This is a genomic window from Amycolatopsis regifaucium, from assembly GCF_001613935.1.
GTDB classification, from domain to species: domain Bacteria; phylum Actinomycetota; class Actinomycetes; order Mycobacteriales; family Pseudonocardiaceae; genus Amycolatopsis; species Amycolatopsis regifaucium.
The window spans coordinates 113,037-170,707 of sequence record NZ_LQCI01000001.1; the positions used below are offsets into that span (position 1 = coordinate 113,037).

The window sequence follows — 57,671 nt, forward strand, 5'->3', positions numbered from 1 at the left end:
GACCGGCTGCGGCTGCAGCTGGTGCTCATCGGGGTCGGGTGCACGGCGACGGTCACCGCCGTCGCCGGGCCGATCGCGTTCATCGCGCTGGCCGCCCCGCAGATCGGGCGGCGGCTGGCCCGCACGCCCGGTATTCCGCTGCTGCCCGCCGCGCTCACCGGCGCCGTTCTCCTGACCGGCGCCGACCTGGCCGCCCAGATGCTGCTCGCGCCGGAAGCGCTGCCGGTCGGTGTGGTCAGCACCGTGATCGGCGGCGGCTATCTGATCTGGCTGCTCACCAAGGAGGTGCGGCGCACATGAGTGCCCGCTTGACCGCCCGGGAACTGACCCTGCGCTACGGCGACCGGGTGGTGTCGACCCGGCTGAGCCTCGACGTGCCCGACCGCGCGTTCACCGCCGTGGTGGGACCGAACGCCTGCGGTAAGTCGACCTTGCTGCGCGCGTTCGTCCGGCTGCTGCGGCCCTCCGACGGCGAGGTCCTGCTCGACGGCAAGGACGTCGGTTCCTTCCACGGCAAGGGATTGGCGCGGGAACTCGGTTTTCTGCCGCAGGATCCGGTCGCGCCGGAGGACGTCCGCGTCCGGCAGCTGGTCGCGCGCGGCAGGTTCCCGCACCAGTCGCTGTTCGCGTCGTGGTCCGAGGAGGACGAACGCGCGGTGATCGAGGCGATGACCGCGGCCGGGGTGGCGGGGCTGGCCGACCGGCCGGTGCAGGAGCTTTCGGGCGGGCAGCGCCAGCGCGTGTGGGTGGCGCTGGTGCTGGCACAGAAGACGCCGTACCTGCTGCTCGACGAGCCGACGTCGTTCCTCGACATCGCGCACCAGTACCAGCTGCTGGGGTTGCTGGCGCGCCTGCGCGACGAAGGCCGCACGGTGATCGCCGTCCTGCACGACATCAATCAGGCCTGTCGCTACGCCGATCACCTCGTCGCGTTGCGGGACGGCCGGATCGTCGCGGAAGGCGCGCCGGCCGACATCGTCGACGCCGAGCTGATGAAGGAGGTCTTCGATCTCCCCAGCGTCGTCGTGCCCGACCCGGTGACCGGAACCCCGATGGTGGTGCCCTCGTGCTGAACCTCACCGGAGCCCAGCTGGGCATCTGGACCGCGCAGCGGCTCGAACCCGACTCGCCCTACTACGTCGTCGGCGACGTGATCGAGATCGTCGGTGACCGGCCGGTCGACGTCGAGGCGCTGACCGAAGCGATCCAGGCCACCGCGGAAGAGGCGGACAGCCTGCGGTTGCGGGTCTTCGAGACACCGGACGGGCCACGTCAAGTGGTGTCGGCGGAGCCGGTGCCGTCGCCGGGGGTGGTGGATCTGCGCGGGGAGGCCGACCCGGTCGCGGCGGCGCACGAGCGGGTGGAGGCCGAACGCCGCCGGGTCGCCGAAGCCTGCCGCGAAATGGTCGACCGGCCGCTGTTCGCCCACCTCGTGCTGCGGCTTTCCGACTCGCACGTGTGGTTCACCCAGCTCGGGCACCATCTCGTGTTCGACGGCTACACCGCGGCGATGCTCGCGCGCCGCGCCGCCGCCCGTTACACCGCTTCGGTCCTGGGCAAGGAAGTGCCGCCCTCGACGTTCGCGCGGTTCGCCGACCTCGTCGAGGCCGACCGCTCTTATCGCGAGAGCGAACGGTTCGCCCAAGACCGGGAGTACTGGCGCGAGCGGTTCACGCCGTTGCCGGACCTCGACGACGGCGGTAGCGCGTCGGGCCCGCCCGAGCGCACGGTGACCGCCCGATCGGTCTTGCCCGCCTCGGACCTGGCGCGGTTGCGCGACCTGGGGAAACGCGCCGGAACGACCTGGGGTGACGCGCTGATCGCCTGCTACGCGGCCTTCTTGCACCGGGTGCTCGGCTGGACCGACGTCGTGTTCGCGATGCCGTTGATGTGCCGGGAAGGAGCCGCGTTGCGGACCCCGGCGATGGCGGTCAACGTGCTGCCGCTGCGGGTCACGGTGCTCCCGGAGGACTCGGGCGCCGCACTGACGGCGCGGGTGGCGGGCGCGCTCAAGGAGATGCGCACGCATCAGCGTTATCGCGGGGAGGACCTGCCGCAGGAGCTGGCGGTGCCCGGGGCGGGGGCGCTGCTGCACGGCCGCGGCATCAACCTCAAGGCGTTCGATCTCAAGCTCGACTTCGCGGGCGCCCACGGCACCATGCGCAACGTCGCCGGCGGACCGCCCGAGGACATGGGCCTGTCCGTGCTCCCGACGTCCGACGGCGGGCTGCTGCTCGGCTTCGAGGTCGACGCGCGGACCCACGACCAGACCGCCGTCGACGCCAAACTGACCGCGCTGCGCTGCCTGATCACCGCGTTGACCGAACCGGACGGCCCGGCGGTCGCCGGTGCCGACCTGGTCCCGCCGGGGGAGCGGGACGCGTTGCTCCAGGCGTGGACGACGCCCGCGCCGGACGGCGAACTCCTTGAAGTGACTGAACTTCTCGACTGCCTTTCCCCGGATCAGACGGCGCTGGTGTCCGGTGACGAACGGCTGACCGGCGGCGAACTCGTCGGACGGGTACACCGGCTCGCGCGGGCCTTGCGGGCGCGGGGCGTCGGACCTGACGACGTCGTCGCGCTGGCCCTGCCGCGTTCGGCGGACCTCGTCGTCGCCCTGCTGGCGGTGCTCGACGCCGGGGCCGCGTTCCTGCCGCTGGACCTCGCCCATCCGGTCGAGCGGTCGCGGGAACTGGCCGCCGAAGCCGGTGCGGTGCTCACGGTGGCTCATGACCCGGAGATCGTGCCGGGACCACAGTTGCTGCTCGGCGGCACCGATCTGTCCACATTGGACTCTTCGCCGCTCGCGCTGGAGCGTCATCCGGAACATCTCGCGTATGTCATCTTCACCTCCGGTTCGACCGGCCGTCCCAAGGGCGTCCTCGGGCGGGTGGGCGGACTGGCGACACTGCTGCGCCACCACCGCGCGACCACGGTCGCCGAAACCGAACGAGCCACGGGCAGGCGGCTCCGGGTCGCGCACACGTACTCGTTCGCCTTCGACTCCGCGCTCGACCAGCTGATGTGGCTGCTGTTCGGGCACGAACTCCATGTCTACGGCACCGACGTCGCGCGAGACGCCGACGCGCTGCTGGCCGCGTTCGCCCGCGACCGGATCGACGTCGTCGACACCACGCCGTCGATGGCCGCGCCGCTGGTCGACGCCGGACTGCTCGACGGCCCGCACCCGCCCGCGCTACTCGTCCTGGGCGGAGAGGCGACTCCGCCCGCGTTGTGGCGCCGGGTCGCGGAGTCCGGTGTCCGCGCCCGCAACATGTACGGTCCGACCGAGGCCACTGTGGACGGTGCCGGCTCCTGGTTGGACGACGGGGAACCGACGATCGGGACCGCGGTACCGGGTACGGCGGTCCGGGTGCTGGACGCCGCGCTGCGTCCGGCGCCCGCCGGAACCCCGGGTGAGCTCTACCTCGCCGGACCCCATCTGGCGCGCGGCTATCTCGGACGCCCCGGCGCGACCGCCGAGCGGTTCGTCCCCGATCCGTTCGGCGCGCCCGGCGACCGGATGTACCGCACCGGCGACCTCGCGCGCTGGCTGCCCGGCCGCGGGCTGGAGTACCTGGGCCGCCACGACGGCCAGGTGAAGATCCGCGGCCACCGCGTCGAACTGGGCGAGGTCGAGGCCGCGCTGGCCGCCGTGCCCGGAGTGCGTGCGGCGGCAGCGGCGGTGCGGGGACCGAGGCTCGTCGGGTACGTCGTCGGCGAGGTCGTGCCGGACGACGTTCGCGCGGAGCTCGCCGGGCGGATGCCGGAGCATCTCGTCCCCGCCACCGTGGTCGTGCTTGACACGCTTCCGTTGACCTCCAACGGGAAGATCGACCGGGCCGCGCTGCCCGCCCCGCGTGCGGCGGCGGGCCGGGCCGCGGCCACCGACCGCGAGCGCCTGCTGTGCGCGACCATCGCGGAGGTGATCGGCGTCGAAGAGGTCGCCGTCGACGACGACTTCTTCGCACTGGGCGGGGACAGCATCACCGCGATCAGCGTCAGCAGCAGGTTACGCGCCCACGGCCTCGACCTGCGGCCGCGTGACCTGCTCGCCCGGCGCAGTTTCGAGGCGCTGGCCGCGACGAGCGCCGAGATCGGTGGCCTGGCGGACCCACCCGGCGAGCCCGACGCGGCCATCGGCGCGGTGCCCGCCCCGCCGATCGTCCGGGCCCTGCTCGACCCGCATCCGGACATCGCGACCATCGCCGGATACACCCAATGGACGGCGCTCCGGCTCGACGAGGATCTTCCTCCCGCCAGGCTGACCGAAGGCGTCCAAACACTGCTGGACCACCACGACGTCCTCCGGCTGCATTCAGAGGACGAAATGCGGGTCCGGGAACGCGGCGCGGTGAAGGCGTCCGACGTCGTCATCGAGAAGACAGGGGACCTGGCCGAGGTCGCGGCGGAACTGGCGGAGTCCCTTGATCTCCGGGCCGGAGTGCTCAAGGTCGCGCTGCTGCCGGATCACCTCGTCATCGTGCTCCACCACCTGGCGGTCGACGGCGTCTCGTGGCGCGTCCTCCTGCCGGATCTGCACGCGGCTTGCGCCGGTGAACCGCTCGAACCGGTGGGGACGTCGTGGCGGCGGCATGCGCTCCGCCTTGCCGAACAGGGAATTTCGGGCGCCCGTCGCGGCGAACTCGACCATTGGCGCCGTGCGCTCGACGGACCGCGTCTCGGTCACCGGCCGCTCGATCGGACCGTGGACACGGTCGCGACCGCGCGGCGCTCGGTCACCCTCGCCTCACCGGAGCAGACCGAGGCGGTACTCACCGGTCTCCCGGCGGCCTACCGTGCCGGGCCGGACGACGTCCTGCTCGCCGCGCTCGTGCTGGCCCTCCGGTCGTGGCGGGCCACCCCGGTCGAGGCCGAGACCGTGTCCCTCGAAGGACACGGCCGGGATCAGGACGGCCTGGATCTCTCGCGCACCGTCGGCTGGTTCACCGCCGAGCATCCGCTGCGTGTGCCCGCCACCGCGGTGGTGGCGACCACGGACTTCGACAGCGCGCTCGCGGGCGGCGACGCGGCCGGAAAGCTGCTGCGGGCGGCCAAAGAGGCCAAACGCGCCGTGCCGGACAACGGTGTCGGCTTCGGCGTTCTGCGGTATCTCGACCCGCTGACCCGGGACGAGTTCGCCGCCGTTCCGCCGCCGGACGTCGTCCTGAACTACCTCGGCCGGTTCGCGGCGCTGCCCGGCACCGGCTGGCGGCTGCCCGAAGAAGACCCGTTCGCGGTCACCGAACCGGCGGCCAAGTCGCTCGAACAGGTGCTGGCGCTGAACTGCTTCGTCCGCGAGGAAGGCTGTCCCCGGCTCGCCGTCGAATGGACCGCCGCGGGCGAAGTGCTGCCCGAGGAAAGCGTTGAGGCGCTTCAAGAAGCGTGGTCGCGGGCACTGGAAGCCCTGACCGTGCACGCCGCCCGGATCGGACCGGACGGCGGTGGGCTCACGCCGTCGGATCTACCGCTGGTCGGCCTCGGCCAGGCCGACATCGACGCGCTGGAACGCCGGGGCCGCGTCGAGGACGTGCTGCCCGCGACCCCGTTGCAGGCCGGGCTCGCGTTCCACACCTTGACGCGCGGCGACGACGACACCGACGTCTACGTGGTGCAGGCCGTGACCCTGCTCAGCGGCGCACTCGACGCCGACCGGATGCGGGAGGCCGCGGCGGAGGTGCTGCGGCGGCATCCCGCGCTGCGCGTCCACCTGCACACCACCGACGCGGGCGAAGTCGTCCAGGTGGTCCCCGCCGCGGTGTCGCTCGACTGGCGGCACGCGAGCGTGTCACCGGAGCAGGTCGACGGCGAATGCCGCGCCGAACTCGCGCGGCCCTTCGACCCGGCGACCCCGCCGCTGATCCGGTTCCTGCTGCTCACCCTCGGCCCGGACGAGCACCGCCTGGTGCTCACCAACCACCACGCGCTCCTCGACGGCTGGTCGATGCCGATCGTGGGCCGGACGCTCCTGGCCACCTATGCCGAACTCGGCGGCGGCCCGGCGGCCCCGGTCGCCCCGCCGCTCGCGGAGTACCACCGGGTGCTCGGCGAACGTGACCAGGACGCGGCGCTGGAGGCGTGGCGCGAGGCGCTGGCCGGACTCGACGAGGGCACCCGGCTGGCTCCGGCGAGCGTCGAGTCCACTGTGGAGCGTCCGGAACGCGTCACCGTGGCACTGGGCGGGGAGTTCAGTGAACGGCTGCGCGCCTTCGCCCGTGAACGCGGAATCACGCCGACGACGGTGTTCCAGACCGCGTGGGGAGTGCTGCTCGCCAGGCTGACCGGCCGCCACGACGTCGTCTTCGGCTGCCCGGTGTCCGGCCGCCCGGCCGAGGTCCCCGGCGTCGAGCGGATGATCGGGCAGCTCGGCGGCACGATCCCGGTGCGGGTGCGGTTCGACGCGGGCGAAACCGCGGCCGCGGTGCTGGAGCGCGTGCACACCGAAAGCGTCCGGCTCACCGACCACCATCACGCCGGGCTGCCCGGCATCCAGCGCGCGATCGGCGTCGGCGACCTGTTCGACACGATGCTGGTGATGGAGAACTTCCCGCTCTCCAGCCGTGCCCGCACCACCCTGGCCCCGGGACTGGATCTCGTCGGGGTCGACATCACCGACGCCACGCACTACCCGCTCACGGTGATCGTGCTGCCCGGCGACGAATTCACCGTCGGGCTCGGCTACCAGCCCCAGGCCTTCACCCGCGACGAAGCCGAGTCCTTCGGCCGGTGGCTGCGTGCCCTCCTGCACGAGATCGTCACCGATCCGGCCCGCCCCGCCGTCCGGCTTCGCGCACTCGACGCCGACGAAGAGCGGGCGATGTTGCGTCTCGGCGAAGGCCCGGCACCGAAACGAGAACGCGGCGGCATGCTGGAGGAGTTCGGCCGCTGGGTCCGCGAGACCCCGGACGCCGAAGCCGTCGTGTGCCGCGACCGCCGCTTGACCTACGCCGAACTGGACCGGCGGGCCAACCGGCTCGCGAACACCCTGATCGACGCCGGCGTGAAACCGCAGGACCCGGTCGCGGTCCTGCTGCGCCGCGACGTCGACCTCGTGGTCGCGCTGTTCGGCGTGATCAAGGCCGGCGCGGTGCACGTGCCGATGGATCCGGACTATCCGGCCGACCGGCTCGCCTACATGCTCGGTGACATCGAACCCGCCGCCGTCGTGTCCACTTCGGACGTCGACGGGTTTCCGGTGGTGAACCCGCACGATCTGTCCACAAACGATACCGACCCGGCCGTCCGGCTGAGCGAGGACGCGCTCGCGTACGTCATCTACACCTCCGGTACCACCGGCAAACCCAAGGGTGTGGCGGTGCCACATCGCGGCGTCCCGAGCCTGATCGCGTTGCAGGAGGACATCGTCGGGATCGGGACAGCCGAGCGGTACCTGCATTTCGCCTCGACGAGTTTCGACGTCGCGTTCTGGCAGTTCATGCTGCCGCTGCTGTCCGGCGGCACCTCGGTCATCGCACCGGAGGAGGTGCGGGTCTCCGGTGACGACCTGCTGGCCTACGCGGCCGAACACCGTGTCACCGGGCTCAACCTGCTCCCGTCGTTCCTTTCCGCGATGCCCGACGACGCGACCGTCGATCCGGACGTGTTCTTCGTCGTCGGCGCCGAACGGCTCGACCCGGAACTGGCGCGGCGCTGGGGGAACCGGCGGGCGTTGTTCAACGCCTACGGCCCGACCGAGGTCACCATCAACTCGGTCACCTGGCACTACGACCCGGCCGACCCCGGTCCGCTGCCGATCGGGCGCCCGGACCCGGAGGTCCGCGCGTACGTGCTCGACGGCGGGCTGCTCCCGGTCGGCACGAACGTCACCGGCGAGCTGTACCTGGCGGGGCCGAAGCTGGCCCAAGGCTATGTCGGCCGGGCGGCGCTGACCGCCGAACGGTTCGTCGCCGACCCGTTCGGGCCGCCGGGGGAGCGGATGTACCGCACCGGCGACCTGGTCCGCTGGCGGCCGGACGGGCAGATCGTCTTCCTCGGCCGCGCCGACCACCAGGTCAAGCTGCGCGGGTTCCGGATCGAACTCGGGGAGATCGAGACCGCGCTGACCGCGCACGACGACGTCCGTGCCGCCGCGGTGATCGTCCGCGAAGACCGGCTGGTCGCCTACTTCGTGCCGGTGGACGGCACCGCGCCCGATCCGGCCGCGCTGCGCGAGTACCTCGCCGCGGAGCTGCCCGCGTACCTGGTGCCGGCGGCGTTCGTGGCGCTGGACCGGTTGCCGCTCGGCCCCAGCGGAAAACTGGACCGGGCCGCGCTGCCCGCGCCGGAAACGCGGTCCGCGGGCGGGCGAGAACCGGCCACAGCCGCGGAAGCCGTGCTGCTGGGCGTGGTCCGCGATCTTCTCGGCCCCGGCGTCGGCCTGGACGACGGCTTCCTCGAAGCGGGCGGGGACAGCATCGCGTCGCTGCGCGTGGTATCCCGCGCGCGCCGTGAAGGGCTGCACCTGACCGCGCGTGACGTGCTCGAAGGGGGCACGGTCGCCGGCATCGCCGCGCGCTGCGGCGAACCGGAACGGGCCGAGGAGGCACCCGCGGTCGGGGACGCCCCGCTCACGCCGATCATGCGCGATCTGGTGCGGCGCGCGGGCAAGGCGGCGGACGGGTTCTGCCAGTGGGTCGAGATCTGCGTGCCCTCGGCGGACGACGTTCCGCGGTGGCGATCCGTGCTCGACGCCGTCCTCGCCCGCCACGACGTGCTGCGCGCGCACCTGATCGAGGACGCGCTGCGCGTCCCGGACGTCGGGGCCGTGACCGGCGCCGACGTGCTCACCACCGTCCCCGCCCCGGACGATCCGCGCGCGGTGCTGGACGCGCAGGTCGAACGGATCGTGGCGCAAATGGACCCGCGGACCGGACCGCTGCTGCGCGCGGTCCTGGCGGAGGCCGGGGAACACCGGCCCGGACGGTTGCTGCTGGTGGCCCACCACTTGGTCGCCGACGCGGTGACCTGGCGGGTGCTGCTCGACGACGTCGAACAGGCCTTCCACGGCAACCCCCTGCGCCGGCGCGGGCAGTCGTTCCTGGGCTGGGCACGGTCTCTGCGGACGGCCGCACCGCATCGAGAGGACGAAATGCCGTATTGGCGAGCGATCGCCGCCGCCCCCGAGACCCGGCTGGGCCGCACCGGACTCGACCCGGCGCGTGACACCGTCGCGACCGCACGGCATCACCGGATCGACATCGGGGCGGCCACCACCCACGCCGTGCTCACGACGCTGCCCACGGCGTACCGCACCGGCCCGGACGCTGTGCTGTTGACCGCCCTCGCCCGCGCGGTCGCCGCCTGGCGCGGGACCGCGGCCGACCTGCTCGTCGCCGTCGAGAGCCACGGCCGTCCGGGGCACACCCCGGACTTCGCGGGCAGGGTCGATCTGGCCCAGACCGCGGGCTGGTTCACCGCCGTGCATCCGGCGCGGATCGCCCCGCCCGCCGGTTCGCTGCCGGCCGCGCTGCGGGCCGTCCGCGACCACTTGCGCGCGGCGGGAGACGGTCTCGGCCACGGGATCCTCGGCATCGGCGGCACCCGGCCCGAGGTCGCTTGGAACTACCTCGGCCGCTTCCCGGCGGCCCCGGTCGCCGAAACCCCGTGGCAGCGACCGCCGGACGCCGATCCGCTCGGTTCGGGCGGCGGCGCGGAACTGCCGCTGCCCTACGCGCTGACGGTGAACGCGATGGTCCCCGACGGCGGTACCCTCGGTGTCCGCTTCACCTGGCCGTCCGCGTTGTTCACCGACGACGAGATCGCCGTGCTGGGTGAACACTTCCGCCACGAGTTGGACGAACTCGCCGCCGACGTGCCGGGACCGGGCGAAATCCTTCCGCTGACGCCGTTGCAGGAGGTGATCCTGCGCGAGTCCCGCGCCGCGGCCGAAGATCCGTATCCGGTGCAAGCCGCGTTCTCGCTGTCCGGTGACCTCGATGTCGAGGCACTACGGGCGGCGGCGGACGCACTGGTGCGGCGGCATCCGAACCTGGGCGCGGTCTTCCCGCCGTCGCACGAGGTCCAGCTGATCCCCGCGGCGCCGAAGGCAGGTTTCCGCGTCCGTGACGCGTCCGAAGTGGACACCGCACTGGACGAAGAGCTGGCGGAACCGTTCGACCTGGCCGGTGGTCCATTGTGGAGGGTCACGGTGGTGCGCCAGGAACCCGGCCGTCAGACTCTCGTGCTGACCGGTCACCACTTGCTCTCCGACGGCTGGTCGGCACCGCGCATCCTCGGCGAGCTGTTCGCACTGTACGCGGGAAAGCCGCTGCCGGATCCTGTTCCACTGACGCGGTACACCCGCTTGCTCGCCGCGGCCGATCACTCGGCCGACATCAAGGCCTGGCGAACGGAACTCGACGGTCTTCCCGAAGGCGATCACCTGACGCGTACCGGCGGGAGTGCCGACCCAGCACTGTTCACCGTGGACGGTTCACTGGTCGGGGAATTGGCCCGGCTGGGCGCCTCCCGCGGTCTCACCGTCAACACGGTGCTGCAGGGCGCCTGGGCGGCGGTGCTCGCGAGCCGGGCCGGGCGCACGGACGTCAGCTTCGGGGTGATGACCTCGAACCGGACGTCCGATGTGGACGGCGTCGAAGAGATCATCGGCCTGCTGGCGAACAGTGTCCCGGTCCGCGCCCGGTTCACCGGCACGATCGCCGACACGCTGGCCGACCTGCAGGCCCGGCAGCAGGCGATGGCCGGGCACCACCGGATCGGCCTGCCCGAACTCGCGTCGCTCGCCGGACGCGAGCGGCTGTTCGACAGCCTGCTCGTCTTCGAGAACTACCCGGTGGATCCGGCGAAACTGCGCGAACCCGCGCCCGGCCTGACCGTCACCGGCACGCGCTTCCGGGAACGGACGCATCATCCGGTGAGCGTCACCGTGGTTCCCGGCGAACACGGCTGGGAAGGCGTTCTCTACGCACGGTATACCGACGCTCGGTCCCTGGCCGACGAGCTGGTCCGGTTCCTCCGGAAGCTACCGTCCTGTTGGGACGACGACGCCGCCGGATTCGTGGGGGAGCGGTGACCGCGCGCTCGATCGACGCCGCGCTGTGGCGGACGGCGGCCGTCCTGGTGCTCGGCACGTTCATGGCGACGCTGGACAGCACGATCGTCTCGGTCGGCGTCGACACCCTCGCCGACGAGTTCGGCGCGCCGGTCACCGGCGTCCAGTGGGTGACGACGGCGTACCTGCTGGCCGTGGTCACCGCCGTGCCGGCTTCGGGGTGGCTCGCCGACCGGTTCGGCGGCCGCCGCGTCTGGCTCACCGCCGTCGTCGGGTTCCTGCTGGCGTCGCTGTTGTGCGCGCTGGCACCGACGCTGCCCGCGCTCATCGCCTTTCGTGTCCTGCAAGGGCTGGCGGGGGGCTTGCTGCCACCGACCGGGCAGGCGCTGCTGGCGCGGTCCGCCGGGCCGGACCGGATCGGCCGGGTGATCAGCGTCGTCGGCCTGGTACCGCTGTTGTCCCCGGTGCTCGGGCCGCTGGCGAGTGGCACGATCCTCGCCGCCGCCGGCTGGCCGTGGCTGTTCTACGTCAATCTCCCGGTCGGCGTGGTGGCCGTGGTACTGGCGCGACGCTGGGTACCGGCGGACGAACCAGGCGGCCGGGGTGACCGGTTCGACTTCCGGGGCGCGCTGCTGTTGTCCCCGGGCCTCGCGGTCCTGGTCTTCGGCCTCACCTGGTTCGAACGCGGGACGCCGGTCGTCGCCGGGACCGCCGTCGCGGCGGGTGTCGTGCTGCTCGCGGCGTTCGTCCGGCACGGCCTGCGGGCCGAAGCGCCCCTGCTGGATCCACGGTTGTTCACCCGGCCGCCGTTCGGGGTCGCCGCGCTGGCGCTGGTCCTGCTCGGCGCGTCGGTGTTCGGCACGATGTTCCTGCTGCCGCTCTATCTCCAGCGCGGCGCCGGACTGTCCACTGGGGACACCGGGCTGCTGCTGGTGCCGCAGGGCATCGGCGCGGCGGCCGGGTCGGTGCTGGTGAACCGGCTGGTCGACCGGCTCTCCCCGCGCACGCTGGTGCTGAGCGGGATCGTGCTGGTCGCCATCGGGACCGCTCCCTTCACCCGGCTCGGCCCTGGTTTCCCGGACTGGATGATCGTGGTTTCGCTGCTGCTGCGCGGTTTCGGCGCGGCGCTGATCGGCGCGCCGGTGATGACGATCGTCTACCGCCGGGTCGAACCCGCCCGGCTGCCCCGGGCCGCCGGGGCGCTCAACCTGCTCAACACGCTCGGTGGCTCGATCGGCACAGCGGTCTTGGCCGTGGTGCTGCAGGCGCGACTGGCCGTACGCGGCCAGGACGTCGCCGCCGCCTTCGCCGACGCGTTCTGGTGTGTGCTCGGCCTCGCCGTCGTGGCGGTCGCCGGTGCGACGCGGCTGCCCCGGGCGGCCGTCCCCGACAAGAAGAGAGGTCACGCGGATGCCTGACCAGGACACCCTGCCCAGCCCGGCCGAGGTGGCCACGAACGGCGTCGTGCCGGAGATCGCCCGGCACCGTGAGACCGTCGCGAACGTGCTGGCCAGGCGCGATTCACGGCTGCTCGTCGTCGTGGGGCCGTGTTCGGTGCACGACACCGCCGGAGCGCTCGAGTACGCGCACCGCCTCGCGGACGCGGCCCGGCGGTTCGCCGACGACCTCGTCGTGGTCCTGCGCGCCTACCTGGAGAAACCGCGGACGATCGCGGGCTGGACCGGCCTGGTGCCCGACCCCACCCTGGACGGCAAGGGCGATCTCGCGTCCGGCGTGCGGATCGGGCGGCGGTTCCTGGACGACGCCGTCGCGACCGGGCTGCCGCTGGCGTACGAGTTCGTCGACCCGTTCCTGGCGCCCTACTTCGCGGACACCATCAGCTGGGGCGCGATCGGCGCGAGGACCGTGGCCAGCCAGCCGCACCGGCACCTGGCGTCGTGGCTGCCGATGCCGGTGGGGATGAAGAACTGCGTCTCCGGGCGGCTCGACACCGCGGTCGCCGCCGTCCAGGCCGCCGGGCTGCCGCAGGTGTTCCCCGGCGCCGCCGCGGACGGGCGCCCGCGCGTCCTGCGCAGCACCGGGAATCCGGACGCGCACCTCGTCCTGCGCGGCGGCCCGAAACCGAACCACCACGCCCACGCCGTCGCGGACGCCCTCGACGCGCTGACCGCCGCGGGCCTGCCGCACCGGCTCGTCGTCGACGCCTCGCACGGCAACAGCGGCAAGAATTACGACCGGCAGCCCGTCGTCGTCGCGGACCTGGCCGACCAGATCTCGGCGGGCAACGACGCGCTGGCCGGGGTGATGATCGAGTCGTACCTCGCCGACGGCCGACAGGACGTGGGTGCGGTACCGCCTCGGCCCGATCTCAGCATCACGGACGCCTGCCTGGGCTGGGAGCGGACAGTGCCGCTACTGGAGGCGCTGGCCTGCGCCAACGCGGTGCGGCGGCTCAGTGCCCCTCGGCGCTCTCCGCATTTAGTCCTCTGAGTGCGGAGAGCCCCGACGGCGATCGGGCGCGATCGGAAGGCTACTTCTTCCAGACGATCGGGTCGTCCTTGTACCCGTCACCGTCGCTGTAGGTCGCGCCGCCGACCTCGCCGCCGTCGCGCACGGCCTGGAGTTCGCAGGTGTCGTAGGTCGCGCCGACGGTCTTGAAGTCCTTCTTCGCCGTCTCGGACTGGCAGTTCGGGGTCTCGCCGGTGATGATCACGCCGGTGCTCTTGTTGTTCGGGCCGACCGCGCGCAGGCGCACCGTGCTGTAGGTGAGGTCCGTGCCGCCGACGTTCTCCACCGTCATCCGGATGTACACCGGCGTCATGCCCTTGGCCTTGTCGCCATACGCGGCGAGGTCTTCCTTCGGGCCCAGCTCGATGGATTTCACGGTGATCGCGACGGTGCCGGTCTTGTCGGTGCCGTACTTGAACGGCACGACGGCGCGGTCGCCGACCTTCAGTTCACTGCCGGGCGCGGTGGCGTCCGCGTTCGAGACCGGGACGGTGCCGCTGGTCGCGGGGGAGGACGCGGCAGCCGACGTCGACGTCGGAGCGGGGGCGGGCACCGGGGAACCGCCCTCTTCTTTGCCGCCGCAGGCGGAAAGCACCAGCATGGCGGCACAGCCGGTGGCGGACAGGGCGATGCGGTCGAACTTCATGGATCTCCTCGGACTCCCCGCCGAATCCTGCTCCGGCGTTCTCGCCACGCACCGTAATCGACAGCGGAGTACGACGGTGTGGGCCATTCGCACCACGAATGATCACGAAAAGGTTGCGCTGATCGGACCAACGTGAAGTACGGTCACTTCTTCCAGGTGATCGGGTCGTCCTTGTACCCGTCGCCTTCGCCGAACGACACGCCACCGACCTCGTTACCGTCCTTGACGCCTTCGGTGTCACAGGTTTCGTAGGTGGCGCCTGGCGTGGTGAACGTCTCCGGCGCCGTCTCGCCCTTACAGGCCGCGGTGCCGCCGGCCATGATCACCTTGGTGCCCTTGCCGCTCGCGTCCACCGCGCGCACGGACACCGAAGTGTCGGCGAGGTCCGTGCCACCGACGTTCTCGATCACCATCCGGACGTAGACCGGGAGCGTGCCCTCGCCTTTGTCCTTGAACTTGGCGAGATCCTCCTTCGGCCCGACGTCGACCGACTTGACGGTGATCGCGATCGTGCCGGACTTGCCCGCGTCGCTGAACGGGACGACGGCGCGTTCGCCGACCCTGAGTTCACTGCCGGGTGCCAGGGTGCCGTCGGCTCGGACGGTCTTCCCGCCCGCTTCCTCGCCGCAGGCGGAAAGCAGCAGCGCGGCGGCGCAGGCGGTGGCGATCAAGGCGGTACGGGCGGACTTCATGGTTCTCCTCGGACTTCCGCCGAACCGGTGACGGCGTGCTCGTCACGCACCGTAGCCGCAGCGGGGGCCCGCGACTGTGGCCCGTTCACACCACAACCGATCACAAATCGCTTACGCCGATCAGCCCGTCCTGGATCGCCCGTGCGACCAGCGCTGCCTTGGTCGGGGCTTCCCGGCCGATCTGGGCGTACTTGACCCGGATCCGCTCCAGATGCGAGTTGACCGTGTTCGGCGAAATCCCGAGCCGGTGCGCGACGAAATCCTTAGACTCCGACTGGAACCATTCGATGAGCACTTCGGTCTCCCGCGCCGAGAGGGCCGGACGCCGGTCCGAGCGGTCCCCGGCCAGCGCGCCCGCCAGCGACGGCGGCGTGTACGGCCGGTCGGCGGCCGCCGCGCGTACGGCTTCGAGGAGGTGTTCCGCGCCTTCGGCCTTGGTGAGATAGCTGAGGGCGCCGAGTTCGAGGCACTGCAATACGGTCTCGTCGTCGGCCCGCATCGAGTAGACGACGACGCGGCGGCCGGCTTCGGTGAGCCTGCGCAGATCTCCCATCGCGGGGGTGGTGCTGTTCAAATGCAGGTCGAGGATGACGACGTCGGCCTGCGCCCCTTCGCCGATCCAGGCGGCCCGCACGTCCTCGCCCTCGGCCACCACCCTGACCGGCGGGGTCCCCGACGACAACCAGTGCACGACCCCGGCCCGCACGGCCGGATGATCGTCGACGACCACCGCGGTCAGTTCGGTCGCGAACGCCATTTCGCCTCCATCCACGATCGTTCTCCCAGCGCGTGCCATTCGACGTCGACGACGCCCGATCCGTTCACCAGCGGGCCCGGTTCACCGTCGGTGATCACCGCGACCCGGATCTCCTCACCGGTCCGCAGCACGCTGACCCTCGCCTGCGACCGGGCGGCGACCAGCGCGGTCATCAGCGGGCCGGTCAGCTCACGGCGGACCGCCGTCGGGACCGGCGCTGGTTCACCGCTGACCGCCAAGGCCACCGTCAGGCCCCGCCGTTCGGCGAGGTCGACGCACGCCGACACCTCGTGCACCAACGGGTCGGGGACGTCGTCGTTCTCCGCGAACAGCCGTCGCAGCTGCGTGGCCGCGAGCGCGCAGCGCCGCTGGACCGCCTCGTCGCGCGGATCCAGTGTGCGGTCGGCCAGTCCGGCGAGCAGCGGCAGGGTGGTGCCGAGCTGACCGGCGAACCGGCTGCGCTGGTCGGCCTCCCGTTGCTCGGCGAGTGCCTTGCGGTGGAGCAGCCGGTCGCGTTCGGCCGAGGCCTCCGCGGCTTCGCCCGCCCGCCGGTACACGACCCGCACCAGCGCCAACGTGGCGAGCTGGAAGGTGATCACGCTGAGCCCGCCGATCACCACGCCGCTGATTTCGGCCCGGTCGGCGGGAGCGGCGGTGACCAGCCGGACGACGTCCAGCACCAGTTGCGCCCCGAGGGCCGCCACCGCGGCCACCGGCCGGTCGAGCAGCAGGACCAGCAGATGCCAGCCGACCAAGCCGAAGACCCAGTGCCGTTCGCCGAACAGTTCACCCGGCGGCACCGCCCAGCTCGCCACCGCCGAGGCGGTCAGTGCGACGACGGTGCCGATCATCCCGGCCTGCCACGGAACCGGCTTGCCCCGCAGCACCCACCACGACGCGACGAGAAGGACGATGCCGAGCGCCACGAACGCGGCCCGGCTTTCGGCGCCGGTCACCCGGGGCAGACTGAGGCCGACCTGGATCACCACGGTGATGCCCAGGATCGCGATCCGGCAGCCGCCGAGGACCCGCTCCGCCGTCTCATCCATCGGGCCACACCAGTTCCACCGTGGTCCCCGCGCCGGGCGCGGAGGTCACCTTCGCCCGGCCGCCCACCGCGGCCATGCGCTCGACGAGCGACCCCCGGACGCCTCGCCGCTGCGCCGGGGTCGCGGCGGGATCGAACCCGCGGCCCTCGTCCCGGATGGTCACGCGTACGCCGTCTTCGACCGTCAGCCGGGCCTCGCCGACACCCGCGTGCCGGTCGACGTTCGCCAGCGCCTCGCGTACGGCCCGCACCAGCGCGAGCGCCGCGGAGGCCGGGATCGCCGGGAGCGGCGACCAATGTGTCTCGACCCGCACCGGGCTTTCCGCGAGCACTCCGCGCAGCGAGGTTTCGAGATCGACCACCCCGCCGGGGCCGGACTCGCCGGTGAGGATCGCGAGATCCCGGCGGGCGTACTCGGCGACCTCGGCCGTTCCCGCGGTCTTCCCGCGCTGGGCCACGGTGAGAAAGGTGGCCGCCGCCGTGTCGTGCAGGACGGCCAGATACTCCCGTTCCTGACGTCGTCGTTCCACGGCAAGGGATTCCTCCCGCGCCAGCCGGGCGCGCCGCTCGCGCAGGTGGTCGATCCGGCGGGTCGTGCGCAGCAACAGGAGGAAGGCGCCCCTGGCGAGCGCGGCTTCGAGCACCACCCGCAGCACCACGAAGAGGCCGTCCTCGAAACCGAGCGGTACCACCTCGATCGCCAGCAGGCAGGCGACGGCGGGCACGGTGACCTTCGGCGGCCATTCCCACTGCAGGGTGATCGCGGTGATGGTGAGGACGTTCAACGCCCACTGGTTCAGCTCGCCCGCTTCGGGCGCCGTCAGGAACTGGGTGCCGCAGATCGCCACGGCGCGGACCAGCGTCAGCGCGAACGCCACCGGCCTGCCCCGGCCCGTCTTCCCCGCGAGCTGCTCGGCCACGGCGGTGCCCAGCGCCAGCGCGAGCAGGCCGCAGCCGAGAAGGAGCGCGCCCGGTGGCGTCGCGAGCACTCCGAAAACACTGATCACCAAGAGGCCGACGCCTCGCGCGGGGCCGGCGAACCGGCCGACCACCGTCAAGAACTCCGCTTCGACGGAGGTCTCACGAGCGGACGGCACGGGCAGCAGTCAAGCAGACGCCTGGACCCGGCACCACGACGGCGTGGGGTGGGTTACGTGCCTCGCCCGGTCGGGGGTATTTCCGCCTTTCGATTGTGCGCACCCGGTCGGCCGGCACAAGAATCGCCCCATGCGCGCAAGGCGGTTCGCCTCGATTTCTGCCGGTGCCGCCGCGGTGGTGTGCGTGGCGGCCCTTGTCGTCACCGATGGGGCGGTCGCCGCCCCGTTGCCGGGTGGACTGGGACCGTGTGTCGGACCCGCCTGTCCCGGCACGTACCCCCCGGTGAACAACAAGGACTACGCCGGGCGGGACAACGGGATCAATGTCTATGTCGGCGGCGAATTCCAGGTTCGCGAAGCGGCGGCGGAAGCCGAAGGCCGGGTCGTCGTCCTCGGTGATTTCGACATGGCGAAACGAGCAGGCGCGTCCGCCGTGTACAACGTCGGCATCGCCGGTGTCGGCTCACGGGTCCCGCCGCCGGACGGGGCGGATTTCCTGACGACCGGCGGGGACGTGAGCATCGCGGCGGGACAGCGGTTGCTCGCCGATGGCGGTGTGGTCCGGCACGCGGGAACGGTGACCGGGACGGTTACCGGCAAACTCGAGAAGGACCCTGACGCGGCGAAACCGTATTCGGGCCTGCGCGAGGATCTTCGCGTGGCGAGCAAGTGCTACGCACGCGAGAATTCCACTCCGCGCCCTGCCACGGGCACAGCGCGCAACGAGGGATACCGCACTCTGTTCACCGGGGACGGGAAATCCGCCTTGCAGGTGTTCACCGTGGACTTCGATCTGGTCGGCCGTACCGGCGGCATGCAGGGCATCGAGTTCACCGGCATTCCGGCCGGGGCGACGATCCTGGTGAACATGGTGGGGGCGGAACGGACGATCAACACCTACACCGGCGACCTCGACGACCGGGACCCGCTGAACAAGCTGCGCGAGCGGCTCCTGTGGAACTTCCCGGACGCCACCAAGGTGAAGATCGCGGGTGGCGCACAGTTCCAGGGAAGCGTGCTGATCGGCGAACCGGGAAGCACCGCGACGGTCACCGCGTCCGGGATGAACGGCCGTTTCTTCACCACGGGCTCGCTGGTGCACACCTCGGAGGCGACCGGTGGCGGCGGGCAGGAGTTCCACGCCTACCCGTTCACCGGTGACCTGCCCGACTGCGTCACCACGCCGACCACGACGCCGAGCAGTTCGACGTCTTCGTCTTCCCCCTCCATCAGCCCGACGACAGCCACCTCGACCACCACCAGCAGTTCGAGCAGTGTGCCCACGAGCAGCACGTCGTCCAGCAGCACGTCGCGGCCCACCACGACCACTACGGGCAGCAGCAGTACTTCGCCGACCACCAGCAGTACTTCGAGCACGACCCCCGGCCCCGGGATGACGACCAGCACCACGCCGGGACAGCCGATCGCGACCACGCCGGGTGGCGGGCCGTCCGACAGCGGCCCGCTGGCCTCGACCGGCAGCGAACTCCGTGGCCTGCTCGTCTCCGGCTTGTTCCTGTTGCTTCTCGGCGGCGTGCTCGTGGTGCTCACGATCCGGTCGAGGCGCCGGGAATCCTAGGAGAGCTTGGCGAGCGCCGTGTCGAGGATGTCGCGGCGGTCCGCCAGCAGCGCCTCCGCGGCGGTACGGCCGGTCGCGGCCAGATAGGCGTCGACGAGCCGGTTACCCACCGCGTAACCGGCACCGGTCGGGAGACCGACCGGGGTGCCGCCGTAGCGGGCGGCGGTCTCGTCGCCGTGTACCCAGGCCGTGAAGTTGCGCATGCCGGTGATCCCCAGCCCGGAGACGACCTTCGCGAACACCGCGTCGTCGCGCAGGTGCGGCACGCCGATGCGGGCATAGCCGAGTTCGTCGCCGTACAACTGGCGAGCGAAGGCGTCGGCCAGCCCCTCGGACACGATCTGCTCGCCGACGGTGACCGTCGCCGGGTCCCAGATCACCCCGCCGGGGCTGTAGCGGAGATTGTGGTTCAGCTCGTGCACCGCCGTCGCCTCCAGTCGCGCCAGGTTCTCCGGGTACGGCCAGAAGGTGAGATAGAGGTAGCCGGACACGCTGCCGTTCGCCGACATCCCCAGGTTCGGCCCCATGAAATGCGCGTCGCCGGGATCGCCGAGCACGGTGAGGACGGTGATGTCCGGTATCGCGAGTTCCGGGATCGCCGCGAGCTGTGCGGTCACGGCGTCGTCGAGTGCCCGCTGGATGCGGTTCCAGGCGTCGGCTTCGTGCAAGGCGCCGAGACCTTCGAGGCAGCGCTCTTCGTCGCGGTCGAGCGGGAAGCCGGAACTCATCGCGTGCATCGCGACGAGGTCCACCTCACCGGGGAAGTAGCGGTACATCCCGGCGGCGGGCTCGACCATCGCCTTGAGCAGCGCGGCGCGGTCGGCCCGCGGCGCGCGCAGGATCTCGCGCATCGCCGGGTAGGTGTCCAGAACGGTGATCGTCATGGCAGCGACGGTAAAGGCTCCAGTGGGGGGAGACTCAAGCCTGGGGTGAACCAGGGAGAATCCCCGATGCCGTCGGCGGCGCCCGCTCCTAACCTCGTGATCATGATCCGACGGATACTCCTGGTCCTCCTCGCGGGAGCGGCGGTCTGCCTCGTGCCGTGGACCGTCTACCTCGCGCATACGCTGCCCGACCGGTACGACACCGGCCAATGGCGCGCGGCCTGGGTCGGATTCGACGTCGCCCTTCTGCTCTGCTTCGCCGCCGGGGCATGGCTCGGGTTGCGCCGCCGCCGGGCGGCCGTCCCGCTGCTGTCGGCCACGGCCGCGCTGTTGTGCTGCGACGCCTGGTTCGACGTCATGCTCGGCTGGACGTCGGACGAGCGGTGGGCCAGTGTCGCGCTCGCGGTCTTCGTCGAGATCCCGGTCGCCGTGGTCTTGGCCCTCGCCGCGAGGCGGCTGCTGAGCACGGCGATGCCCCAGCGGACGGTGACCTTGCGCGACATCGAGCTGCGGGACGACCCGCGATACCAGCGGGTGACGGGCGAACTTCCCGCCACCGCCGAACAGGTGGCGCGGAACACCGGGCTCCAGCGGGCGGAAGTCGTCGAATGCCTGAAAACCTTGCAGGACAACGGGTTCGTGCGCCGTGGCCGGAAAGGGGAGTGGTTCTCACTCCCGCAGGACCTGCGCGAGCCGAAGCCGGAGGACTACACCGGCGAAGCCCGGGACCGGGTCACCGCGTTCCTCGACGCGAAGTACGAGAACGAGGTCGCACTGCTGTCCTGGGCCGCGTCGCATCGCGACGAATTCGGCCCGTGGGCGACGGCTCAGCGGACTTCGACGCGGCTGACCGAAGACGAATTCCGCGAACTGGACGCCGAATATCGCGAGCTGATCAACCGGTACTGCCAACGTCGTCGTCGCCCGGCGGCGGGCGAGCAGGAGCTTTCCGTGCGCTTCTATGCCTTCCCGCCACCGGAGGCCGTGCCGTCCTAGGGATGCCGCCAGGCGAGGAACGTCTCCAGCGTCGTCAGCCGGTGCTCCCGCACAGCCAGTTCGATCTCTCCGGCAGGCGCCCTCCGGTCGAACAGGTCGAGGATGTTCTGATGCTCCTGCACGGATTCGTGCGCGCGTCCCGGGACGAAGCTGAACGTCGACGTGCGCAGCCCGGCCAGCCGGTTCCAGCCGCGGTTGACCAGGTCGAGCACCTGGGGGTTGGGACAGGTGCCGAACAGGACACGGTGGAAGTCGCGGTTCAGCGCGGTGAACCGCGACGGCTCGAAGTTGTCGAGGCAGGCGGTCAGTTCCGCGTTGAGTCCCTTGGCCTCCTCGAGTGCCTTGCCGGGCAAGGACGGCGCCGCCAGCGCCGCGGCGTAGCCCTCGACCAGGGCGAGCGTCTGCATCGTGTGCTGGTAATCGCTCTCGTCGGCCATCGCGACCTGCGCGCCGATGTTGTGCTCGTAGGTCACCAGCCCTTCGGCCTCCAGCCGCCGGACCGCTTCGCGTACGGGCACCGTGCTGACGCCGAGTTCCTGCGCGATCTGCCCGAACACGAGGCGATAGCCGGGGGAGAAGGTGCCGTCGTCGATCCGCGCCTTGAGCCAGTGGTAGGCGATCTGCGACTTGCTCTTCGCGGTCCCGTTCACCGCGTCGCCCGCGGTCACGAGTAGTGCAGCCAGACGGATTTGGTCTCGGTGTACGCGTCGATCGCCCACGGGCCCATCTCGCGGCCCCAGCCCGACGCCTTGTAGCCGCCCCACGGCGCGGCCATGTCGGGGATCGACGGCATGTTGACGAACACCGCCCCCGCCCGGATGCCGTTGGCGAACCGGTGCGCGACACCGATGTCGCGGGTCCACACGGTGGCCGCGAGCCCGTACTCGGTGTCGTTCGCGCGCGCCAGCAGCTCGTCGGGATCGTCGTAGGCGGTGACGGCGAGGACAGGGCCGAAGATCTCTTCGCGCATGATCGTCATGTCGTCGGCGACACCGGCGAACAGCGTCGGTGAGTAGAAGTAGCCTTCGCGATCGACGACCTGGCCGCCGGTGACCAGGTCCGCGCCCTGTTCGCGACCGGTCGAGACGAGGAAGTCCACGTGCTCGCGGTGCTTCGCGGACACCAGCGGCCCGAGCTGGGTGGACTCGTCCAGACCCGGTCCGAGCTTGAGGCCTTCGAGCCCGGCGGCCAGTTTCGCGACGAACTCCTGTTCGCGCTTGCGGTCGACGAAGAACCGGGTGTACGCGGCACAGACCTGTCCGCTGTTCAGTGTCGCGCCCGCGAGGTTGCCCGCGACGGCGGCGTCGATGTCGGCGTCCGAGGCGATGATGCTGGGTGCCTTGCCGCCGAGTTCGAGAGTGAGCCGTTTCAGGTTCGACTCCGCGCTGGCCGCCGTGATGAGCTTCCCGACCGCGGTGGACCCGGTGTAGGACAGGTGGTCGACGTCGTGGTGCTTGCTCAGCAGCGCACCCACCGCGCCGTCGCCGGTGACCAGGTTGACCACGCCCGGCGGGAATCCGGCCTCGTGCACCAGCTCCACCAGCCGGATGCTGGTCAGCGGCGTGACCTCGCTGGGCTTGATCACCACGGTGTTCCCGGTGGCCAGCGCGGGCGCGAGTTTCCACACCAGGATCATCAGCGGGAAGTTCCACGGCGTGATCAGCGCGTTCACTCCCACCGGCTCGCGGCGGGTGTAGTGCAGGGTGTCCGGGAAGGACACCGGGTTGGTGGTGCCCTGGATCTTGGTCACCCAGCCCGCGAAGTACCGGAGATGCTCGGCCGCGCCGGTGACGCTGACCTGGCGCGAGATGCCGATCGGCTGGCCCTGATCGCGCGTTTCGAGCGCGGCCAGTTCCTCGTGGTGCTCGTCGACCAGTGCCGCCAGCTTGAACAGCAGCGCGGCCCGCTGAACCGGGAGCAGTCCCGCCCACGCGGGGTCGTTCAGTGCCTTCCGGGCGGCGCCGACGGCGGCGTCGACGTCGGCGGCCGACGCGGTGCCGACCTCCTCGATCACCTGGCCCGTGGCCGGATCGTACGTCGGCAGGGATCCGCCTCCGGCGGCGGTCCACTGTCCGTCGATGAACAGGCTTGTGGCCATGGCTAGCTCCTCCTCGACCTGGATGTGATCGAGTATCGGGCGCCGCGGGCATCCCGGTCTTGCCCGCCAGGGCACGCCGATTGTCGGCCAGCGAACCGAATCCGCCGGACGGCGCCGTGGCTTGCGAGGGTGGAGGACATGGACGTCATCGTGGTGGGAGCGGGTTCGGCCGGTTCGGTGGTCGCCAGGAGACTGGCCGACTCCGGGGCGTGGGTCACCCTGCTCGAAGCGGGCGGGCCGGACACCAACCCGGCCATCCACGACCCCTCGCGGGCCGGTGAGCTGTGGCACGGCCCGGAAGACTGGGACTACTACACCGTGCCGCAGCCGCACGCGGCCAACCGGCGGCTGCACCTGCCGCGCGGCAAGGTCCTCGGTGGGTCGCACGCGCTCAACGCGATGATCTGGGTACGCGGCGCCCCCGCCGACTACGACGGCTGGGACCTGCCCGGCTGGCGGTGGGACGACGTGCGCCCGGTGTTCGAGCGGATCGAGAAGGATCTGCTCGACGTCGTACCGAACGAGCCGCTCCACCCGATCCAGCGGTCCATTGTGGACGCCGCCGTGCAGGCAGGCTTTCCGTTCAATCCCGACTACAACGACGGCGAACTCGACGGCGTCTCGGTGCAGCGCGTCACCACGCGGGACGGCAAACGGCTCAACACCTGGCTCGCCTACGGGCTGCCCGCCGCCGGCCGGATGACCGTCCACACGGGAGCGCTCGTACACCGGTTGCTGTTCGAGGGGACCAAGGTGACCGGTGTGCTGGCCGAGGTCGACGGCGAACTGCGCAAGGTCTTCGCCGATGAGGTCGTGCTCGCCGCGGGCGCGCTGGCCTCACCGGCGATCCTGCTGCGCAGCGGCGTCGGTCCGGCGGACGACCTGGCCGCCCACGGCATCGACGTCGTCGCGGATCTGCCGGGCGTGGGGAAGAACCTGCACGATCACCTGCTCTCGCCGGTCATCTTCACGACCGACCGCCGTCAGGTCGAGCCGCCCGCGCCCGGCCGCTCGGTCACGCAGACCCAGCTGTTCTGGCGCAGCCGTCCCGGTCTCGCCGTCCCCGACACTCAGCCGATCCATTTCAGCGTGCCGATGTACGAAGACTGGATGACCGGCCCGGAGACCGGGTTCTCGCTGATGGCGGGCATGGTCACGCCGCGCAGCCGGGGCAGCCTGCGGCTCTCCGGGCCGAGCCCGCTCGACGAACCGCTCATCGACCTCGCCGCGCTGGAAGACCCGGCCGACTTCGAGAGCCTGGTCGCGTCGGTGGAGCAGTGCCGGGTGATCGGCCGGGCGTCCGCGCTGGCGGAGGAGTGGGGCGCCCGCGAGCTGTATCCGGGGCGGGACGCCGACGTCCGCGACTACGTCCGCCGGACCGCCATCACCTACCACCATCAGGTCGGAACCTGCCGGATGGGCACCGACGAACTGGCCGTGGTCGATCCGACGCTGGCCGTGCACGGGCTCGAAGGACTCCGGGTCGCCGACGCGTCGGTGCTGCCGCGGGTGACCACGGGCAACACCAACGCGCCGGCGGTGCTGGTCGGCGAACAGGCCGCCAGGTTCATGCCCGGCCGATAGTGCGGCGCAGCCACGAGGCCCGGGCGGCGAGCGCGGCCCGGGTCACCTCACTGTCCGGCGCGATCCGGTCGAACCCGTGGTACGCGCCCGCCCAGACGTGCAGTTCAGTGGGCACGCCCGCGCGCCAGAGGCGCCGCGCGTAATCGACGTCCTCGTCACGGAAGATCTCGGCCGCGCCGACCTCGATGAACGCGGGTGGAAGCCCGGTGAGATCGCTCGCGGTCGCCGGGACGGCGTACGGCGAGGTCTGTCCTTGGAGGAGAGAGCGCCAGCCGAATTCGTTCGCCGCCCGGCCCCAGACACCGCGTTCGGCGAATTCCACCGTGGACGCGGAATCGTTGCGGCTGTCGATCATCGGGCACAGCAGCAGCTGGCCTGCCAAGGCCGGACCACCTCGATCCCTGGCCAGCAGGGCGATCCCCGCGCTGAGCCCGCCGCCCGCACTGCCGCCCCCGACGATCAGCTTCGCCGGATCGAAACCGAGTTCAGCGGCGTTCTCGACCATCCAGACCAATCCCGCGTAGCAATCTTCGAGCGGTGCCGGATGCGGATGTTCGGGGGCCAGCCGGTAGTCCACGGTCACCGCGACGAAGCCGAACTCCTCGACGAGCGCGACCATCCGGGGCAGATCGGCGAACCGGTCGTCCAGCACCATTCCACCACCGTGGATGTTGTAGAACCCCGGCGCGTCCCGTCCGGGCCGACGGGGTTTGAGCACGGTGACGACGACGTCGGTACCGGGCACGGCACGGTCTTCCCAGACGAGGTCCCGGTCGCCGACCGCCTCGGCGCACGTCGGATTCCCGTCGGCCAGCGCCTTGCGGACACTCGCGAGCGACTCGGCACTCAGCGGCGGTCCGGACGGCAGGCCTTCGAGGGCCGCGGCGAGTTCGGGATCGAACGCCGTCACGGTCCCTCCGGATCGACGACGTCCCGGTCCGCCCAGTACGGCTCGACGAGTTCGCGCAACTTCTCCGCGCCCACCCGCTCGACGAGGTCGACGGCGCCGAGGTTGTCCTTGAGCTGCTCGGTACTGGTCGCGCCGAAGAGCGTGGTCGTGTTGGCCGGGTGGGTGAGGGTGAAGGCCAGGCACAGCTGGGCCGCCGTCGCACCGAGTTCGCTCGCGAGCTTCGCGAGTTCCGGGGCGGAGGCGGCGATGCGCTCGCGGATGTCGCCGGGGTCGCGGCCGACCTGGCGCGCGCCGCTGTTCTTGCCCAGCAGGATCCCGCCCTCGAAGATGTCCGAGGACTGCAGCGTGACCCCGAGCTCACCGAAGACGCGCTTGAAGGGTTCACCGTCCGGAATGGACCTTCGGGCGACGCTGTACTTCAGTTGCGCGATGGCCGGTCCGGGCACGTTCTCCGTCGCGGCGAAGTCGTGCAGGGCCCGGATGGTGGTGGCCGACCAGTTGTTCACCCCCCACTGCCGGATGAGCCCGGCTCGGCGGAGTCCGTCGAGATCCACCACCAGCCGGCGCAGGTCGGTGTCGTCGCGGCGGAGATCTCCCAGCACCACCAGGTCGGCGTGGTCGACCCCGGCGCGGAAGAGCGCGTTGTCCAGCTGGTCGCGGAGGCTCTGCTCCGGGTAGCCCTCCAGCCAGAGTTTGGCCGAAAGCAGGTAGTCGTCCCGCTTGAGGCCGGCCGCGCGGACCATGGCGGAGAACAGGACGTCGGTGAAGACCGGCGTACTGCCGGGGAACCCGTAGACGCCGACGTCGAAGAGCGTGATCCCGGAATCGACCGCGGCGCGGACGAGGTGCACGGCCTCGCGGAAGTCCATCCGGTCGTAGGTGTGCCAGGAGCCGAGCGAGAGCACGCCGGTGAGCGGGCCGTCGCGGCCGATCCGGCGCTGGGGGATGACGGACATGGGGTCTCCTAGGGAAGACGGGGATCGATGACGGCTTTGAGTTCGCCGAGCCGCGACATCGACTCGACGCTCCGCGAAGCTCCGGAAAGCCCGACGGGCGCGCTGAACAGTTCGCCCCAGGGCATCCGGCCGGCGAAGGTGCGGAAGAAATCCACCGAGCGGTGGTAGTCGGCGATGTCGCCGTTGAGCGACCCGACGACCGTGAGTTCCTTGCCCATCACGGTGCCCAGCGCCACGGGGGAGGGCGCGGGACCGGTGGAACCGACGATCGCGATCGTGCCGCGCTGTGCGGCGAACGCCACCGCCTCCTCGCCGATGGTGGGGCCACCGGCGAAGTCGAAGACGTGGTCGGCGCCGCGGCCACCGGTGAGTTCCTTGACCCGTTCGACGCGGTCTCCGGCGCTGCCGTCGACCGGGATCGTCGCTGTCGCACCGAAACGCCCGGCGGTCTCGAGCCGGTCGGCGGGACCGCCGATGGTGATCACGTCACCTGCCCCGGAGATCCGCGCGACGGCGGTCGCGAACACGCCGAGCGCGCCGGCGCCCTGGACCACGACCGTCGCACCGGGCCGGATCCCGCCGGAGCGCGCGACCGCCCGCAGAACGGTTTTGCCCGCGCAGCCCGACATCGAGGCCCAGGTGTCCTTGACGTCGTCCGGCAGCAGCAGTTTGGCCGCGCCGGGGGTCACATAGCAGTACCGGACGAGACCGCCGGTGGCGTAGGGAAAGACATCGGAGCGCTGGAGGAACCCGTAGCCGCGCTTCTCACAGGCGACCGGCTCCCGCAGGATCGTGCAGCCGTAACACTTTCCGCAGGTGGACTCGGACCAGCCGATGCGGTCGCCCTCGGCGATCTCCCGGCCGAGGGTGTCGGTGGTACCCGGTCCGACGGCCACCACCTCGCCGACCATTTCGTGCCCCAGCACCATCGGCAGCATGCCGGGGAAGGTCATCTGGCCCGACCAGAGATGCACGTCGGTGCCGCACAGGGTGGTGCAGGTGATCCGGACCAGCGCGGCGCCCGGTTCCGGTTCCTCCGGCAGCGGCAATTCTCGCAGGGTGAGCGCGGACCCGTGTTCGGTGAGCACCGCCGCTTCGGTTCTGTTGGCCATCTTTTTAGTCTACAGTCGTAGGAGAAAAAGTCCAGATCCTGGAGGAACCATGCCGTCGCAACGTATTCGTCCCGCCTCGCTCGTGGTCCGCGGCGGTCCGATCCTCACCTTCGACCCGGCGGACACCGTCGTGCGGGCGATGGCGGTGCGCGACGGCCGGATCGTCGCCGTCGGCGATGTCGCCCTGGACCACATCGGCCCGGAAACCGAAGTGATCGACCTCGCGGGCAGAACCGTTTTGCCCGGAATCAACGATTCGCACCTGCACGCGACCTGGCTCGGCGCGCGATGGCCGGACACGCTGATCGGTGCCGCGGGATTTTCCGGCGGTGAAGAGAAATCGGTGCGCACCGCACGTGAACGACGGGCCGCCATCCTGCGCGCCGGCGAGCTGTGTGCGTCGCTCGGCATCACGAGCTACACCGAGCCCGGGCTGGGACCGGGAGAGAAGGGCTGCTTCGGCGCCGAGGTGCTGGAGGAGTACGCGGCACTGGCCGCGGAAGGCCTGCTGCGGGCGAGGGTGACCGCGTTGCGGCTGTTCGGCCTGCTCGACGGCGCCAGCTCGCTGATGGACTTCGCACGTGGACTCGCGACGCCGATCCCGGCGGCGGATCCCTCGTGGCTCACCGTGCCCGGGGTGAAGATCTTCGCCGACGGCATTCCGCCGATGCGGTCCGCCTGGACGAATCATTGCTACGCCGACGGTTCGCACGGCGCGCTGCTCGTCGACGGGGACGACGACACCGATCGCGCGGGCAACCTCGCCGCGATGATCAGGCTCGCGCACGACGCCGGGATGGTGGTCGCCGTGCATGCCACGGGAGACCTCAGCATCGAGGTCGCGCTCGGGTCGCTGCGCCGAGGCGATCATCTCGTCCACGGTGACCTGGTGACCACGGACCAGCTGGCGCGGATGGCCGCGGCGGGGATCGGCCTGACCACTCAGCCCGCCATCGCGGTGGCCATGCGAGGAATGCTTTCCGAAGCGTTGAGTGCCGAGGTCGGTGCCCGCGCCTGGCCGCTGGCGGAGATGCTGGCTTCGGGTGTCCCGTTGACCTTGAGCAGTGACGCGCCGGTGGTCACCCCGGACTGGCGGGTGCACATCGCCGCGGCGGCCCGGCTGCTGAAAGTGTCCGAAGTGGACGCTGTGCTGATGCGTAGATTGCTGCGCTGCTACACGGTCGCGGCCGCCGGGCAGGACGGGGCGGCGTCGTGGAAGGGGTCGCTGACCGTGGGCCGCGTCGCCGACTTCTGTGTGCTGGCGGCGAATCCACTCGAGGTCGCCTTCGCGGACCTGCCGGACGTCGATGTCGAACTCACCGTGTCCGGCGGCCGCGTCGTGTACTCAGGTGAGCAGTTGCCCGCCGTCGACCTGCAGGCTCACCCCGGTGAGATGGCCGGCGTCGGCGGAGGCGAGGAAGAGGACTGACGGCACGACGTCGGCGACGGAAGCGATGGTTCCCAAAGGAATCCTCGCTTCCCACGCCGCGCGGGCCGCGGTGTCGGAAGCGAAACCGGCGGTCATCGGCGTGAGCACCGGGCCGGGCGCGACGGCGTTGACCCGGATGCCGTGCGGCGCGAGTTCGAGCGCGGCCGAACGGGTCAGCGCCTCGACCGCGGCCTTGGTGGCCTCGTAGTGGCCGAGCCCGGGCGTCGGCTGCCGGGCGCCGATGGAGGTGATGTTGACGATCGCGCCACGGGTGCCCGCTTCGAGCATGTGCGCGCCGACCGCCCGGGTCATCAGGAAGGTGCCGCGGAAGTTCACCCGCATGCACAGATCGAAGACGCCGATGTCCAGTCCCACCAAGGGGCCGCCGCCTCCCGCGAGACCGGCGTTGTTGACCAGGACGTCCACCGGGCCGAACCGGCCGGTGACGAGGGCCAGCGCGGCCTCGACCGAGCCGGGATCGGAGATGTCGAGTTCGACGTGCTCCGCGCCGAGTTCGCCCGCCAGATCGTGGGCCGCGCGCGCGTCGACGTCGGCGATGACCACGCGGTCGCCCGCCGACTGGAACGCTTCGGCGACGCCGCGGCCGATACCGCTGGCGCCGCCGGTCACCACTACGAGTCGCTTGTTCATTCTACGATCGTAGACTAAAACTGGTTTCCGTTGCCAGCGAAAGGAAATCTCGTGCACGAGAAGCAGAACGGACTGGGCTTCGCCACTTCGGCGCTGAGCCTGGGATCCTGGAACACCTGGGACAGGATGGACTTCGACGACGCTGTGCGCCTGATCCGGTACGCGATCGACGCACGCGTCACGCTGTTCGACGTGGCCCACTACAACATGGGGCCGCATTCCGAACAGTCGCGCACGGACGTCCTTTTCGGCGAGGCCGTCCGAGCCGCCGGGATCACGCGCGGCGAATTCCAGCTGTGCGGGAAACTCTGGCTCTGGGACTACCCGAACACCGGTTTCGCCGAGCAGCTCGCGACCTCGTTCGACCGGATCGGCGTCGACCACGCCGAGGCCGTCGTCGTCGGCGACTATTTCGAGCGGCCGGACATCCCGCGGATCGTCACCGAGGTGGCCGAGCAGATCCGGCTCGGACGGTTCGACGTGTGGGGTGTGAACAACTGGCATGCTTCGGATCTCGACCGGGCGCTGGACTTCGCTGCCGCCGAGGGACTTCCGGCGCCTCGGTTCGCTCAGCTGAAGTACAGCGTCGCCCGGCGGTCCATGGCCGAAGGCCCGTACTACGGTGCGCATTTCGAGGCCGGACGGCTGACCTTGCAGGCGTCGGACGTGTTCGAGGGCGGTGTGCTGCTCGGCAAGATTCCGGCGCGGAAGATCGGCGCGGATCCCGGTGGTATCCGGGAATCGATCCGCGGCGCCGCCTCCCGCGTCGCTGCCGTGGCCGGGGAGTTCGGGGTGAGTCCTTCGCAGCTGGCTCTCGCGTTCTGCCTCGCGTACGGGCCGGTGGCGAACGTGTTGTTCGGGGTGAGCCGCCTCGCGCACTTAGAGGACAACTTGGGTGCGGTACGGCTGGCCTCCGAGCACGGTGCGGAGGTGCGGGCGGCTCTGGAGGATCTCTGGCTGGACCGCTCGGTCGCGGCCGACGGCACCCTCTGATCCGCCTCGGGACCGCAATGAAGGACGCTTTCATCGCGAATTTCGCGATGAAAGCGTCTTTCATTGCGGCTGCGCGAGGGCCCCACCGCTCCCTCGCGACGAGGAGCCCCACTCCACCTGCCATGCCATGAAAGGTCCTTTCCTTGCGAAATTTGCAAGGAAAGGACCTTTCATGGCGCGCGTCGGGGCGAAATCTCAGCCGAGGAACTCCAGCACGGCCGCCTTGAACTCCAGGCTCCGCAAAGCCCCACCGTGGTCCCCGGGCACTCGCACGAGATCCGCTCCCGGTACGAGTTCGACCAGCGTTTCGATGCCCTGGCTCACCGGGTCCTCCGCACCCGCCACGAACCGGGTGGGCACGGAGACGGCCCCGGAAACCGGCGAGAAAGGCTCCGCGCGCAGATCCTCGATGCACCGGGCGAGCGCGGCCGGATTCCGCCCCGGCGCGGTGATCATGTGCGCGATCATGCCCGTCAGCGGATCCGACGGTGGTTTGCCACCCTCGGCGAACGCCAGCGCGGCCGCGACGTCGACGGCGCCGAACGGTTCGAACGGGCTCACCCCCGCCAGCACGAGCCGCCGGACCGGGGCCCGCGCGGGCAGTTCCCAGGACAGCCGGGCGCCCAGCGAGTACCCGACGACGTCCACTTCGGACAGACCGGAAACGAGCCGCGTCAGTTCAGCGGCGAGCGCGGCGGCGCCCAGTGAATCCGGGAGAGCGGGGCTGGAGCCATGAGCGGGCAGGTCGGGGACGAGAACCTCGCGGCCCGCGGCGGTGAGCGCGGCGGGCCACCCCGTGGTGATCCAGTCCGTGTGCCCGTCGGAGGCGAAGCCGTGCACCAGCAGCACGGGTGGACCTGAAGGGGCCGAAGGGGTGAAGCGGCGCACGGCCAGGGAAGTAGTGGCGGACAAAGGATTCCTTTCTCAGTTGCCGGAGGGACGGCGGGTGCGCAGGCGCTGCAGTTCGCTCAACGTCCGCGCGCGGGCGTCGACGGCGATCCGCAGCGACGAACCGATGAGGTTCAGCAGGAACACGCACGCCATGATCGCCACGCCGGGCGCGATCACCAGCCAGGGCGCCTGCACCAGATACGACCGGCCCTCGGCGATCATGTTGCCCCAGGTCGGAGTCGGGGGAGCGATGCCAAGGCCGAGGAAGCTCATCGCGCCGTCGACCAGCATCGCCGCCGCGGACAGGATCACCACCTGCACCAGCGCCAGCGGCAGCACGTTCGGGAACACGTGCACGACGAGGATCTTCCCCTTGCTCATCCCGGAAACCCGCGCCGCGCCGATATAGGCCCGGCCGGCGATGCCGAGCACCCGGCTGCGGATGACACGGGCGGTGAACGGCGTGAAGATCACCGTCAGCGCGATCAGCTCGGTCCAGATGCTCGCGCCGAGCGAGATCGCCAGCGCCATCGCGAGGATGATCGCGGGGAACGACATCCAGGCGTCCATCAGCCGCATCAGCACCGCGTCCGCCGCCCGGAAGAATCCGCTGATCAGCCCGATCACCAGACCGGTGAAGGCCGCGCACAGGGTGATCAGCGCGGACAGCCCGAGCGACGCCCGCCCGCCGGAGACCAGCCTGGCGAGAACGTCGCGGCCGAACGAGTCCGTGCCGAGGGGATGCGCGGCCGACGGCGGCAGGAGCCGGTTGACCGGGTCGGTCGCGCTGACACTGGGCAGGAAGAACGGCAGCACGACCACGGCCAGGACGATCAGCGCCAGCAGCGCGGTGGTGATGACGAGCATCCGGTTGCGCCGGAACAACCTGGCCGCGCGACCGGCGGGGGGCGCTTCCCGCACCGACGGGGTCTTTTCCGCCAGAACCACGCTCACGAAACACGCACCTTCGGGTCGAGCAGCGCGTACGACAGGTCGACCAGCAGGTTGACCAGCACGAACAGCACCGCGACGAACAGGGTCACCCCCTGGATCAGCGGGAAGTCGCGGGTGGACACCGCGCCCATCAGCAGATGACCGAGCCCGGGCACGACGAAGATGGACTCGATGATCACGATCCCGCCGACCAGCATCGCGAAGTTGCTGCCGAGCTGGGTGATCAGCGGCATCAGCGCGTTCGGCAGGACGTGTTCGGTCATCACCTGCCGCTCCGAGAGCCCCTTGACCCGCGCGGTGCGCAGATATGCCAGCGGAAGCTCGCCGAGCAAACTTTCGCGCAGGGTGAGCACGAACAACGCGGTCTGCCCGATGACCAGCACGGTGAGCGGCAGCACCAGCGCGGGCACCGCCGTCACCGGATCGGTGAACAGGTTCTCGTAGCCGCTGGAAGGGAACCAGCGCAACGTCACCGAGAACACCAGCACGAGCATCAGCGAGATCCAGAAGTCCGGCATCGCCATGCCCAGCGCGGAGAACCGGTCCAGCGCCCGTGCCACCGGATTGCGCGGCGCGACCGCCTGCCAGGAGGTGATCGCGACCGAGAGGAAGAAGCTGATCACCGTGGACAGCACGGCCAGCGTCAGGGTCGGCAGAATGTGGTCGGCGACCACCCCGAGCACCGGTGCGTGATAGGTGATCGACGTGCCGAAATCGCCGCGCAGCACGTTCCCGGCCCAGGCGAGGTACTGCTCCCACAGCGTCCCGTTCAGCCCCATGCTCTCCCTCAGCGCGTCCACATCGGACGGACGCGCGGTCGGGCCGAGGATGGCCTGCGCGGGATCGCCGGGGATGAGCCGGATGACGAAGAACATCATCGTCCCGACGATCACCAGGATGATCAGCAGATCGCGCAGCCTGCGCAGCAACAGACCGGTCATGACGCCAACCAGGCGTTCCAGAAGACGCGGTAGAAGTCGCCGTACCCCTTGAGCTTCGGGGAGTAGGCCGCGTACAGCTTGGATTGGCTCAGCGTGATGACCGACAGCTGCTTCCAGGTGAACGCCTGCATCTTGTCCACCACCGTCTTGGCCTGCTCGGGCGTCGTCGACGCGTTGTATTCGGCCATGAGGGCGTCCAGTTCGGGGGAGGACGACCCGTTCAGCGTGCCGAGGGTGAGCGCGGGCATCTGCGCGGGTGAGGTCAGCGCCGAGTCGAAGAACAGGGTGGTGATGTCCCAGCCGCCCGGTTCCTTGGTCAGCGTGCCGAGCATGGTGGCGAAGTCGAAGGTGTCGATCTTGGTGTTGATGCCGATCTTCGACAGGCCGTCCTGGATGAGCACGGCCCATTTGGCGAATTCGGGGTAGGAGTTGGTGGTGACGACGCGGATGGTCGCGCCGGCGGTGATGCCGACCTCGGCGAGCAGCTGCTTGGCCCGCTCCGGATCGTGCTTCTTGTAGACCTCCTCGCCCGCGGTGGAATAGAACTGCTTGTTGTCCGGGGAGGCGAAGGCGCCGGTCTCGAGGGTGAGGTCCTTGCTGCCCCCGGTGGCCGCGTTGATCGCCGGCTTGTCCAGCAGCAGGTTCAGCGCCTCGCGGGCGCGCGGATCGGCGAACTTGGAGCCGGTGTTGAAGTTCGGGATGACGACGTTCTCGTTCCCGCCGGGCAGGTTGCGCACGACCAGTGCCGGGTTGTCACGCAGGGGCTCGTACTGGTCGTTGGTGGGCATGATGTGGTCCCATTGCCCGGTCTGCAGGCCGTTGATCAGCGCGTCCTGATCCGAGACCACCTTGTAGGTCACGGTGTCCAGATACGCGTGCTTGGCACCCGCCTGCCCGCCCCAGTCCTCTTCGGGCCGGGATTTGTAGCCGGAGTACCGCTCCAGCACCAGCTCTCGGCCGATGTCCCAGCTCTTGAGCTTGTACGGCCCGGTCCCGACGGCCTTGTCCTGGCCGAACCCGGTCGGCGGGACACCGGTGAGGTTCTTCGCCTCGTAGATCTCCGTGCCCGCCCCGGCGAGTTCGTTGATCAGCGGATAGCGAGGCTGCTTGAGCTTGATGGTCACCGTCGCCGGATCGGCCGGGGTGATCGCCTCGATGTCCGGGGTGACCAGCTGGCCGGTGCGGTGGACCTGCTGCCAGCGTTTCAGGCTCGCCACGACGTCCTCGGAGGTCAGCGGGTTGCCGTCGTGGAAGGTGACGCCCTGGCGCAGCTTGAAGGTGTAGGTGAGCCTGTCCGGGGTGGTGGTGTAATCCTCCACCAGCATCGGCCGGGCGGTGAAACCGCGGTCCACCTCGAACAGTTTCTCGTACATCATGTTGCCGATGTGCGCGGTCACCTGACCGGGGTTCGCGACCATGTCGAGGGACTGCGGATCCGTGGGCACGGCGACGTCGAGGTTGCCGCCGCGGACCGGTGGCCCGTCGGCGGCGCCACCGCCCGCTTGCCCGCCCATACAGGAGCTGAGCAGCAGGACGGTCGCCACGCCGAACGCGGCCGAGGTGAGGGTTCGTCTCATGGGTTCCGCACTCCTGTGTCGGGGTTCGCCGCGAGCAGGCGGCGGGTGTACTCGTGCCGGGGGTGGAGCCGGATCCGGTCCGGGTCACCGATTTCGATCAGTTCGCCCCGGTACATCACGCCGACGCGATCGGCGACCGAGAGCACCAGGCTGAGGTTGTGCGTGATGAACAGGAAGCTGAGCGCGCGGGTGCGCCGCAGGTCGAGCAGCAGGTTCATCACCTGGCCCTGAACCGAGACGTCGAGCGCGGAGGTGGGCTCGTCGGCGACGATGAGGTCGGGTTCGGCGGCGATCGCGCGGGCGATCGAGACGCGCTGCCGTTGTCCGCCGGACAGTTGCGAGGGCAGTTTCTTCGCGGTGTCGGAGGGGAGGCCGACCTCGTCGATCAGTTCGGTGACCCGGCGATCCAGTTCGGCGCCGCGGAGACCGGTCAGTTCCCGCAGTGGTTCGGCGATGATCCGGGCGGCGGTGTGCCGGGGATCGAGCGAGCTTTGCGGGTCCTGGAAGATGAGTTGCGCACGGCGGCGGAACGCTCGTTCATCGCCCTCGAGACCGGACGGCGTGCACCGGTGCGCTCCGAAGGTGATGCTGCCTTCGGTGGGCGGTTCGAGCGCGCTCACCAGACGGCCCAGCGTGGTCTTGCCCGAACCGGATTCCCCGACCAGGCCGAAGAACTCACCGGGCGCGATCTCCAGGGAAACGTTCTTGACCGCGTGCACCTCGGGTGCACGGTGCAGCGAGAATTTTCCCCGCCTTCCGTACACTTTGGACACCGAGTCGATGACGAGCGCGGTGCCCTCGCCTTCGTCGTTTTGGGTGGTACGGCTCAGCGTCCTGGTTTCGGTCGCGACCGCCGATTCGCCGTTCATCGCGGCTTCGAGCAGAGCTTCGGAGATGGTGGGGAAGCCGTCACGTCTGCTCACCCCGAGTTTCGGCACGCAGTCGAGCAACGCCTTGGTGTAGGGATGTTTCGGCGAGCCCAGAATGTCCTCTTTGGACCCGAGTTCGACCAGCCCGCCGCGGTACATCACCGCGATCCGGTCGGCCACCTGCGCGGCGACCCCCATGTCGTGCGTGATGAAGACGCACGCGGTGCCGTGATCGCGGCGGACACGATCGAACAGCGTGAGGATTTCGGCCTGCGTCGTCACGTCCAGGGCCGTGGTCGGCTCGTCGGCGATCAGCAGACTGGGATCGGCCATCAGGGCGAGCGCGATCATCACGCGCTGCTGCATCCCGCCCGACATCTGGTGCGGGTACAGCGAAAGCACACGGTCGGTGTCGGTGAGGCCGACTTCCTTCAGCAGTCCCCGTGCCTTCGTCTCGGCTTCGCGGTGCAGCGGGGTGCCCTTGCGCGCGGCCTGGCGTGGCAGGGTGCCGGGCTTCCGGTAGGCCTCGATCAGCTGTTTGCCGACCCGTTGGCTGGGGTTGAGTGAATCCAAGGCCTCCTGGAAGATCATGCCGATCCGCGGGCCGCGGTAGGCGCGCATCTCGTCGGCGGAAAGCCGCGTGACGTCCACGCCGTCGACGGCGATCTCACCGCGGGTGAACACCGGCGCGACGAATTCCAGCAACCGGATGATCGACAAGGCCGTCACCGTTTTACCGCTGCCGGATTCGCCGACCACGCAGAGTGTCCGGCCTTGTTCGAGGTCGAACGAGAGTTCGCGGACCAGTTCGCGTTCGGTCTCGTCGGCGATCACGCCGACGGTCAGTTCCCGTAAGTGGAGCAGGGTCATGAATCCCCTTTCCCGAGCCCGCCCGAAGCGGGCCGCACTGCCGGGGGAGCGGGCCTCCGGCGGGGGTAGTTCTACGCATGTTGACACTGGGGGAGTTGGCTGTCAATGGGTATATTCTACGAATGTAGGAAGTTGATATCCGACCGGTTTTCCCTGGCAGTGGGCGAAAACTCGCACTGGATTCTTTTGTCTACGTCTGTAGACTCTCGGCGGAAACGAGCTAAGGAGGGCACCCGTGAGCGGGTCGACCAAGACTGCCGGTCCCGAGCGGATCGTGGACATCGCCGTGGGGTACATGGCGGCCAAGCAACTCTTCGCGGCGAGCCGGATCGGCCTGTTCACCGCGCTCGCCGACGGGCCGCTGACGGTGCCGGAACTGGCGGAGAAGACCGGCAAGCCGGCGAAGATCGTCCGTATCCTCGGTGACGCCATGTCATCGCTCGGTCTGCTGTCCCGTGTGGACGGACGTTACGCGTTGGCCGCCGACGCGGCGGAGTACCTCGGCGCAGAGGGCCTCGACCTGGCGCCGTTCCTCGCCTTCCTGGATTCGATCAGCTACCCCCATTGGCTGCAGTTCCAGCACACCACCGACAGTGGCGAGCCGGGGAAACTGGAGATGGACGACGCGCGCTGGGGCACGTTCATGGCAGGCGTCATGACGTATAACGCCCTACACGCCAAGATGCTGGCGAACGCGTTCGATTTCGGCCCGCACCGGAGGCTCCTGGACCTCGGCGGGCTCTCCAGCGCGTTCGCGGTCGAGGCCATGAAGACCAACGACGGTCTGCACACGACGTTCGTCTTCGACCCTGGCTTCACCGAATCGGTCACCACCGCCGTGGCCGAGGCGGGATTCGCGGACCGCGCCGCCGTCGTCGGGGCGGAGACGCCCACCGCGCGGCCCGAAGGCGAGTTCGACCTGGTGATGGTCAATCACGTCGTCCACCGCTTCGACGCGAACCAGAACGCGGGGATCCTGCGCGCCGCCCGCGCGGCCGCGGCGCCGGGCGCGACCCTGCTGCTGCTCGACTTCTTCCTCGACGACGACGCGGTCCAGCGGCCGATCGACGCACTGCACGCGGGGGAGTACCTGGTGATCGACGGGACGGTCGTCTATCCGGAGGCCGAGGTCCGGGACTGGCTGGGCAAGGCGGGCTGGCGGGTGACCGACCGGCTCACCCTGCCGGGCAGCCCGCGCGTGCTCGTCGCGGAAGCGGTGTGACGGTGACGCTCGATCCCGCGGTCAAGGAACTACTCGCCCGCAGTGTCGCGCCCGAAGCGCCGGCCACGCCGCCGACGGCCGCCGAGTTGCGGGCCGCGTTCGCCGCCTCCTGGCGACGTCCCGAAACGGTCGAAGAGGTCGCCTCGGTCACCGACCACGTCCTGCCCTCCGGGGTACGCGTGCGGATCTACCTGCCCGACGTCGCCTCGCCGGTGCCGGCGTTCGTGTGGATCCACGGTGGCGGGTGGACGATCGGTTCGATCGACGAGAACGAGGTCGCGTCGCGGGCGGTGTGCAACGCGGCGAAGGTCGCCGTCGTCGCGGTGGACTACCGGCTCGCGCCCGAGCACCCGTACCCGGCTGCCCCGGACGACTGCTACGCCGTCGTCGAATGGCTCGCCACGGGTGGCGCCGGACCGGCGGTGGACCCGGGCCGGATCGCCATCGGCGGGGAGAGCGCGGGCGGCAATCTGTCCACGGTGGTCTCGATGATGTCCCGTGACCGGGGCGGGCCGCCGTTGGCCGCGCAGGTGCTGATCTGCCCGGTCTACGGTCACCCGGACGACGGCTTCCGGTCCTATGTGGACTTCGCCGAGGGGTTCGGCATGACGGCCGGGGCGATGCGGTTCTTCTTCGACCAGTACGTATCGGACCCGGCGCAGCTGAACGATCCGTATCTGCTGCCGTTGCGGGCCTCCGACTTGACGAAGCTCCCGACGGCGCTCGTGCTGACGGCGGAGTACGACGTCCTGCGGGACGAAGGGGAGGAGTTCGCGCGGCGGCTGGCCGACGCGGGGACGCGGGTGGAGATGACTCGCTACTCGGGCCAGATCCACGGCTTCTATGGCCTCTATACGGATCTTCCCGCTTCGCCCCGCTCGCACCGGCACGTGGCGAGCTTCCTGACCCGCGTTTTCACTCCCCACCCCTGATCCCGCGTTTCGTCCTCTAAATGCGCTCCATGCCAGTGCGAACGACCGCATTTAGAGGACGAAATGCGAAGGGGCAGGGGGTCAGGGGCGGGTGAGGCGGTCGAAGAAGGACTCGAGGTGTTGCCGCTGCAGGGCGACGGTCGAGAACTCCCCGGCGACCAGGCTCATCACGTTCGCCCCGGCGTTGATCAGCACGACCTCGTCGACCAGCTGCTCGTCGGGGGTCTCGGTGACGATGTCACCGTCCTCCCGGCCCTCGGCGAGGTACCGGTGCAGCAACCCCCGCCACGAGCGGATGTGTTCGAGGTACTTGTCCTGCAGTTTCGGGTTGGTCAGCGAGAGCTGCCAGAAGGTGAGCAGGACGCGCCCCGCGGCGATGCGGTCCTCGTCGATCGGCATCGACGAGACGCACAGCTCGCGGAGCGCGACCAGCCCGCGCAGTCCGTCCAGTTCGACGTACTCGCGCATCATGCCGAGCGCACGTTCGTAGGTGGCCTGGATGATGTCTTCCTTGCTCGGGAAGTACAGCTTCAGCGCCCCGTTCGCGAAACCGGCGGCGGCCGCGATCTCACGCATGGTGGCGGCCTCGATCCCGCCCTGGGTGATCAGTTCCCAGGTGACGTCGACGATGTGACTTCGCCGCTCGTCGTGGTCGATGATCTTCGGCATCGGCAGACCTCCCGCACTGGTTCTTCTACCAGTGTAGGAGATCAGACCCGCTGATACACGCGGTGTCCGGCGAACCACGTTTGCGTCACGTTCGTCTTGACGAGCGCCGACGGGTCGGTTCGGAACGGATCCCGGTCCAGCACGACGAAATCCGCCGACTTGCCGGGAACCAGCGAACCGGTGACGTCGTCGACGCCCATCGCGCGGGCGGCGGAGAGGGTGAAGACCTCGATCGCCTCGGCCAGGGTGATCGCCTGCTCCGGCCACAGCGCGCCGGGGAACGTGCCGGTCGGGTCCTGGCGGGTGACGAGGCCGTGGATGCCCTCCCAGGCGTTCGGCGATTCGCTGACCGGCCAGTCCGAACCCCCGGCGACCAGCGCGCCTTCGTCCAGGAGCGACCGGTTCGGCTGCATCCGCCCCGCCCGCTCGCCGGGCAGGACCTCCGCGATGGCCGCCGGGATGACGCCCGGGACCCACAGGAACGGCGAGATGTCCGCGGCGACGCCCAGTGCGGCGAAGCGCGGGAGGTCGTCGGGGTGCACGAACTGGCCGTGCGCGACCTGGAAGCGCGCTTCGGCGAAGCCTTCGGCCCGCACCTCTTCGACGGCGTCGAGCGTCGCGCGCACCGACGCGTCGCCGGTGCAGTGGACCTTGGCCGAGAGCCCTGCCGCGGCGGCGGTGCGCAGCCAGCCCACCAGTTCGTCGCCGGGCATGGTGGTGGCCCCGTGATGACAGGCACCGTGCACGTCGTCCGGCAGGTAGGGCTCCAGGAACGCGGCCGTGCGTGTCGGCGGGACACCGTCGAGGAAGATCTTCACGAAGTCCGGCCGGTGGTGCTCGCTCCGGTAGCGCCCGGCGACCTCCAGCAGCGGAGCGCCGATCGGGTCGAAGCCGAAGATCGGGTCGTTGATCAGCAGCGACGACACGACCCACGCGTGCAGTTCCCCCGCGTCGTCGAGCGACTTCAGTGCCCGCAGGATGTCCGAGGAGACTCCGGCGTCCTGGAAGGCGGTGACCCCGTAAGAATGCAGTGTGCCGATCCCGTGCCGCGACGCCGCCGCGTGCTGCTCGTCGGTGAGCGTCCGGGTCTCGCTGAGCGCCCGCTCGACGGCGACGCCCGCCGCTTCGAGCAGGACACCGACGGGTTCACCGGTCGAGGGGTCCCGGACGATCTCCCCGCCGGCCGGATCGGGGGTCGAAGCGGTGATGCCCGCCAGTGCCAAGGCCCGGCTGCTCACCCAGCGATTGTGCCTGCTGTCGTCCGAGAGCATGACCGGGCGACCGCCCGCGGCCTCGTCGAGCGCGTGCCTCGCGGAAGACCGCGACAGGGTGCTGACCAAAGTGGACGCCCACGCCCCGCCGATCACCCATTCGTCCGGCCCGAGTCCCGCGGCTCGCGAGCGGACCGCCGTGAGAATGTCCTCGAAGCCGGCGTCCACGCCGAAGTTCAGCTCGAACAGGGCCGAGCGCCCGGCAAGGGCGTGGTGGTTGTGCACATCGACCAGGCCGGGCAGCACGAACGCGCCTTCGAGGTCGACGACCTCGGTGGACGGTCCGCGTTCCAGGTCCTCCAGGGACAGGACGCGACCGTTCTTGATCGCCAGTGACGACGCCCAGGGCCGGACACCGTCCACTGTGTACACGGTGGCGTTGGTGATAATGAGGTCGGCGGTCAAGGCTCAGCTCCCGGCCGGGTCGTACGCCTCGGGGTGCACGGTGGTGCTCAGAAGCTTGCCGTGCGCGCCGAAGGTGAAGTGGGTCGGGGTGGTCCCGGTGGCGTCCAGTCCGAAGAGGACACCGTGCGAGCGCAGCCGCTTCGCGTCGCGGTGGTCCGCGACGGTGACCGACGCGCACGGGATCACCTTCTCCCGCCAGGCGAAGACGTAGATGCCGGGCCGCAGTTCGTAGACGGAGTTCTCGTCGGTGTCCGCGAGCCCCTTTTCCGGTCCGGCGAGGCACTGCCAGGTGTACCAGTGCGGGCTGAGGTACACGTGCTCGTAGGCGTGCGCGGTGCTGTACACCCACAGCACCCGGCGGCCGACCAGCGAAGTCGTGGGTGCGAGCGATTCCCCGCTCGGCTCGATACCGCCGATCGTGGCGGCCAGGAACGTCTGCGTGACCCGTGGCGAGGTATCGCCGATCCGGCTCAGCACGAGGAGCGCGCGGCCGCGCCGCACGTCGAGCAGCAGGGTGACCGCCTCTTCCTGCCGGGCCTGCGGGTGGAACTGGACGTAGTACAGGTCGTCGTCGACCAGGAAGGTCTCACAGCGATCGGTGCCGGAACCGTGGTAGGTCCAGTCGATCCGGGTACCGGTGAAGCCCGCGGTGAACTTGGTGCCGTCCTCGCAGGCGAGCTCGAAGGTGCGGCCGTGCAGGTCGCCGACGACGGGAGCCTTGTTCGCGTCGAAACCGGGGGCCAGGCCGTCCAGCGGCAGCCAGGTGGACGTGTCGGACAGGGTGAGTTCTGACATCAGGAGAGTCCTAGTGCTCGTGGGCGGAACAGTGCTCGTCGGTGGCGCCGGAAGGCAGGTCCAGTGCCGGGTTGCGATCCAGGAAGCCGTAGGGGCGCAAGGTGAAACCCGAGTAGTCGACCGGCATGACCGGCCAGTCCTCGGGACGCGGGATGTGGGTGGGGCCGAAGACATGCCACAGCACGAGATCGGTGTCGGTGAGGTCGCGGTCGGCGGCGGTCCAGGCGGGCAGCCCGGCCCCGCCGGGATGCGCGTTCGGCCGGTCGCCCGCCGGGAAGCGTTCATCGGCGCGGTACGGCGTGGCCCACAGGTGCCGGGCGGCGAAGGTCGCTCGCTTGTGGACACTCGATTCCGGTTGCGCCATCAGGGTCGCGGACGGCCGGGGGACCAGCTGGTACGCCGTCGGCGTGCCGAGCCGGTTGGTCCGCTCCGCGCTGCGGATCTCCCAGACCCGCGCCTTGGCCGGATCCGCGTGCCGCCGCGCCTCCAGTTCGCTCCGCAGCGGGGTTTCCTTCCAGGTGAAGGCGTTCCCGTACGGGTTCCGGTCGCCGGTCGGGACGCCCTCGACGTCGATCTCGACGAGCGAGTTGCGTTCGCCGTCGATCGCCACGTCCAGCCGCGCGCAGAACAGGTGCTGATGCACCGGCGCGAACAGGCCGGGCGCGATCTCGTTGGCGTGGGGGTGTTTCGTCCCGGTGTGCGCGGCGCCGGCGAACACGATGCCGGTGGCCTTGGCCTCCAGTTCCACGGTGCCGTCGAGGTAGAAGTACCAGAAGAAGCCGTAGTCGTAGTTGCCGATGGTGGAGATCGACGAGATGACCAGCCGCCGCGAGCGGCGGACCTCGGCGCGGCCGTCGAGATCGGTGTGCTTCCAGAGGATCCCGTAGTCCTCCTCGTGCATGCAGATCGCCCGGGGGATCTCGACCGGGTGGCCGTGGTCGTCGGCGACGAAGGCGGGGAAGTAGTGGATGACGCCGAGGCAGTCGCAGCCCAGCCGCAGGTCGTTGCCGTTCTTGCCGAGCAGGTACTCGCCCGCGTCGAAGTAGCTGATCCAGAACCGGCCGGGCGCGGTGTCGCCGTAGGGCACGACCATCTCCGGCACCGAGGCCCGGTAGAGCACCGAGCGCTCTTGAAACGAGATCTGGTGCAGCGTGAGACCTTCGCGGGCGTTGAAACCGACACGCAGCCGCCAGCCCTCCCAGGTGACCTCGTTGCCGTCGACGGTGAAGCTCGGGCCTTCGGGCTGGGTGATCTCGATGGGCTTGAGCGTGGCGCGGGGCGGGACGCCGTCGTAGCGGCCGTGTTCGGGCGGGACGGGTACGTCACCCTCGTCTTCGACCCGCAGCACCCGCTGTCCGGTCAGATCGATATGGACGATGAGGCCCTCGACCGGATGCGCCCACGGGCTGTCGGACTCGTCGTCGCGCAGGAAGGTCAGCGAGCGGATGACCCGCCCGGTCTCGTCAGGCCTGCCGAAGAACCCCGGCGCCAGTGGCGCGCAGAAGGCGTGGCCGATCCGGTCGCCGAGTCCGCGTCGCCGCATCGCGGCTTGCCATTCGGGTGACGCCTTGGTGATCGACGCGGCGCGGTCGTACTCCTCGAACAGGTACGCGGGCTGGCCGTCGCCGCAGGCTTCGTCGGCGACTATTTCGCGTTTCGCCAGCGAAATGACCACGTCGCGCGCAAGACCGGACGCGGTGTCCAGCAGTGTGTACTGGACGCGGCGGTCGGGGGCGGCGTCGGCCTTGTCCGGCTCCACCGGCAGTACCGCCGGGAACCGCGTGGTCTCGGTGAGCAGGCCCTCGTCGGCCAGGATCGCGCGGCCTGCGGCGAGCTCGTCGGCGGTCAGCGGGTCCAAAGGATGCGGCCTGGTCATGCTTCGCAGTCTTGCCGGTCCACCGGCGCGGGGAAAGGGCGCGACACCGTCATGCGGTCGCGGACAAGAAGGATGCACTGAGGGCCAACCCCCGCGAACGGGCCGGACCGGAGGATGGCGCCATGCGACTGGATCTCGCGGGCAAGGCCGTGCTGGTGACCGGCGCGGCGTCCGGCATCGGCCTTGCCTGCGTCCAGGCTTTCCTGGCCGAAGGCGCGCGGGTGGGCGCACTGGACCGGGCACCCGTGCCCATCCTCGCCGACGGCCTGCTGGCGGTCCACGCCGACGTCACCGATGAGCGTTCGGTGGCTGACGCGGTGAGTACCGTCGTGGCGCGGTTCGGCGGCCTGGACGTCGTCGTCGGCTGCGCCGGGATCTCCGGCCCGGTGGGGACCCCGGTCACCGAGACCTCGGCGGCCGACTTCGCCGCCCTCATGGCGGTCAATGTCACCGGACAGTTCCTGCTGGTCAAACACGCCGCGCCGTGGCTCACCGCGACACGGGGCTCGGTCGTCCTGCTGGCCAGCGACTCGGCGTTCACCAGCGCGCCCGGCATGGTGCCCTACTGCGCTTCGAAGGGCGCTGTGGTCGCGATGACCAGGGCACTCGCGGTCGACCTCCCCGAGGTCCGGGTGAACTGCGTGTGCCCGTCGGTGGTCGACACTCCGATGGCGCGTGGTGACCTCGGTGAGGTACTCGACGACCCCGCGTTTCCGGTGCAGGCTCCTGAAGACGTCGCGGACCAGGTGCTCTATCTCGCGTCCGCGCGTTCGCGGACGGTCAACGGCCAGGCCGTGCTCGCCGACTTCGGCGTCTCGGCCCGTTCCGGTTTTCCCGCTTAGAAAGGACTTCGCACGTGAAGAAGGTCATCGCGATCACAGGAGGCGGTACCGGTATCGGCGCGGCTGTCGCCCGCCGGTACGCCGACGAGGGCGCCCAGGTGGTGGTACTCGGACGGCGCCGCGAGCCGCTGGAGAAGGTGGCCGCGGAGACGGGCGCGCACGTCATCGCCTGTGACGCCAGCGAACGTGAAGCCGCCGAGAACGCCGCTGCCGAGATCATCGGCAAGTTCGGCAGGCTGGACGTCGTGGTGGCCAACGCGGGCGGGCACGGCCTGTCGTCGGTGGTCGACACCGGTGACGACGAATGGGAACTCGCCCTGCGCTCGAACCTGTCCAGCGCCTTCGTGTTCTGCCGGGCCACGCTGCCCTCGCTGATCGAAACCGGCGGCCAGGTGGTCATCGTGTCGTCGCTGGCCGGACTGTTCGCCGGGCCGAACGTCGCCGGCTACACCGTCGCCAAGCACGCCCTGATCGGGCTGACCCGCTCGATCGCCCGCGACTACGGGCCGAAGGGCGTCCGCGCGAACGCCGTCTGCCCGGGCTGGGTGCGCACCCCGATGGCGGACGGCGAGATGGACCAGTTCGCCGAGGCGGCGGGCTTCGACGGCGGCCACGACGAGGGTTACCGCCGGGTCACCGCCGAGGTCCCGCTGCGCCGCCCCGCCGAACCGGAGGAGATCGCGTCGATCGTGCGGTTCCTGGGGTCTTCGGAGTCGTCCTACATCACCGGTGCGGTGATCGTGGCCGACGGCGGCGCGCACGCCGTCGATCTGCCGACGCTGGCCTTCGAACGGGCGGGCATGGGTTCGTAGCCGTAGCGCGTGAAGGCCCCTTCCCTCGGCTCAGTCGAGGGAAGGGGCCTTCACGCGTCTCAGGATTCTCCGAGGTAGGCCGAGTGCAGGGTGCCGGGGGAGTCCAGCAGGCCTTGCGCCGAGCCCGCGTAGGTTACGCGCCCCGAGGACACCACCAGCGCGTCGCTCGCGACCCCGAGTGCCAGATGCGTGAACTGCTCGACGAGCAGGATCGCCGCGCCTTCCTCGGCGAACCGGGTCACCATCGGCAGCAGCCGGGTGAACACCACCGGCGCGAGCCCGAGTGACATCTCGTCGATCAGCAGGAACGACGGCCGTGCGGCGAACGCGCGGGCCAGTACCACCATCTGCTGCTCCCCGCCGCTGAGCAGCGCCGCCGGGGAGTCGCGGCGTTTCTCGAGTTCGGGGAACAACTCGAACAGCTCGTCCGCCCGCGCGCGGGTGCGCGCGGTCAGCATCAGGTTCTCCAGCACGGTCAGTCCGCCGAACACCGCGCGCCCCTGCTCGATATGCGCCAGACCGCGCCGCGCGCGGGCGACGCGCGACTGCTTCGTGATCTCGTCCGGTCCGATGTGGACGGTTCCGGCCGAGGCGGGGACGACGCCGGAGACCGCCTCCAGCAGGCTGGTCTTCCCCGCCCCGTTGGGCCCGACGAGCGCGGTGATCCGGCCCGGCTCCAGGGTCAGGTCGACACCGGAGATCACCGGCCCGGCACCGCGGGTGACCGTCAGTCCCGCTATCCGCAACGCGTTCACAGCAGCTCCGTTTCACCCATGTAGGCCTTGAGCACGGCCGGATCGGCGAGCACTTCGGCCTGCGGGCCGGAGGCCAGGACACGGCCGAAGTCGAGGACGGTGATCGTGTCGCAGACCGACCGCACCAGGTCGAGGTCGTGCTCGATGAGCAGCACGGACACCCCGAAGCGCGCGGGAACCTGCCGCAGCCGTTCCCCGAACGCGACGTGCTCCTCGTGCGGAAGCCCGGCGGCAGGCTCGTCGAGCAGCAGAACCCGCGGCCGCGCCAGCAGATGCCCGACGACCTCGACCAGCCTCCGTGCGCCGACGTCCACTTGCGACAGCGGGGTGCGGGCGCTGGGGCAGCCGAAGAAGTCCAGGGCGTCCGTGATCTTTTCGGCGGTGAGGCGACGCCTGGCGAGGAACTTGAGGTACGCGCCCACCGTCAAACCCGGCGGGACACGATCCTGCTGGAACGTCCGGCGCAGCCCGGCGCGGGCCCGGTTCGACGGTGACCCGGTCAACGGCTTGCCGCCGAGTTCGACCGCGCCGTCCGCGTTCGGCAGGAATCCGCTGATCGCGTCCACCAGCGTCGACTTGCCCGCGCCGTTGGGACCGATCACCCCGAGCACGCCGTGTTCCGGCACTGTGATGTCCACTGAGGACAGTGCGGCCACATGACCGAAGTTCACGCTCAGGCCGCGTACGGTGAGCACCGGCGGACCGGGTGCCTTGGCCTCGATGTCCGCGGTTCCGGAAGCGAGATCGAGTTTCGCCGGTTCCTTTGTGGACCGCCGGTACCAGACCTGCCGCACCGTGGTGCCCAGGTTCCCGCCACTGGCCAGCGCTTGGACGCCGAGCACCCCGAAGACCACGAAACCCCAGTCCTGCGGGATTCCCCAGCGTTTCAGCAGCTCGGGCACGCCGACCCACAACACCGCGCCGAACACGGCCATGTCGATCAGATGCGCGCCGGACATGATCGCCAGCACGTACAGCGCCAGTGATTGGATGGCGGTGAAACTGGCCGGGAAGGCGAGCCCGACCTGCCCGGTGAGCAGGCCGCCGCTGATCCCGCCCAGGGTGGCGCTCACCGCGAACGCGGTCAGCTTCGACGTCCGGACGCTGGTGCCGGCGGCGGCCGTCCCCCGTTCGGAGAACGCCACCGCCTGCCAAGCGCTGCCCCAGCGGCCGCGCCGCAGGAAGTACACGGCCAGACAGCACAGCACCAGCACCACCACGGCGAGCAGGAAATAGGACCGGTCGTCGGAGAAGGCGTCCGGCCGCTCGACCGAGATCCCGCCGGAGACGCCGGGGAACTGCAGTTGCACCAGCGCGAGGTCGGCCGCCGCGGCGAGCCCCAGCGTGACGACGGCGAGGTTGATCCCCCGCAAGCGCAACGCCGGGAGCCCGACGAGCACCCCGACCACCCCGGCGGCCAGACCGCCGAGCAGCAGCCAGGTGAGGAACCCGCCGGGTGCCTGTGCCTCGTTCAGCGCGGACACCGTCCAGGCGCCGACTGCGCCGAAGGTCAGCTGGCACAGGGAGATCATCCCCGCGCTGCCGGTGACCACGCCCAGCCCGAGCAACGAGATCCCGGCGACCACGGCACTCATGCCGAGGTAGACGAAGTACCCGTCGAGTCCGACGCTCAGTCCGTAGCCGGCCGCGATCGCCGCCAGCGCGACGACGAACGGAGTCCCGCGTTCAGCGAGCCGCATCCCACACCTCCTTGCGCTGCGACCACAGCAGCAACGCGACGATCACCGCGAACGGCAGGAAATACCGCACCACCGAAAGGCCGTCGACCTGCGCGGCCGCGCCCTGGATCAGGCCGAGCCCCAGTCCGCCCGCGACCGCGAGATCGAGGCGGCGGAACCCGCCGAGCAGGGCCGCGGCGGCGGCCGGGACCACCAGCATGGCCAGCGACGTCGCGTCGTTCGACTGCGACGGCGCGACGATCGAGATGACCAGCGTGCTGACCACCCCGGTGACCGCCCAGACCGCGATGCTGAGTCGTTTCGCCGGGATGCCCAGCAGCTCGGCCGTAGTCGGCCGTTCCGAAAGCGCCCGGAGCTGGACCCCCGCCGACGTCCGGCTCAGCACGATCCGGCTGGCCACCGCCACCAGCACCGCCAGCGCGACGGTGACCACGGTGACCTGGCTGATCACCACCCCGCCGACGGTGACCGCCGGTCCGTCGAGGATCGGGTGGAACGGCTGCGGTTTATTGCCGAACAGGATGAAGGACACCGAGATCAGCAGGAGCAGCACCGCCACGGTGACCGCCGAGCGGGTGCCAGTGTCGGCCTCGGCGAGCCAGGTGGACACGATCCAGCCGAGTAGCGCGCTGAGCAGCCCGCCGAGCAGGATCCCCGCCACCGTGGCGAGCCAGGTCGGCACGCCCCAGCCGACGGACAGGAACACCGCCACGTAGCAACCGAACATCCCGGTGGCCGACTGGGCGAAGTTGACCACCCGCACCAAACGCGACATGAGGGTCAGGCACACCGCCAGTACCGCGTACAGTCCGCCGGCGGCCAAGCCTGCCAGCGCTCCCTGCAGCATGGAATCCTCCCGTTATTTCTTGGGAATCCGCAGCCAGTCGTTCGCGACGAGCTCCCATTTGTTGGTGCCCGAGGCGAGCTTGATCGGCCAGCCCGAGGTGTTGTCGTGGTGGGCTTTGCCGGGACCGAAGACGTACGGCGTGCCGACCATGGGGTCGCTGATCGGCTTCATTTCGCGCAGTGCCTTGGTCACCGACTCGCGGGTGATGTCACCACTGATCCCCTTGACGACGTCGAGGAAGTACTTCGCCGCCAGGTAGCCGCCCTGGCTGAACGACGTCAGCGCGATGCCGTTCTTCGTCATCAGTTCACGCCAGTCCTTGTTCTGCGGGCTGGTCGCGTCGGTGAACGGGTAGAACTCGGCGGGCACGTACACCCCGGCACCGGCGTTGGTGATGGCCTTGGCGTAGTTCTCGCTGTAGACGCTGGTCAGCAGCAACCACGTGACGTCGTTCCAGCCCTGCGCGGCGGCGGCCTTGAGCTGCCCGATCGAATCCGGTTCCACCGGGTTCACCGTGATCGCCTTGCAGCCGGCGTTGCGGGCCTTGACGATGTAGGAGGTGTAATCGGAACCGCCGTAGGGCACGGTCGCGTCGAGGTACTTGAGCTTCTTGCCGGTGATGGCCGACCACTCGTCGATGGCCGCCTGATACGACGGCAGTGTGTTGCCCGCGATCTCCAGCAACGCGCAGATGTCGTTCAGCTTCAGTGTTTCCGAGCCGTAAAGCAGCGTCAGCGTCATGTCGTGGTACGGCCCGACGTTGACCGGGGCGATATTGGGACTGGAGAAGCACGCCGGGTCCACCCCGATACCCTGAATGGACAGGATCTTCTGCTGCTCGTAGTACTTGTTGTTGATCTCGCACTCGATGAGGCTGGACGAGCCGACCAGCGCCACGGCCTCGTCGCGGCCGACGACCTCGCGAGCCGCGGCCGCCGCGCCTGCCGGATCCCCCTTGTCGTCGAGGGCCTTGTACTGGATCTGTCTGCCGTTGACACCGCCGCTCGCGTTGGCCGCGTCGAAGACCGCCTTGGCCGCCTGGGAGGCTTCGGGGAAGGTGGCCGCGCCGCTCAGCGCGTTGACCGAGCCGACCACGATCGGGCCGCTCGAACCGCTTTCGGCTCCGGCGCAGCCCGCGGTCGCGAGCAGGACGGCGGCGGTGAGGGCGACGAGGCCCCGCGCGGGTTTCACCGGTTCCCCGAATCGGTCATGGCGTTCACCACGGGCACCGAGTCGACGATCTGCTCGAACGAGGTGACCTTGCCGCCGTCGAACTTCCACACGTGCGCGACCCGGGCGGTGAACGAGCGGCCGGTCTCGCGGTGCTTGCCCTGGTAGGTCCCGATGCCGATCACCGTGTCACCGGCGTCGAGCAGGTCGCCGAGGGTGAAGGTGTAGCCCTCCCAGTCCTTCGCGATGGCGCCGAAAACGTTGTCCCGGACCTCTTCCGGGCCGGTGTAGGTTCCGGCGTAAGGGAAACCGGCCGCCTCCGTCCAGGTGGTGCCGGGACCGAGGGGGGCCAGCATGCCCGCCAGGTCGCCCCGGTCGCTCGCGGCGTAATGCGCGGCGATGATGTCGAGATTGGACACTGAGACTCCTTAAACCGGTTGCGCGTCGGGGTAGGCGACGGCGCCGAGTGGGTAGATGTGCCCGCCCGCGCGGGAATGCTCCGACCGGCCGTCCCCGGTCAGGCCGAGGAAGACGCCGGTGGTCTTCAACGCGTAGCCGAGGTCGTGCAGCCACACACTGGCCACGGCGATGCGGAATTCGCGGAAGCAGAACAGGTAGAGACCGTCCTGGAACTTCCACACCGTCGACAGGTCCATGTCCCCGTGGCCGCGCTGCACGCCTTCGAGGCACTGCCAGGCATAGCGCTGGGAAGACACGTACACATGCTCGTAGAGGTGTTCCGGGCTGTAGCGGTAGACGTTGCGCTTGCCGATCAGGTCACGCGACGGCCCCGGCACCTCGCCGGCCGGCGTGCCCGCGTCGGTGGTGCCGGACCGGAATGTCTGCGAGACACGGGGAACGCCCTCGACGTCCTCGGCGCCGATCACCGAGCGCACGGCCAGCGCGCGATGTGTCGTCGTGGAGAAGACGACGGTGAGCGCTTCACCTTCCACGCTGGTAAGGGGGAAATTGACGAAGAAGACGTCTTCCCGGACGGCGACCGCGTCGTACGGATCCTCGATACCGTTACAGGTGGCGGTTTCCGCGTCCTCGAACCGCAACGCGAGCGTCGTCCCGTCTTCGAGGGTGACGGTGAGTTCGCGACCCGACAGGTCCGCGTTCGGCAGGCGGTAGGTGGCTATTCCGGCGGCGAACTCGTCATAGGTGCGCCACTGTTCCTCGGGTGCTTCGGACATGCGGTCATCGTCGGGGCGAGGACCGGGGGAGGGCCAGCTGTCACGCGCTGGGCGGCAACAACCGCTCGCTCACGGTCAAGCCCCGGCGCAGTTCGCTCGGCGAGCGGCCGAATTCCGTCTTGAAGACCCGGCTGAAATGCGGCGCGTCGACGAAACCCCACTTCGCCGCGATGGCGGCGACGGGCCGTGAGGCGTGCACCGGGTCGAGCAGTTCGCGACGGCAGTGTTCGAGGCGGCGGGTGCGGATCCAGCTCGAGACGGTCGTGCCCTGTTCGTGGAAGAGACCGTGCAGATGCCGGGTGGAGATGTAGTGCTCCGCGGCGATCTGCGCCGGACCGAGGTCGGTGGAGGACAGGTTCGCGTCGATGTAGGCGAGGACGCGGCGCATCAGTTCGTGATGCGGTCCGGCGGTGGCGCGGGCGAGGTCGAGCTCGCTGGCGAACAGCGTGGCGAGCAGGTCGACCGCGGTATGCGCGAGCCGGACCCCCGCCGGCCCGCCGAGCTGGTCGAGATTGCTGCCGAGCTGCGCGAGGAACGGCACCACCACGTTGCCCATCCCGTGCTTGCCCGACATCGGGACCGCGGTCAGCTGGCCGACCAGGTCACGGGGGAGGTCGATGAGCCGCTGCGGGAACATCACCACGAGCGTGCGGAAATCCTCCTCGAACGCCAGCGTGTACGGCCGGTTCGTGTCGTACAACGCCACGTCACCGGGACGCAGCATCGCCTCACGGTTGTCCTGCACCAGCAGCCCGGTCCCGGACAGGATCAGGCTGAGTTTGTAGTAGTGCCTGTCCGCCCTGGCGATGAGCTCGGGCGTGCGCTCGACCACGTGTGCCGAGGCGGTCACCTCGGTCAGCTGTACCTCGTCGGCGCCACACGAGCGGATGCGGCCGCGGAAGTGGTCGCGGTGCTCGCTCGTCACGTGCAACGGCACGAAGGATTGCGACACCACCGTGCGGAAATCGGTGAAATCTCGCGCGACCGTGGTGGTGGTCGGGTCGGCGGTGGCGGTGGTCAAGACGTCACCTCGCAGCATCGGGGGGTGAATTTCATATACGATAAGCGATACGATGCTGCCGGGCAATGTGGGCGGGAAGGTCAGTCGGCGAGGCGGAACAGGAGGGTCCTCGGGTCGACGTCGACGGGCACCACGGTGCCCGTTTCGTAACGGCCGACGTCTTCGGTGAGCAACCGTGCGCTGAACGTCGTCACCCCGGGGCCGGTGACGACGAAGTCGACGTCTTCGGCGGGCGTACTCACTTCGCCGACCCAGATCCGCTTGCTGGAAACGACTTCGGCGGTCGCGCGGACCCCGGACCGGTCGAGGGCACGGTGGACTTCGCGGGCCCTGGCGTTCTGCCACAGGTGCGACGCGACCGTGACCAGTCCGCCGATCGTGAACACCGCGCCCATGGCGATGACGACCAGCCGGTCGTCGTCGGCGGGATCGAACCGGGTGCTGAGCCAGAGCAAGAGGGGCCCGATGAGGGCCATCACGGTCATGAAGAAGCCCATCAGGCACCCGAAACCAGTGAGAGCGGGCAACTCCGGGGCTTCTTCGCCTTGGCGGTCCGGAGTCGTCGTCACCGGGGCGACAGTGTGAGCGGCCTTCGGGACCGGTGCGGTAAAAATGCCCGCGACGGCCACGACGACACGGCGTCCTGAAGGCCCCTTCACATCTTCCCCCAGTACATGATGGCCCCCTTCCTTGCGCTGGACGCAAGGAAGGGGGCCATCATGTACTTCACGAACTCACGAGAGCGCGGCGGGCAGCGTTTCGAAACCGCGCAGGATCCGGGTCTGCCGCCGCCGCGCGCCGTCCAGCGGCCGCAAATCCGGGAACCGCTCGAAGATCGACCGCAGGCCGATCTCCCCTTCCATCCTCGCCAGCGACGCGCCGAGGCAGTAGTGCCGCCCGGCGCCGAAGGACACGTGGTCCCGCGCGTTCGCCCGTGTGACGTCGAAAGCGGAGGGGTCGTCGAAGATCTCCGGGTCCCGGTTCGCCCCAGCGAGGACCGTGCTGACGATCGCCCCACGTTCGACGCGCGTTCCGCCGATCTCGGTGTCGCGCGCGCACAGCCGTCCGGTGAGGAGGACGGGCGGGTCGTAGCGGAGGACCTCGTCGACGGCGTTGCTCCACAGTGCCGGATCGTCCCGCAGTTTCCGGAGCTGGTCCGGATGCCGGGTGAGCAAGGCGATGCCGTTGCCGAGGAGGTTGACGGTCGTTTCGAAACCGGCCGCCAGCACCAGCCCCGCGGTGGCCTTGAGCTCCCGCTCGGTCAGGCCGACACCGTCTTCGCGGGCGGCGATCAGTTTGCTGAGGAGGTTGTCCCCGGGATTCGTCCGCAGTTTCTCCAGATGTTCCGTGAGCCAGGAGTCGAACTCGGCCAGCGTCGACTCCACGGTCCGGAAGGTCCGCCACGGCAGACCGAGATCGAGGCTGGGGGCCGCGGCCCCGCCGAGTGCGAGGACCTTGTCCCGTTCTTCCAGCGGGACACCGAGAATCTGGCTGATGACGGTGACCGGCAGGAGCCCGCAATAGGACTCGACGAGGTCGACGGGATCCTTCGGGTCGAGGCCGTCGAGCAGTTCGTCGGTGATCGCCTGCGTGCGCTCGCGCAGTTGCTCGACCGCGCGGGCGGTGAAGACACGCGTGACCAATTTCCGGTAGCGCGTGTGGTCGGGTGGTTCGCTGGCGAGCAGCGACGGCGGTTCGATCGGATGGATCAGCCCGGACGCCGACCAGGTGACGAGCCGGTTGAGCAGCGGGCTGTCCGGGACGAACCGCACCGTCTTGAACGCGTCACTGGTCAGGATCTCCTTGCACGCCGCGTGCCGGGTGGTCACATGCCCGACCCGGGTGGTGGCGATGGCGCCGTGCGAGCGGATCTCGTCGAACAAGCCGGTCAGGTCGGCCCCGCCGCTCGCTTCGACGGACAGTCTGCCCTGGAGATCCCCCCGGCGAGCCGCGGCCCGCAGGGCCACGCGGGGAATCGCGTGGCCGAGGCTCCAGCGGGTGACCGGTTTGGCGATCTCCTCCGCCCGGCGCAGGAAGGTCCGGGCGGGAGCGGTCTTGAGTGCGAACATCAGGACTCCGTCCGTGCGGGTCCTTCGACGGTAGCGGAACGACGTGTCAGTATCGACCCGTCCGGATCTCTGCGGCCCCGCTCGTCCCTCGGTAATGTTCTGCACTTCCGGCGGGCCGGGGAGTGCTTGTGGGCGACTACGGGTTCGACATCGCGCTGGTCGCGGTGCTGGTGGTGCTCAACGCGGTGTTCGCGGGCAGCGAGATGGCGCTGATCTCGCTGCGCGAAGGGCAGTTACGGACCTTGGAACGAGACGGCCGCGCCGCCGCCCGGACACTGGTGCGGCTGGCGCGCGACCCGAACCGCTTCCTGGCGACCATCCAGATCGGGATCACGCTCGCCGGGTTCCTGGCCTCGGCGACGGCGGCGGTGTCCCTCGCCGAGCCCGTGGTGCCCCTCTTGGGTTTCCTCGGCAACGCCGCTCCAGCGGTGGCCGTCGCGCTGGTGACGATGGTGCTCACCTTCCTGACCCTGGTGCTCGGTGAACTCGCGCCCAAGCGGCTGGCCATGCAGAACGCGCTGCGATGGGCGTTGCTGGTGGCGCGTCCGCTGACGTGGTTGTCGGCGATCTCCCGGCCCGCGGTGTGGGCGCTGAGCGTGTCGACGAACTTCGTCGTGCGGATGCTGGGCGGACGCGCGGAAGCCGATCCGGACCAGATGTCACCCGAGGAGCTCCGCGAACTGGTGTCGGCGCAACGCGGGCTGAACGCCGAGCAGCGCATGATCATGAACGGGGCACTGGAGATCCACGAGCGAAGGCTGCGGGAAGTGCTCGTCCCCCGGCGTGCGGTGCTGACGCTCGCGGTGGAGCAAGACCTCGAATCGGCGCGAAGGCAGCTGGCCGATTCCGGCCACTCCCGGGCGCCGGTCGCCCGCGGCGGTCATCTGGACGACGTCATCGGCGTGGTGCACCTGCGTGATCTGCTCGACGACCGAGAAGAGCTCGCCGACGTGGTCAGACCGGCGGTGGTGTTCCCCGATTCGCTGCGGGTCTCCGACGCGTTGCGCGGCTTCAAGGCCGAGCGGGAGCAGATGGCGCTGGTCGTCGACGAACACGGCGCGGTCGCCGGAATGGTCACGCTGGAGGACCTGCTGGAGGAGATCGTCGGCGAGATCTACGACGAGACGGACCGGGACGTCCTGGCCGTACGGGACGGCCAGGACGGTTCCCTGGTGCTGCCCGGTACCTTCCCGGTGCACGACCTCGTCGACATCGGTGTCGAACTGCCGGACGCGCCGCCGGGGGAGTACGCGACGATCGCGGGACTGATTCTCGTGCTCCTCGGCCGGATCCCGGAGAAACCGGGTGACCGGGTGGTCGTCTCCGGGTGGACGGTCGAAGTGCTCGGCGTGGACCACCACGCGATCACGCGCGTAGCGCTGCGACGGGGAGCGCCGCACCGTGGACCGGACGCGGAGCGGTGAGTTGCGCCGGACGGCTTCGGTTGGCAGCGTGCCCGGTGTCCCACCACGAAGGAAAGGTATCCCGATGTCGCAGGACCAGCCGGATTTGAAGCCTCGTTCCCGCGACGTGACCGACGGCCTGGAGCGCGCGGCCGCGCGCGGCATGCTCCGTGCGGTCGGCATGGGCGACGACGATTTCGCCAAACCGCAGATCGGCGTGGCGTCGTCGTGGAACGAGATCACCCCGTGCAACCTGTCGCTGGACAGGCTGGCCAAGGCGGTCAAGAACGGCGTGCACGCGGGCGGTGGCTACCCGCTGGAATTCGGCACGATCTCGGTGTCCGACGGGATTTCCATGGGGCACGAGGGCATGCACTTCTCGCTGGTGTCGCGGGAGGTCATCGCGGACTCCGTCGAGACGGTGATGATGGCCGAGCGCCTGGACGGCTCCGTGCTCCTCGCGGGCTGCGACAAATCGCTGCCGGGCATGCTGATGGCCGCGGCCCGGCTCGACCTCGCCTCCGTTTTCCTTTACGCCGGTTCGATCATGCCCGGTCAGGTCGACGGCCGGGACGTCACGATCATCGACGCCTTCGAGGCCGTCGGCGCCTGCCTGGCCGGCAAGATCACCCGCGCCGAAGTGGACAAGATCGAGCGCGCGATCTGTCCCGGTGAGGGCGCCTGCGGCGGGATGTACACCGCCAACACGATGGCGTCGGTGGCCGAGGCACTCGGCATGTCACTGCCCGGTTCGGCCGCCCCGCCCGCCGTCGACCGGCGCCGTGACGGGTTCGCCCACCGGTCGGGGGAGGCCGTCGTCGGCCTGCTCCGCCAGGGCATCACCGCGCGGCAGATCATGACCATGGCGGCGTTCGAGAACGCCATCGCCGTCGTGATGGCGCTGGGTGGCTCGACCAACGCCGTCCTCCACCTGCTCGCGATCGCGCGTGAGGCCGAGGTCGACCTGCGCATCGACGACTTCAACCGCATCGGCGACAAGGTCCCGCACCTGGGTGATCTGAAGCCGTTCGGGAAGTACGTGATGAACGACGTCGACAAGGTCGGCGGCATCCCCGTGGTGATGAAGGCGCTGCTCGATGCCGGGCTCATGCACGGCGACGTGCTGACCGTGACCGGCAAGACGATGGCCGAGAATCTCGAAGGCATCGCGCCCGCCGGTCTCGACGGCGAGATCCTCCGCCCGCTCGACCGCCCGATCCACCAGACCGGCGGGCTGACCATCCTCAAGGGATCGCTCGCGCCGGAAGGCGCGGTCGTGAAGTCGGCGGGCTTCGACGAAACGACGTTCACCGGGACCGCGCGGGTCTTCGACGGCGAACGGGCCGCGCTCGACGCGCTCGCCGAGGGCCGGATCGTCGCCGGGGACGTCGTCGTCATCCGCTACGAAGGCCCGAAGGGCGGCCCAGGGATGCGGGAGATGCTCGCCATCACCGGCGCGATCAAGGGCGCCGGACTCGGGAAGGACGTCCTGCTCATCACCGACGGCCGGTTCAGCGGCGGCACGACCGGCCTCTGCGTCGGCCACATCGCGCCGGAAGCGGTCGACGCGGGACCGATCGCGTTCGTGCGGGACGGGGACCCGATCACGCTGGACGTCGCGAACCGGACCCTTGAAGTCGGGATCGACGACATCGAGGCGCGCCGGGAGGGC

The 57,671-nt window shown here is 70.1% G+C and carries 46 protein-coding genes (2 of these 46 cut by a window edge); 16 read left to right on the forward strand and 30 right to left on the reverse strand.

The features are described from left to right. The 5 genes in view from AVL48_RS00525 to AVL48_RS00545 are tightly spaced (each overlapping or abutting the next) and all read left to right on the forward strand, a layout consistent with a single transcriptional unit that may run on beyond the window. Window positions 1-300: the 3' portion of a FecCD family ABC transporter permease gene (locus AVL48_RS00525; RefSeq protein WP_177242353.1), read on the forward strand. 723 nt of this gene lie to the left of the window's left edge; only the last 300 of its 1,023 coding nucleotides appear in the window; the start codon falls outside the window, past its left edge; it ends in the stop codon at window positions 298-300. Then, window positions 297-1,073: an ABC transporter ATP-binding protein gene (locus AVL48_RS00530; protein WP_061983002.1), complete on the forward strand. Its 777-nt coding sequence runs from the start codon at window positions 297-299 to the stop codon at window positions 1,071-1,073. Before AVL48_RS00525 ends, AVL48_RS00530 begins: the two co-directional genes overlap by 4 nt. Then, window positions 1,067-11,032 carry a non-ribosomal peptide synthetase gene (locus AVL48_RS00535; protein WP_061983001.1) on the forward strand — a complete coding sequence of 3,322 codons (9,966 nt, stop codon included), beginning with the start codon at window positions 1,067-1,069 and terminating at the stop codon, window positions 11,030-11,032. The genes AVL48_RS00530 and AVL48_RS00535 overlap by 7 nt, the downstream gene beginning before the upstream one ends. Further along, on the forward strand, window positions 11,029-12,429 hold the full coding sequence (locus AVL48_RS00540) for a DHA2 family efflux MFS transporter permease subunit (RefSeq protein ID WP_061983000.1): 1,401 nt from the start codon (window positions 11,029-11,031) through the stop codon (window positions 12,427-12,429). Before AVL48_RS00535 ends, AVL48_RS00540 begins: the two co-directional genes overlap by 4 nt. After that, a complete protein-coding gene (locus AVL48_RS00545) occupies window positions 12,422-13,462 on the forward strand; it encodes a 3-deoxy-7-phosphoheptulonate synthase (protein ID WP_061982999.1) in 1,041 nt (346 codons plus the stop codon). Before AVL48_RS00540 ends, AVL48_RS00545 begins: the two co-directional genes overlap by 8 nt. Window positions 13,463-13,502: 40 nt before the next feature. Here AVL48_RS00545 and AVL48_RS00550 read toward each other — a convergent pair whose 3' ends face one another. From AVL48_RS00550 to AVL48_RS00570, 5 genes are all read right to left on the reverse strand, one after another. Beyond that, entirely contained in the window at window positions 13,503-14,126 is a 624-nt protein-coding gene (locus AVL48_RS00550) for a hypothetical protein (protein ID WP_061982998.1), read from the reverse strand. A 143-nt stretch (window positions 14,127-14,269) separates the two neighbouring features. Further along, on the reverse strand, window positions 14,270-14,818 hold the full coding sequence (locus AVL48_RS00555; protein ID WP_061982997.1) for a hypothetical protein: 549 nt from the start codon (window positions 14,816-14,818) through the stop codon (window positions 14,270-14,272). 100 nt (window positions 14,819-14,918) lie between these two features. Next, window positions 14,919-15,575 carry a response regulator transcription factor gene (locus AVL48_RS00560; RefSeq protein WP_061982996.1) on the reverse strand — a complete coding sequence of 219 codons (657 nt, stop codon included), beginning with the start codon at window positions 15,573-15,575 and terminating at the stop codon, window positions 14,919-14,921. Further along, window positions 15,554-16,624 (reverse strand): hypothetical protein, encoded by a 1,071-nt coding sequence (locus tag AVL48_RS00565; RefSeq protein WP_061982995.1) that lies wholly within the window; start codon window positions 16,622-16,624, stop codon window positions 15,554-15,556. The genes AVL48_RS00560 and AVL48_RS00565 overlap by 22 nt, the downstream gene beginning before the upstream one ends. Beyond that, a complete protein-coding gene (locus tag AVL48_RS00570) occupies window positions 16,617-17,720 on the reverse strand; it encodes a sensor histidine kinase (RefSeq protein WP_061982994.1) in 1,104 nt (367 codons plus the stop codon). Before AVL48_RS00570 ends, AVL48_RS00565 begins: the two co-directional genes overlap by 8 nt. Window positions 17,721-17,850: 130 nt before the next feature. On the opposite strand from AVL48_RS00570, the gene AVL48_RS00575 reads away from it, so the two are divergent. Continuing rightward, window positions 17,851-19,299 (forward strand): choice-of-anchor A family protein, encoded by a 1,449-nt coding sequence (locus AVL48_RS00575; protein ID WP_061982993.1) that lies wholly within the window; start codon window positions 17,851-17,853, stop codon window positions 19,297-19,299. On the opposite strand, the gene AVL48_RS00580 is transcribed toward AVL48_RS00575, so the two are convergent. Beyond that, on the reverse strand, window positions 19,296-20,183 hold the full coding sequence (locus tag AVL48_RS00580; protein WP_061982992.1) for a DUF2268 domain-containing putative Zn-dependent protease: 888 nt from the start codon (window positions 20,181-20,183) through the stop codon (window positions 19,296-19,298). The two genes, AVL48_RS00575 and AVL48_RS00580, sit on opposite strands and share 4 nt — an antisense overlap. Before the next feature lie 102 nt (window positions 20,184-20,285). Here AVL48_RS00580 and AVL48_RS00585 point away from each other — a divergent pair, with 102 nt between their 5' ends. Further along, window positions 20,286-21,179: a helix-turn-helix domain-containing protein gene (locus tag AVL48_RS00585; protein ID WP_061983100.1), complete on the forward strand. Its 894-nt coding sequence runs from the start codon at window positions 20,286-20,288 to the stop codon at window positions 21,177-21,179. On the opposite strand, the gene AVL48_RS00590 is transcribed toward AVL48_RS00585, so the two are convergent. Beyond that, entirely contained in the window at window positions 21,176-21,847 is a 672-nt protein-coding gene (locus AVL48_RS00590) for a GntR family transcriptional regulator (protein WP_061982991.1), read from the reverse strand. The genes AVL48_RS00585 and AVL48_RS00590 overlap by 4 nt on opposite strands. Further along, entirely contained in the window at window positions 21,844-23,277 is a 1,434-nt protein-coding gene (locus AVL48_RS00595; RefSeq protein ID WP_061982990.1) for an aldehyde dehydrogenase family protein, read from the reverse strand. The genes AVL48_RS00590 and AVL48_RS00595 overlap by 4 nt, the downstream gene beginning before the upstream one ends. 138 nt (window positions 23,278-23,415) lie before the next feature. Here AVL48_RS00595 and AVL48_RS00600 point away from each other — a divergent pair, with 138 nt between their 5' ends. Further along, the gene (locus AVL48_RS00600) at window positions 23,416-24,861 is read left to right on the forward strand and encodes a GMC family oxidoreductase (protein WP_061982989.1); all 1,446 of its coding nucleotides are present in this window, start codon (window positions 23,416-23,418) and stop codon (window positions 24,859-24,861) included. Here AVL48_RS00600 and AVL48_RS00605 read toward each other — a convergent pair. The 3 genes from AVL48_RS00605 to AVL48_RS00615 are packed head-to-tail and all read right to left on the reverse strand — an operon-like array spanning window position 24,845 to window position 27,839. Beyond that, window positions 24,845-25,771: an alpha/beta hydrolase gene (locus AVL48_RS00605; RefSeq protein WP_061982988.1), complete on the reverse strand. Its 927-nt coding sequence runs from the start codon at window positions 25,769-25,771 to the stop codon at window positions 24,845-24,847. The genes AVL48_RS00600 and AVL48_RS00605 overlap by 17 nt on opposite strands. Beyond that, window positions 25,768-26,727, reverse strand: a complete 960-nt coding sequence (locus AVL48_RS00610; protein WP_061982987.1) for an aldo/keto reductase — start codon at window positions 26,725-26,727, stop codon at window positions 25,768-25,770. The genes AVL48_RS00605 and AVL48_RS00610 overlap by 4 nt, the downstream gene beginning before the upstream one ends. 8 nt (window positions 26,728-26,735) lie before the next feature. Then, window positions 26,736-27,839: a zinc-binding dehydrogenase gene (locus tag AVL48_RS00615; RefSeq protein WP_061982986.1), complete on the reverse strand. Its 1,104-nt coding sequence runs from the start codon at window positions 27,837-27,839 to the stop codon at window positions 26,736-26,738. 49 nt (window positions 27,840-27,888) lie between these two features. On the opposite strand from AVL48_RS00615, the gene AVL48_RS00620 reads away from it, so the two are divergent. After that, window positions 27,889-29,268, forward strand: a complete 1,380-nt coding sequence (locus AVL48_RS00620; protein ID WP_177242354.1) for an amidohydrolase — start codon at window positions 27,889-27,891, stop codon at window positions 29,266-29,268. On the opposite strand, the gene AVL48_RS00625 is transcribed toward AVL48_RS00620, so the two are convergent. Then, window positions 29,185-29,901 (reverse strand): SDR family NAD(P)-dependent oxidoreductase, encoded by a 717-nt coding sequence (locus AVL48_RS00625; protein ID WP_082857505.1) that lies wholly within the window; start codon window positions 29,899-29,901, stop codon window positions 29,185-29,187. The two genes, AVL48_RS00620 and AVL48_RS00625, sit on opposite strands and share 84 nt — an antisense overlap. 69 nt (window positions 29,902-29,970) lie before the next feature. Here AVL48_RS00625 and AVL48_RS00630 point away from each other — a divergent pair, with 69 nt between their 5' ends. After that, window positions 29,971-30,912 carry an aldo/keto reductase gene (locus AVL48_RS00630; RefSeq protein WP_061982984.1) on the forward strand — a complete coding sequence of 314 codons (942 nt, stop codon included), beginning with the start codon at window positions 29,971-29,973 and terminating at the stop codon, window positions 30,910-30,912. 195 nt (window positions 30,913-31,107) lie between these two features. On the opposite strand, the gene AVL48_RS00635 is transcribed toward AVL48_RS00630, so the two are convergent. The 5 genes from AVL48_RS00635 to AVL48_RS00655 form a co-directional block, all read right to left on the reverse strand. Continuing rightward, window positions 31,108-31,761 (reverse strand): alpha/beta fold hydrolase, encoded by a 654-nt coding sequence (locus AVL48_RS00635; protein WP_061982983.1) that lies wholly within the window; start codon window positions 31,759-31,761, stop codon window positions 31,108-31,110. 75 nt (window positions 31,762-31,836) lie between these two features. Further along, on the reverse strand, window positions 31,837-32,757 hold the full coding sequence (locus AVL48_RS00640) for an ABC transporter permease (RefSeq protein WP_061982982.1): 921 nt from the start codon (window positions 32,755-32,757) through the stop codon (window positions 31,837-31,839). Next, window positions 32,754-33,698 (reverse strand): ABC transporter permease, encoded by a 945-nt coding sequence (locus tag AVL48_RS00645; protein ID WP_061982981.1) that lies wholly within the window; start codon window positions 33,696-33,698, stop codon window positions 32,754-32,756. Before AVL48_RS00645 ends, AVL48_RS00640 begins: the two co-directional genes overlap by 4 nt. Next, a complete protein-coding gene (locus AVL48_RS00650; RefSeq protein WP_061982980.1) occupies window positions 33,695-35,275 on the reverse strand; it encodes an ABC transporter substrate-binding protein in 1,581 nt (526 codons plus the stop codon). Before AVL48_RS00650 ends, AVL48_RS00645 begins: the two co-directional genes overlap by 4 nt. After that, entirely contained in the window at window positions 35,272-37,014 is a 1,743-nt protein-coding gene (locus tag AVL48_RS00655; RefSeq protein WP_061982979.1) for a dipeptide ABC transporter ATP-binding protein, read from the reverse strand. The genes AVL48_RS00650 and AVL48_RS00655 overlap by 4 nt, the downstream gene beginning before the upstream one ends. A 235-nt stretch (window positions 37,015-37,249) precedes the next feature. Here AVL48_RS00655 and AVL48_RS00660 point away from each other — a divergent pair, with 235 nt between their 5' ends. Next, window positions 37,250-38,236, forward strand: a complete 987-nt coding sequence (locus AVL48_RS00660; RefSeq protein WP_061982978.1) for a methyltransferase family protein — start codon at window positions 37,250-37,252, stop codon at window positions 38,234-38,236. After that, a complete protein-coding gene (locus AVL48_RS00665) occupies window positions 38,233-39,168 on the forward strand; it encodes an alpha/beta hydrolase (RefSeq protein WP_061982977.1) in 936 nt (311 codons plus the stop codon). The genes AVL48_RS00660 and AVL48_RS00665 overlap by 4 nt, the downstream gene beginning before the upstream one ends. Before the next feature lie 81 nt (window positions 39,169-39,249). Here the strand turns inward: AVL48_RS00665 and AVL48_RS00670 are convergent, their stop codons facing one another. The 4 genes from AVL48_RS00670 to AVL48_RS00685 are packed head-to-tail and all read right to left on the reverse strand — an operon-like array spanning window position 39,250 to window position 44,184. Continuing rightward, window positions 39,250-39,837, reverse strand: coding sequence for a TetR/AcrR family transcriptional regulator (locus AVL48_RS00670; RefSeq protein ID WP_061982976.1), 588 nt, complete (start codon window positions 39,835-39,837; stop codon window positions 39,250-39,252). A 41-nt stretch (window positions 39,838-39,878) separates the two neighbouring features. After that, entirely contained in the window at window positions 39,879-41,513 is a 1,635-nt protein-coding gene (locus AVL48_RS00675; protein WP_061982975.1) for an amidohydrolase, read from the reverse strand. A gap of 3 nt (window positions 41,514-41,516) precedes the next feature. Beyond that, the gene (locus AVL48_RS00680; protein WP_061982974.1) at window positions 41,517-42,308 is read right to left on the reverse strand and encodes a molybdenum cofactor biosynthesis F family protein; all 792 of its coding nucleotides are present in this window, start codon (window positions 42,306-42,308) and stop codon (window positions 41,517-41,519) included. A 10-nt stretch (window positions 42,309-42,318) separates the two neighbouring features. Beyond that, window positions 42,319-44,184 carry a primary-amine oxidase gene (locus AVL48_RS00685; protein ID WP_061982973.1) on the reverse strand — a complete coding sequence of 622 codons (1,866 nt, stop codon included), beginning with the start codon at window positions 44,182-44,184 and terminating at the stop codon, window positions 42,319-42,321. 122 nt (window positions 44,185-44,306) lie between these two features. On the opposite strand from AVL48_RS00685, the gene AVL48_RS00690 reads away from it, so the two are divergent. Further along, a complete protein-coding gene (locus AVL48_RS00690; protein ID WP_061982972.1) occupies window positions 44,307-45,026 on the forward strand; it encodes an SDR family NAD(P)-dependent oxidoreductase in 720 nt (239 codons plus the stop codon). A 14-nt stretch (window positions 45,027-45,040) separates the two neighbouring features. Beyond that, window positions 45,041-45,838, forward strand: a complete 798-nt coding sequence (locus tag AVL48_RS00695) for an SDR family NAD(P)-dependent oxidoreductase (RefSeq protein ID WP_061982971.1) — start codon at window positions 45,041-45,043, stop codon at window positions 45,836-45,838. A gap of 59 nt (window positions 45,839-45,897) precedes the next feature. Here AVL48_RS00695 and AVL48_RS00700 read toward each other — a convergent pair whose 3' ends face one another. From AVL48_RS00700 to AVL48_RS00740, 9 genes are all read right to left on the reverse strand, one after another. Continuing rightward, entirely contained in the window at window positions 45,898-46,593 is a 696-nt protein-coding gene (locus tag AVL48_RS00700; RefSeq protein ID WP_061982970.1) for an ABC transporter ATP-binding protein, read from the reverse strand. Beyond that, window positions 46,590-48,293, reverse strand: coding sequence for a branched-chain amino acid ABC transporter ATP-binding protein/permease (locus tag AVL48_RS00705; protein ID WP_061982969.1), 1,704 nt, complete (start codon window positions 48,291-48,293; stop codon window positions 46,590-46,592). Before AVL48_RS00705 ends, AVL48_RS00700 begins: the two co-directional genes overlap by 4 nt. Then, complete coding sequence (locus AVL48_RS00710) at window positions 48,280-49,140, reverse strand: branched-chain amino acid ABC transporter permease (RefSeq protein ID WP_061982968.1); 861 nt, start codon at window positions 49,138-49,140, stop codon at window positions 48,280-48,282. Before AVL48_RS00710 ends, AVL48_RS00705 begins: the two co-directional genes overlap by 14 nt. Before the next feature lie 12 nt (window positions 49,141-49,152). Further along, window positions 49,153-50,331, reverse strand: coding sequence for an ABC transporter substrate-binding protein (locus AVL48_RS00715; RefSeq protein ID WP_061982967.1), 1,179 nt, complete (start codon window positions 50,329-50,331; stop codon window positions 49,153-49,155). Further along, complete coding sequence (locus AVL48_RS00720) at window positions 50,328-50,729, reverse strand: nuclear transport factor 2 family protein (protein WP_061982966.1); 402 nt, start codon at window positions 50,727-50,729, stop codon at window positions 50,328-50,330. Before AVL48_RS00720 ends, AVL48_RS00715 begins: the two co-directional genes overlap by 4 nt. 9 nt (window positions 50,730-50,738) lie before the next feature. Next, window positions 50,739-51,506, reverse strand: coding sequence for a MoaF C-terminal domain-containing protein (locus AVL48_RS00725; protein WP_061982965.1), 768 nt, complete (start codon window positions 51,504-51,506; stop codon window positions 50,739-50,741). A 40-nt stretch (window positions 51,507-51,546) separates the two neighbouring features. Then, on the reverse strand, window positions 51,547-52,545 hold the full coding sequence (locus tag AVL48_RS00730) for an AraC-like ligand-binding domain-containing protein (protein WP_061982964.1): 999 nt from the start codon (window positions 52,543-52,545) through the stop codon (window positions 51,547-51,549). 62 nt (window positions 52,546-52,607) lie between these two features. Further along, complete coding sequence (locus AVL48_RS00735) at window positions 52,608-53,096, reverse strand: hypothetical protein (protein WP_061983098.1); 489 nt, start codon at window positions 53,094-53,096, stop codon at window positions 52,608-52,610. A gap of 165 nt (window positions 53,097-53,261) precedes the next feature. Further along, window positions 53,262-54,596, reverse strand: coding sequence for a cytochrome P450 (locus AVL48_RS00740; RefSeq protein WP_061982963.1), 1,335 nt, complete (start codon window positions 54,594-54,596; stop codon window positions 53,262-53,264). 128 nt (window positions 54,597-54,724) lie between these two features. Here AVL48_RS00740 and AVL48_RS00745 point away from each other — a divergent pair, with 128 nt between their 5' ends. Both AVL48_RS00745 and ilvD read left to right on the forward strand, forming a co-directional pair. Then, window positions 54,725-56,020 (forward strand): hemolysin family protein, encoded by a 1,296-nt coding sequence (locus tag AVL48_RS00745; protein WP_061982962.1) that lies wholly within the window; start codon window positions 54,725-54,727, stop codon window positions 56,018-56,020. A 64-nt stretch (window positions 56,021-56,084) separates the two neighbouring features. Beyond that, window positions 56,085-57,671, forward strand: partial view of a dihydroxy-acid dehydratase gene (ilvD, locus tag AVL48_RS00750; RefSeq protein WP_061982961.1) — the 5' portion only. Its footprint extends 93 nt past the window's final position; the window shows 1,587 of its 1,680 coding nt (coding positions 1-1,587); the start codon lies at window positions 56,085-56,087; its stop codon lies off the right edge, out of view.

Bases quoted from the DNA above. Each gene is read 5' to 3' on its own strand.
- AVL48_RS00530 (WP_061983002.1), top strand. From the start codon at position 297: ATGAGTGCCCGCTTGACCGCCCGGGAACTGACCCTGCGCTACGGCGAC.
- AVL48_RS00545 (WP_061982999.1), top strand. From the start codon at position 12,422: ATGCCTGACCAGGACACCCTGCCCAGCCCGGCCGAGGTGGCCACGAAC.
- AVL48_RS00550 (WP_061982998.1), bottom strand. From the start codon at position 14,126: ATGAAGTTCGACCGCATCGCCCTGTCCGCCACCGGCTGTGCCGCCATG.
- AVL48_RS00555 (WP_061982997.1), bottom strand. From the start codon at position 14,818: ATGAAGTCCGCCCGTACCGCCTTGATCGCCACCGCCTGCGCCGCCGCG.
- AVL48_RS00560 (WP_061982996.1), bottom strand. From the start codon at position 15,575: ATGGCGTTCGCGACCGAACTGACCGCGGTGGTCGTCGACGATCATCCG.
- AVL48_RS00565 (WP_061982995.1), bottom strand. From the start codon at position 16,624: ATGGATGAGACGGCGGAGCGGGTCCTCGGCGGCTGCCGGATCGCGATC.
- AVL48_RS00575 (WP_061982993.1), top strand. From the start codon at position 17,851: ATGCGCGCAAGGCGGTTCGCCTCGATTTCTGCCGGTGCCGCCGCGGTG.
- AVL48_RS00580 (WP_061982992.1), bottom strand. From the start codon at position 20,183: ATGACGATCACCGTTCTGGACACCTACCCGGCGATGCGCGAGATCCTG.
- AVL48_RS00585 (WP_061983100.1), top strand. From the start codon at position 20,286: ATGATCCGACGGATACTCCTGGTCCTCCTCGCGGGAGCGGCGGTCTGC.
- AVL48_RS00595 (WP_061982990.1), bottom strand. From the start codon at position 23,277: ATGGCCACAAGCCTGTTCATCGACGGACAGTGGACCGCCGCCGGAGGC.
- AVL48_RS00600 (WP_061982989.1), top strand. From the start codon at position 23,416: ATGGACGTCATCGTGGTGGGAGCGGGTTCGGCCGGTTCGGTGGTCGCC.
- AVL48_RS00610 (WP_061982987.1), bottom strand. From the start codon at position 26,727: ATGTCCGTCATCCCCCAGCGCCGGATCGGCCGCGACGGCCCGCTCACC.
- AVL48_RS00615 (WP_061982986.1), bottom strand. From the start codon at position 27,839: ATGGCCAACAGAACCGAAGCGGCGGTGCTCACCGAACACGGGTCCGCG.
- AVL48_RS00620 (WP_177242354.1), top strand. From the start codon at position 27,889: ATGCCGTCGCAACGTATTCGTCCCGCCTCGCTCGTGGTCCGCGGCGGT.
- AVL48_RS00645 (WP_061982981.1), bottom strand. From the start codon at position 33,698: ATGACCGGTCTGTTGCTGCGCAGGCTGCGCGATCTGCTGATCATCCTG.
- AVL48_RS00650 (WP_061982980.1), bottom strand. From the start codon at position 35,275: ATGAGACGAACCCTCACCTCGGCCGCGTTCGGCGTGGCGACCGTCCTG.
- AVL48_RS00655 (WP_061982979.1), bottom strand. From the start codon at position 37,014: ATGACCCTGCTCCACTTACGGGAACTGACCGTCGGCGTGATCGCCGAC.
- AVL48_RS00670 (WP_061982976.1), bottom strand. From the start codon at position 39,837: ATGCCGAAGATCATCGACCACGACGAGCGGCGAAGTCACATCGTCGAC.
- AVL48_RS00680 (WP_061982974.1), bottom strand. From the start codon at position 42,308: ATGTCAGAACTCACCCTGTCCGACACGTCCACCTGGCTGCCGCTGGAC.
- AVL48_RS00685 (WP_061982973.1), bottom strand. From the start codon at position 44,184: ATGACCAGGCCGCATCCTTTGGACCCGCTGACCGCCGACGAGCTCGCC.
- AVL48_RS00690 (WP_061982972.1), top strand. From the start codon at position 44,307: ATGCGACTGGATCTCGCGGGCAAGGCCGTGCTGGTGACCGGCGCGGCG.
- AVL48_RS00705 (WP_061982969.1), bottom strand. From the start codon at position 48,293: ATGCGGCTCGCTGAACGCGGGACTCCGTTCGTCGTCGCGCTGGCGGCG.
- AVL48_RS00710 (WP_061982968.1), bottom strand. From the start codon at position 49,140: ATGCTGCAGGGAGCGCTGGCAGGCTTGGCCGCCGGCGGACTGTACGCG.
- AVL48_RS00725 (WP_061982965.1), bottom strand. From the start codon at position 51,506: ATGTCCGAAGCACCCGAGGAACAGTGGCGCACCTATGACGAGTTCGCC.
- AVL48_RS00730 (WP_061982964.1), bottom strand. From the start codon at position 52,545: ATGCTGCGAGGTGACGTCTTGACCACCGCCACCGCCGACCCGACCACC.
- AVL48_RS00740 (WP_061982963.1), bottom strand. From the start codon at position 54,596: ATGTTCGCACTCAAGACCGCTCCCGCCCGGACCTTCCTGCGCCGGGCG.